Below are 57,671 nucleotides of genomic sequence, written 5' to 3' on the forward strand. Positions count from 1 at the left end.
TGCTGACAAGTTTACCTTCATAAACACTTTTCCGATTTCTGTTGCAGTCCATTTCTTCCACTGACTACAAGCTTCACGGATAACCCATTCGCCAATTGGGACAATAAGCCCCGTCTCTTCTGCAATCGGAATAAATTCACTTGGCAATATAAGACCTTTTTTCGGATGCTGCCACCTTAACAATGCTTCTACTGCTTTAATTTCCCCTGTTTTTAATTCAAATATAGGTTGATAAAACAGCTTTAATTGATTTTGTAATAACGCCGTTTTCAATTCATCCTCAAGCTTTTTTCGTTCTAAAAATTGATCATTAAGCTGCTTTGAATATAATGCAATATTGTTCTTCCCTTTCTTTTTTGCCCAATACATGGCCATATCAGCGTTTTTCATAAGTGTATCAGGATCATTCCCATCCTTTGGGAAATATGTAATGCCGATACTAGTTGAAACAGAACAATCGACATTACTAATGTGGAACGGATCTTTAAATTGAATTAAAATGTTTTCAGCCATTGCAATTGCGTCTCTTTCATCATCAATATTCGATAATAAGACGGCAAACTCATCTCCTGAAACCCGGTATAACATCGCTTTGTTGCCGATACCTATTTGCAGCCTTCTTGCCAATTTTACTAAAAGTTTATCTCCAAACGAATGACTATAAATATCGTTAATCATTTTAAAATTATCTATATCAAGAAGTAATAATGCATAAGAAGCTGACTTGTTTTTTGCTTCTTTTAAGTAATTGATCAGAGTATATTGAAAAAAACGTCTGTTTGGCAAATCCGTCAGTGGGTCATGATAAGCCATGTGTTTCACTTGATCTTGTGCTTTTTTCCGTTCTGTTATGTCGACTAAAATTGTCTGAATCGCTTCTTTTCCTTCATAATATACAAATGAGGAAGTTGCTTCTACGGTCATTTCATTGCCTTTCATTGTTCTTATTTTCATTTCTACAGGAGTTGTCCTCCCTTTTTTTGATACGACTGATTCCGCTTCACTTAGCAACTTCTCCTGATCATTGAAAGACGTAAATTGATGAAGTTTTTTCCCAATAATCCCACTCTTTGAGGATTCCTCAAAAAGGTTGACTCCTGTTTGATTTATGTAAACAACCGTTCTATTCATATGAACAAAGACAGTAACAGGTGATAAATCAACTAAGCTCCGATAACGTTCTTCACTTTCTATTAAGAAGCATTCAGTTTTCTTCCTCTCTGTAATATCACGTGCGACAACAATAAGATTTACATTATTCTCCTCGTTATTGACGACTGGTACCCCTCTTGCTTCTACATAAACAGCTTGATTTTGTTTATTCATAATACGTAATTCACGTTTAACAGGCTGTAAAGTTAAAATAGCTTCATTTAATGCTGACTGTACTGTGTCGTGATATGATTCGTGAATAAACTGAAAAGCAGGGTTTCCGTTCAACTCTTTTGAAGTATATCCAAACATTAAGTAGTTTGACGGAGAAGAATATGTAATGACTCCTTCTTCATTTAGAACATACAGAAGATCATTCGTATTTTCCGTTACAAGTTTATATTTTTCCTCTGTATCTACTAATGCTCTTTTCGTTTCCTTCTCCGCTGTTACATCAGATGCAACGATAATGGCTCCGGCAATTTCTCCATTCTCCTCCTTTAATGGATGACCGTTCACATTAAAATAGAAGATTTGATCATTCATTCCTTTTAATGAAACTGTTTTTTGAATGATTATATTTCCATTTAGTGCTTCATAAAGAGGTGTTTTCTTCGTTTCTAAGGGAGTGGTCGTATCCTCTTTATAAATAGAATAGTAGTTATGAAGCGCATCTACCGTAAAATCTTCCTTTGGATATCGATAAAATAACTCTTCTGAATGGTTGTAATAAATAATTTTTCCGTTTTGATCACAAATCATGATCCATTCTTCCATGTTTTCAAGAACGAGTTCATAATACCTTAAGCTATTTGGAAGATTTATTGCCATATTCCCCCACTCCTCACGAAAAAATGTCAAGTTGCGTCACATTTGTTGAACTAATACTACCATAAAAATTCCTTCATTTAGGTGATTTACATATGTATAAGTTACGGTTTTTATGATGTTTGTATTTTTGTCCTAGGAAAATATTCATTATAAAGAAGGTGTTAAATGAATTTTATTGTGGAAGACATGGAGACGCATAGTGAAGTTCTTCATGATTTAAATGAAGAGTCTGTTTCATCCATACCCTAATTTTCAAAAAGAAAAACATATTCGATTTTCCATCATACCTATTTTTAAATGATTGTTGCTTTTAGATTTGGTTGTTCGAATCAGCTACTGGAGGACGCTTTTACCCCCAGGGCACAAGTGTGACATCTCCTCACACTAACTATACCTTTATCATTTCATACGCAAAACTCTAGCAGCTCTGTCTCTGCTAGAGTTTATTATCGAATCATAGTGTACGTTCGATTCTACGATTTCACTGGGATTACAATCGTAATAGTTGTTCCCAATCCTTCTTCACTGAATAAGTGAAATGATGTACGGTTTAACAACTTTAGTTTTTGAAAGGGATTTAAGAAACCGAACCCTTGACTGTTTCCCCCTGTTAACTCCTGTTGCTTAGTTTCTGGAATACCAACTCCATCATCTTTAATGATGATGATGACATCGCCATGGTCCTTTTGGATAGACAAAGTTACTGTTCCGCCACCTTTTTTCTTTGATATACCATGCTGTACTGCATTTTCCACGAGCGGTTGAATCGTCAATGCCGGTATTAGCACATCAATTGTTTCATCAATATCATAATGAACCGTGAGCAGACTACCGAACCTTAGTTTCTCAATAGACAAATATGATTGAACGAATTCGACTTCATCTTCGATCGATGTAAGACTTTGCTGCTTCTGATAATCCAATTTAGATCGAAAATATACAGCTAAATGTTCCAAAGATTCGCGGACTTTCCTTATATCATTATAACTTAGGCCAATAATCGTATTAAACGTATTGTATAAAAAATGAGGTGTAATCTGTCCATGGTAGTGCATTAATTCACTTTGTATCGACCTCTGTACAGCTTGCTTCATATCTAATAACGATTGAATTTGAAAGACTACTTCATCTTTTACGAGAGGCAATTTCAATATTCCATTTATCCCTAAATAAAATGAATCCGTAAAAGCATTCAACTTTCCAGAAGCAGATAAAACTAATATGGGCATTTCTGCAAGGTGGAACTCCGCTCGAACTTTTTTTACTATCGATAAATGATTCATTTCTTTTAATTTCAAATCAATAATGAAAACATCAATAACTTCTGACTTTATAATGTTAAGAGCTTCATGTTCATTGTTACAAGCAATGACGGAATAGCCAGAACCTGTTATGATTTGACTCATTTTCTTTACTAATGTAGAACTATCTATAACAAGTAAAATTTGACCTGGTTTCATGCCTTTTATTCGAAGTGTATGTGCGTTTCCAACTTTCTGAATGGACTGGTCATCCTCATATTCAGAAATTTCCCCTTCATAAACTGGAAGTGAAAACGTAAAAGTGCTTCCTTTCCCTAGTTCCGATGCAGCAGTAAGTTCACCACCCATTAACGTAACGAGTTTCTTTGTCTTGCTTAAACCTAAACCTAGTCCGGTTTTCTCTTTATGAGGGCTCACCTGATAAAACGTATCGAAAATACGGTTTAAATCCTTTGATTCTATTCCAATACCTTGATCTTCGATTGAAAACTCAACTTTCTTTCCTTTCCTTTGGACAGTAATGATGATTTTACCTTTCTTCGTATATTTCACTGCGTTTTCTACAAGATTTACTATCACCGTTCTTAAACTACTATTGTCTGCGTGTACATACGGTATATCTTTTGCTACCTCCGTTTCTATTTTAATGACTGATTCCTTATTCAAAAGAAAAAGAAGTTCTTGTACGGTATCATCAATAAAGTCTATCTGAACAGGTTCTAACTGAAGCCTTAATGGATTATCATCACTTACAGCCTCTTCTAATTCTGATACAAAAGCTGACGCCTTTTTCCCCTGATTATATAATGAAAGGATTCTCTCCTGTTGCTGCTGTTTTAAAGGCCCTTCCTTCCCTTCCATTAAAACTTGAGATGAAGTTACAATCTGCTCAATAGGTTTTTCTAAACTAGCAGCAGTTTTCAAGACGATTTCGTCCTTCAACTCCATCTGGACCATTAATTCCTGAGATAAATGATCGATTTGTTTGTAGGAAAGCTGCCTACGGTACCCCATATAAAGTGACAGACTAATACTCATAATAAAGAATAGGAATAAAGGTATTCGACCTATATCAACTTGAAATATCAACTCAACCGCTAAAGCTAGTCCATAGCAGGTAAACGATGTTGAAGAAATTAATAGATAACTAGCACCACCGATCCTCTTTAAAACGGTTCGCCCCATGATATACAAGATATAGCAATAGGAAAGGCCAACCACGATAAAAAGGGTGCTGACCGCAATTCCTATCGGCAGCTGACTGAAGAAACGAAAGCAAAATAATATAGTTAAAAGCGAAAGGAAAAATGCAAAGATATTACGCAACATTCGATTCGAGTATTCACGAAATGTGTCATGGACAAATAATAGGAAAAATAGAACAGATAACGTAATAAAGGAAAGCTGAGTAAGCAGAAGTTGGATATTAGAAATATTAGGGATTATGAGGTAGATCAATTTCTCAGTCTGGGTTGATACGTACACTGCTTGTAACATAGCAAAAATAGCAAAATATAACTCTCCCCGACCTTTCCTTGCCTGGAGATATTGAAATAACATCATGATCGCTAATATGATGTAGCCGCCAACAATAATGGCATCTGTTAACTTGTTAACACGATCAAGTCTAGTTATTTGCTCTGCTTGACCAAATTTAAGTGGTTTAACGATCCCGCCCTTTGATACACTTGAACGATTCGCTACGTGTATAACGATATTAAGCGCTTCGTTCTCGCTTTCACCATATGAGACGTACGGTCCTTCACGGTACATATACGTTTCTTCTTCATCAGATGGTACTCCTTGACCTCCTGCTTCCACTCCATTAATGAACATTGTACTTGCATGACGAATGGAATTGACTTTCAATCCGTATTGACCATCATCTGGTAATTGAATGTTCATTCGATATGTCCCTGATTGAATCGGGGTACTCGAATTAGTAAACATCTCTTCCCAATTCCCCGGCACTTTTATATGAATTCGTTCTGACCCTTCGCTTCTTAACGTAAATGGGTCTATGAATTCCCCTTCGTAAAACTCCCACTCTCCATTTAACTCAATGATTCCATCTCGTTCAGCATCCCAATTTGTTAAATCTAATTCCCCTTTTTCGACTAAAAAGTGGTCTTTCTTCTTTAGAAAATGGTAATCAAAAAAGCTGAAAAGAGTCATAAATATGATAAAAACTGAAAATAAAATTGCTGTTTTTCTATACATAGACGTCCCCCTTTACTCTGAAAATTGGCGTAATCATAAGGTAACACTCTCTTAGATTCCGTTTTATTCCAATGTAAATTTTTCCTTTTATTTCTCTTTTTATACTATACAATTTAACTCGCAAACAAGAAATAAGGAACTGCAAAATGAATGTCGCTATTGTAGACATTGAGGAAGGGGCGATGGATTGTAATGTAATCAAGTGATCTACCGTTTAACGGCACTGCCTATGACGGACTTTCAAACAAACAAACAAAAAAGCGTACCGATCCTAAACCGGTACGCTTACTCAGTGGTATAGCACCACTGCTATAGTTGTTATTACTCAGTTACGTAAGGCAATAATGCCATTGTACGAGCACGCTTAATAGCGCGTGTTAGTTGACGTTGATATTTTGCTGAAGTACCTGTTACTCGGCGAGGAAGAATTTTTCCACGCTCAGAGATAAACTTCTTAAGCAAATCTATGTCTTTATAGTCGATTTTTTCAATTTTGTTCACTGTAAAGTAACAAACTTTACGGCGCTTTGGACGACCACGACGTGCCATGCGAACCCCTCCTTCTTCACTATTTATTTATTGATCACGTTTATTATTATTAAATCTTAAAATGGTAGGTCATCATCATTAATGTCGATCGGTTTTCCATCATTCGCAAACGGATCGTCATTACGATTTGGTTGACTACCTTGACTACCTTGGCTCCCTTGCCCGAAGCCGCCTTGATTTCCAGGTGCTTGGTTCGGAGGTTGCTGATAACCTTCGTTGCTTTGTCCGTATCCTCCGCCTTGCTGGTCACGGTTTCCACCTGACCCTCTTGGCTCTAAAAATTGAACACTCTCAGCGACAACTTCTGTAATAAAGACACGACGACCTTCATTGTTATCGTAGCTGCGTGTTTGGATACGTCCGTCAACACCAGCCATACTACCTTTTTTCAAGTAGTTAGCAGCATTTTCAGCTTGTTTTCTCCAAACAACAATATTAATAAAATCCGCTTCGCGGTTTCCTTGTTGGTTTGAAAATGGACGATTTACAGCAAGTGTAAATGATGCTACGGCAATGCCATTTGCTGTATAACGTAATTCTGGATCTTTTGTCAATCGGCCGACTAGTACAACTCGGTTAATCATCCGAACGCCTCCCCGGAATTTATCCTCTATATAGACTATTCATCGTCACGTACAACTAAAGTACGTAAAACGTTCTCGTTGATTTTCGTTAAACGGTTAAACTCATCGATTGCTTCAGAGTTTGCATTTACGTTTAATAATACGTAGTAGCCTTCTGTGAAATCATTGATTTCATAAGCTAAACGACGCTTACCTTTTTCCTCAACGTTTTCGACTTCTGCGCCATTGTCAGTTAAAACTTTATTGAAACGCTCTACAACTTCCTTTGTAGCTGCTTCTTCTAAGTTTGGACGTACAATGTACATAATTTCATATTTGCGCATGTCTCGTCACCTCCTTTTGGACTAAGGCCCTTTTCTTTGAAAAGAGCAAGGAGCAAAATACAATTCTGTTATTGCTCGCAATTGACAATTATAGCAGAACGGTTATGAAAGTACAAGAGCTCACGGTAAATTGGTTGTACTTTTTACAAATGATGTGTGATATTGTTTTCCTTTCTCAATGTTACTCGAAAAAAAACGAGCTGAGATTTAACATATCCCCGCTCGTTCTGGTGAATCGTATAGTTGAAACTTAAACGTTAAACCGGAAGTGAATGACATCTCCATCTTTCACAATGTAATCTTTTCCTTCCAGGCGAACTTTACCGTTCTCTTTCGCCACATTCATCGAACCTGCTTCAACTAAATCTTCATAAGAAACGACTTCTGCACGAATAAATCCACGTTCAAAGTCCGTATGAATGACTCCAGCTGCTTGAGGTGCTTTCGTACCTTGGCGAATCGTCCATGCACGCACTTCCTGTTTACCAGCTGTAAAATACGTTTCTAAGCCTAACAAGTTATAAGCAGCTTTAATAAGTTGATCAAGACCAGATTCTTCAATCCCTAAATCTTCAAGGAACTCGTCCTTTTCGTCCCCTTCAAGTTCAGCAATCTCCGACTCAATTTTTGCACAAACAACAATCACTTCAGAGCCTTCTTCTGCAGCAAACTCTTTTACTTTTTGAACGTAAGGATTTGCATCTGAATCAAGCAATTCTTCCTCACTGACATTTGCTGCATAAAGGACCGGCTTCATCGTTAATAAGTGAAGACCTTTTGCAATTTTATCTTGCTCTTTTGTCAGTTCGACGCTTCGTGCAGGCATTTCTTCTTCAAAAGCTTTACGAAGTTTATCTAACACTTCAAATTCGACCATTGCTTCTTTATCTTTCTGTTTAGCCATTTTTTCAACTTTGCCAATTCGTTTTTCAACTGTTTCTAAATCAGCAAGAATGAGTTCAAGGTTAATGACTTGTATATCACGAATTGGATCGACACTACCTGATACGTGGGTAATGTTTTCATCATTAAAACAACGGACAACGTGTGAGATCGCATCAACTTGTCTTATATGTGATAAAAACTTATTTCCAAGACCTTCCCCTTTACTAGCTCCTTCGACAATCCCAGCTATATCTGTAAATTCAAAAGCTGTTGGTACTGTTTTATCTGGATCAACCATCTCCGTTAATTTATCTAATCGATGATCTGGTACTTCAACGATACCTACGTTTGGATCAATCGTACAAAATGGATAATTGGCTGACTCTGCTCCAGCTTGTGTAATTGCATTAAATAAAGTAGATTTTCCTACGTTAGGTAAACCGACTATTCCTGTTGTTAATGCCATTATGCATACTCCCTTTATATAAAAAATAATGGTTCTTGGTGTAACACCTTGTTGTTGATTTGTTTATGAAAAATAGAATAATGATTGTGTTTCTTCGTACTTCATATTTTAACCGTTTTTTTGACTTTTCAAATTCGAGCGACGATTCATGGACGGTTTTAGTAAATTTGTGGTGTTCAACTTTTCCTTTAACACAATCATCGGATTCATTGGAATAACGATTGATAATAGTAAAATCATTCGCTTTTTCTTCAAATACATCCTATCCAATTATAGAGATAGTCTCACAAAAAAACAAGACTCACCGTTTCTACGAGCCTTGTTCAGTCATCTATGATCAATAACTATCCGCCCGTAAAATGAGCGGTTTTAATTTCTCCCTATAAAGGTACTTTACCACCAGAGCACTGTTTTTCTTGCGACGAGTAACCGCAGGAGCATTGTTTTTCTGCGACGAGTAATCGCAGGAGCATTGTTTTTCTGCGACGAGTAATCGCAGGAGCAACGAGCTGTTCTTCGCTGAGTTCTCTACGAGCTGCTTCGACACATTCTCTTCTTCGATTAATCTTGCAGAGGAAGAAGCACGGAGTCTGCGACGAGTAACCGCAGGAGCATTGTTTTTCTGCGACGAGTAACCGCAGGAGCATTGTTTTTCTGCGACGAGTAACCGCAGGAGCAACGAGCGTTTCTTCGCTGAGTTCTCTACGAGCTGCTTCGACACATTCACAACCTCGAACATACTAGAAGAGGAAGAAGCACAGAATACCTTCCATCTATTCATTACTTTTAAAGAAATCTCACGATCATAACCTTTAAATGTTAATTTTCACACAGGCAAAGCCTGCGGTTTAAAAAGACTATAATGATGAAACACTCTTTCTATATATCTATATGTATGTCCATCTCTTGTTTAGTTAGCATCACTGTTTTTTTGAATCACTTTCTTCATCTTTTTCTCAAACATTTTTCTCGGAAGCATAATACTATGATCACAGCCTAGACATTTAATTCGTATATCCATTCCCATACGTATGATCTTCCAACGATTTTCCCCGCACGGGTGTGGTTTCTTCATTTCTACAATATCATTTAATTCAAATGTTTGATCACCCATAGTTATTCACTCCCCTTTTCCTAATTCCGTCATTTTTGAAATTATACTATATTATTTCACTGTTTTTCCACGTTTTTATCCGTTTATGACTCGTTCATCAAATCGATGCATAATCGGATGAAGAATAATCGCTGCCAAAATGTACAAATTCAATATCCCGTACAAAGGATACAGAATGGCGATTAACCTTGAAAATCCTATCGTAGTTAGAGGAATCATAATAATAATAAACAGAAGTGAAAGTGCCCAAAATGGCAGTTTCACATAATCTTTAAACCTTGTACATAATCCAAGCATACCTGAGGCAGCTGTCGTATAAATCGCCCCCCATAGTAAACCAGACATTAATAACACCATAAAGTATGGATAATGCTTTAAGATTGCAAATAACGGAATTTCATACAGCATCACTTCATGGGCAACCTTTAACAAGGATTCATTATATAAGAATGAAATAACGCCAAGTAAAAGTCCGCTTCCTGCACTTGCAATCCATAATTCACCTTTATGTTTTATTTTATGTCCAATTGCCCCAAGGACGGCAACTAACGGGAGAATGTTAAGGGCAGTAAAAGTAAACGCAGAAGGCCAATTTTGCTGTTTCGTTATGTCTAGATGAAATGAGAAGCCTGATGTCCATTGAAACACGACGAGTGTTGCTACAAGGCAAAAAATTAACACGGGAATGATCATCGCATTCATAGATGTCATACCGTTTATTCCCCAAATAAATAGAAGCACGAGTAAGATCGAGATAATGATCACTCCATACCAATAAGGGATGTGTAATACTTCTAACGTTGCTCCCCCACCTGCAATCATAATCATCGTCGTTGAAAATAAATATAAAATAATCATTCCGTCATACAACTTTGTTAAACGTACTCCCATTAATTCTTTTAAAATAGGAATATAGTGAGATGACCCTTTTTCATAGCTAATTTTCATAATGACATAGCAGCAAACAAAAAACAAAATCGCAAAAAGTAGAATTGCAAAGCTGCTTTCGTTACCGAAAAACTGCCATAATTCTCTTCCTGATGCATACCCTGCACCTATCATCGTTCCGATTATAAGAAACATCCACTTCAATCCCGAAAGCCACATATTGTTCCCCTCTTTTTTATTTATTTGACGTATAGAACGGAAAATTTATCCGTATACTGATACTATTATTTTGGAAATGAGGGTTGTATGATGCTTTCTGGACAACTTTTTCCACAATCTAAGAAAAACTCGTCCCGTTACCATATGGATGACCTGACTTCAATTAGTAAAATGGCTAAAAATATTGCTGCTTATTTACCTACTGATGACCGAAAAATCATTGTCGTTTGTATTGGAACAGACCGTTCTACTGGAGACAGCCTAGGTCCACTTGTCGGTACGAAAATTAATGAACGTTTTCAACACGACATTAATGTTTATGGGACATTGCAAGATCCAGTCCATGCAAAAAATTTAGCAGAGACATTAGATCATATTCGTGCAAATGATCCAGATTCTTTTATCATTGGTGTCGATGCTTGCTTAGGTCGTTCCACTAGTGTTGGGATGATGACGGTTGGAGAAGGGCCAGTTCGTCCAGGAATTGCTGTCAAAAAACAGCTTCCAGCTGTTGGGGATATTCATATAACTGGTATTGTGAATGTATCCGGATTTATGGAAATGATGGTTTTGCAAAATACGAGACTATCTCTTGTGATGAAAATGGCAGATATGATTTCCCGCTCTATCGTTTATTCAACGAGATTGCGAAATATAAATGAAAAAGACTCACGTACATCTATAAACTAAAACAGCCAGCAGATGGTTTCATTAACATCAGCTGGCTGTTTTTTTACATAATATTCTTCCTTAACAACAACAAATGTGAGACGCCTAAAATAATGAATAGATGATCACAAATAAAATGACAAAAATGATAGCTGGGAGGAGATTCGCGATTCTTATTTTTGATATTCCAATTAAATTTAACCCTATTCCAATAATCATAATCCCCCCTGCAGAGGTAATCTCACTAATGAGCAGGTCCAGCCACTCTTCGGGAATTCTTGTCGCAATGAACGTCGCTGATAAAGCAATGCTTCCTTGATATAAAAGAACTGGGAATGCCGAAAAAAGAACACCGATGCCTAAAGTTGCTGCAAAAACAATGGAAAAGAATCCATCTAATACTGATTTTGTAAGTAGCACTGAATGATCTTGTCTTAAACCGCTATCCAATGCACCGATTATCGCCATTGCACCAACAACAAATAACAAAGTAGCTGCGACAAATCCTTCTGCAATATTACTACTGTTACTTTTCCTCATTTTCCGTTCGAGCCAATTTCCAACTTCATTTAACTTTCCTTCTATATTTAACCGTTCACCGACGATACTGCCTATCGCTAAACTTAAAATGACAATTATGATTTCGTTTCCTTCCATCGCCATTGTAATCCCTAACACGACGACAGCTAAACCTATCGCTTTCGTGACTGTTTCTTTCATTCCATCGGAAAAATACTTTAGTTTTGTACCTAACCATGCACCGATAATAATAGCAAGTCCATTAACAATTGTTCCAAATAGTACCATACTTACATCTCCTAACTAAGCAGACCATCCTTAATTTCTTTTACTGCTTTCACAAATTGATCCACTTCTTCCAATGTATTAAATGGACCAAAACTAATACGCACTAACCCTGTATCAAGTGTATGATGAGTTTCGTGAGCAAGCGGATTGCAATGCAATCCTGCACGAACAGCAATTTTGTAATGGTCATCTAATATCATCGCCATTTCATTTACATCAATTCCATGTATTCGAAAAGCGATAACGCCAAGTGACTGTTCAACCCGCTCTCGTTGAATAACTTCAAGACCCTCTATTTCGTTTAAGTGCTCCCTGCAATGCTCTGCTAATCGTTGCTCATGATGATAGATACTTTCTGTACCTCGATCTTCAATATACTCAAGACCTTTTCGTAATCCCGCTATTCCTGGGGTATTTAATGTACCGCTTTCGTAACCGCCTGGCCAAACTGCAGGCTGATCCTTTTCTTCAGAATGACTGCCCGTCCCTCCGACAATGAAAGGGGTTAGTGAAACCTTCTCTTGCGCGATTAATACACCTATTCCTTGAGGTCCTAATAACCCTTTATGCCCTGGGAATGCTAACAAATCAACACCTTCATTTTTCATATTGATCGGTAATACACCAGCAGTTTGAGATGCATCAACAAAAAATAAAGCAGAATGATTTCGTAATACTTCTCCCCATACACCAATTGGAAATACTTCTCCCGTTAAATTTGATGCATGCGTGACGATTACAAGCTTCGTTTTATCTGTTAATTCATCAATCAACTTCTCTTTCGCTTCTTGGTATGAAGTAGGAGGACTTATATATGTAATGTCTACACTTTTTTCCTTTTTTAGCTTCTCTAGCGGCCTTCGTACCGAATTATGTTCAAAGCTTGTACTAATAATGTGATCCCCTTTTTGAAAATCAATGCCAAAGATCCCTTGATTGATTGCAGTTGTTGCATTTGCTAAAAATAATACTCGATCTGCACGATCACTGTGGAACATATAAGATAATTTTTTCCTTGTTTCATCGATCATTGCCGAAGCTGTCCGGCTTAACTGATGTCCTCCCCTGCCAGGGTTTGCTCCATAATTTTGAACTACTTCAGACATGGCCTTCGCAACCCCCTTTGGTTTTGGAAAGCTAGATGCAGCATTGTCAAAATAGATCATGATCTCCTCTCCCTTCAAGATCGGTATTTTCTATCAATCATAATCGTTTGAAAAAGGGCTGTCCCGAAAGTGCTTGGCACTTTACTACTTGGACAGCCCCCTACATTATTCTTGATCTTGATGCAACAAACTCATGATTCTTTCTAAATCATCTTCAGAGAAAAAGTCGATTTCAATCTTCCCTTTTCTCTTCCCTTTTTTAATGTTCACATTCGTACCAAAATACTCTTTTAACATTGATTCTCTTTCTCTTAATACCGGTGATAACTTTTGTTTCTTCTTTGTTTCACGTGAAACATTTTCATTCATTCGTTGGACTAACTCTTCCAATTGTCTAACACTTAGTTTTTCATTAATTACTTTTTGAACCGTTGCAGGTAATTTGTCTTTCCGTTTCAAACCTAATAACGCTCTTCCATGCCCCATTGAAAGCTTTCCTTCTCCGATGAACTCTTGTGCTAATTGTGGTAATTGCAATAATCGGACGTGGTTCGCAATATGTGGACGACTTTTACCTAACTTCTTTGACAGCTCTTCTTGTGTTACTTGTAAATGCTCAAGCAATTTTTGGTACGCTTTTGCTTCTTCCAAGGGATTAAGATCTTCACGCTGTAGGTTTTCAATTAAAGCGATCTCCATCATTTGATCTTCTGAAAGCTCTTTAACTACAGCGGGCACTGTTTCTAATTTCGCTTCTTTGGCAGCACGATACCGGCGTTCTCCAACGACGATCTCATACCCTTTAATACTTTTGCGCACGATGAGTGGTTGTAAGATACCGTGCTGTTTAATAGAAGTTTTTAATTCTTCGATTGCCTCATCGTCAAACACTTTACGTGGTTGATACGGATTCGGTCGTAATTCCTTTACTTTTATTTCTTGTATTTGATCATCTTTTTCATTTGCTGCTTCAGGAAAAAATGCTTGGATTCCTTTCCCGAGTCCTCTAGCCATGACTCATCACTTCCTTCGCTAAATCGATGTACACTTCAGCTCCCCGTGATTTCGGGTCATATGTAATGATCGGTTCACCATGACTAGGTGCTTCTCCTAACCTTACATTTCTTGGGATAATCGTTTGAAACACCTTTTCTCTAAAATACTTTTTCACTTCTTCTATTACTTGAATTCCCAAATTTGTACGGGCATCTAGCATCGTTAATAAGACCCCTTCAATTTGCAAATCATGGTTCAAATGTTTTTGAACGAGACGCACAGTGTTAAGCAACTGACTCAGCCCTTCCAATGCATAGTACTCACATTGGACAGGAATAAGTACGGCATCAGATGCAGTTAATGAGTTAATGGTTAATAACCCTAATGATGGCGGACAATCAATCACAATATAATCATACTCTTCTTTTACTTGTTCGATTGCTCGTTTTAAGCGAACTTCACGCGAAATTGTCGGAACTAGTTCAATTTCCGCCCCTGCTAGCTGAATTGTCGAAGGGAGAATCGATAGATTTTCAACAGATGATGGAACGATCACATCTGTTGCTTGTTTATCCTCAACAAGGACATTATAAATACACTCGTCGACATCCCCTTTATCTACACCAATTCCACTAGTTGTATTGCCTTGCGGATCGATATCAATTAGTAATACTTTTTTCCCTAAATGAGCGATCCCTGCACTTAAATTAACAGCAGTTGTTGTCTTTCCAACACCGCCCTTTTGATTAGCAATGGCTATAACTCTTCCCATGCTATCACCTACCTCACTTACGCTAAAATACGTTTTTTTCTATTTTTACTTGATATAAGTACTAGATTTACTCAATGTTAGCTATAATACGACATTTTTATATTTCACTATTTTTTATTTTATCATGAAAATGGAGAAGTGAAGTGCTTCCTAGAAGAAAAAATAAAAAAATAACTCATAATATCTACTTTTTTACATTGAAAAAGTCTTTCTCTTCGGAAACAACTTCCCTCTTTCATTTCTTACGACCGCAAATAACAAGTATCTTCACTTTACCATTCGACATCGTTACTCATCTTTTGGCCTATTTTTTAATAGATTCACCAAAATTTATAAGAATGTGCTCCGACTTTATTGTCGTTTCTTGATCAATTTTATACTGTAAAAAGGTTTTTTCAGATTTTAGTTGCTGTTTAATATTACGTTTTAAATATACGATCATTTGCTCTTTCTGCCATCGAGCTTTCTCACTCTCATTAAATCCATTCTATAAATAAAAAAGAAAAATGGGGGTTAAAAAAGCGGCAAATAAAAAACGAGCTAGAATTTACTAAACGTATCCTAGCTCGTTTTTCTATGCGATTTATATATCATCATGTGCTCGAAAGAGTGGGAGGCGGCGACTCCAGCGGAAAAGGAATAGCCATCTTTTCCTTGCGACGAGTAACCGCAGGAGCATTGTTTTTCTTGCGACGAGTAATCGCAGGAGCAACGAGCAGTTCTTCTCTGATTTCTCTACGAGCTGCTTCGACGCATTCTCTTCTTCGATTGATCTTGGTAAAAAATCCTCTACTAGTGCACCTAGGAAGTCGATGCACCGACCTTGTCACAGAAGACACTGCGAATGCATACGAAGTGTAGCGTGAATAGATACCTCACTTGTGCCAGAGGTGAAAGCCTCCGCCAATTGCGATTTGTATTATAAAATGAAAAAAGTGGTGTCCTCATAATAATTTTTAGACACCACCCTTCACATCATTAAACATATATTATGACTTCGGGATACGAATCGTAAATTGATAGTAATCGTCGTGTTCTTCCTCATCAGTATCAATGTTCATCCCTGTTTGAACAACCATATCAACCGATTTTCTTATCGTATTCATTGCTAATCTCGTATCTTTTGAAACACCTTTTCGGATTGGCTTTTTCTTTTTCGACTTTTCATCTTTCTCTTTTAAACTTTGAATATAAGCTTCTGTTTGTTTAACGCTTAATTCCTCTGTTACGATTTTTTCTAAAACTTGTTCTTGTAGAGAAGGATCTTTTAACCCAATTAATGATCTTGCATGCCGCTCAGTTATCGTCCGGTTTAACAGAGCATTTTGGACAGGCTCAGGAAGATGAAGCAACCGAAGTTTGTTTGCGATCGTTGACTGGCCTTTTCCTAATCGTTGCGCTAAACTTTCCTGAGTTAAACCATGAAGTTCAATTAATTTCGCATACGCGTTAGCTTCTTCGATGGACGTTAATCCTTCACGTTGCAAATTCTCGATAAGAGCTACTGAAGCTGTTTGAGCATCGTTAAATGATTTTATGACAGCCGGTATTGTTTCCCACCCTAATGACGTAGCCGCTCTCCAACGGCGTTCACCAGCAATAATTTCAAATTTCCCTTCTAACTCCCTAACGACGATTGGCTGAATAATACCATGCGTTTTGATCGTTTGAGCCAACTCATCAATTCGTTCGTCTTGAAAAACAGTTCTTGGCTGGTAACGATTCGGTACAATTTCTGTTAAAGGTATTTGATGTACCTCTTCTTTATCCGTTACTTCTAACTCTTCTTCGACTTGTTCTTCATTTTTTTCATTTAATCCAAACAACCTTGAAAATGATTGTTTCATGGCGACACCACCTTATGAAAACTAACTCTCCATTTATTCGATAGGAACGCTTGAAATCCTGCTATTTTTCACCATCATGACAATGTTTCACGTGAAACATTTTAAGAGGATGTCAAAAAGTTCAGGAAAAATACTTTCGTATCTCTGCGTTGACTCGTTTCTTCGTTACTCACGTATTTACACCATACGCTCCACGACTCAAAACTTCGTCGCCTTGAAAAAACTCTGTTTTTTCCAATACAAGCTAAGCTTTGTATTGGATCCGTCAGCCGGACAAAACGCCACGTCCTGTGGCATGGCCGTCATTAGGTTATCCTGTCTGTCGAGACAACTCGCTAGATTAGGATCTTCGGCTAAACCCCCGCGCGTCTTGCGGGAGCACCGAAGTCACTACATCCGTTTGGAAGCTCTTGAAGTGACGTACGTGGCTCTTTTTGTCCTCTTTTTGAACACTCTCTTTAATATGAATCTATTATATTAATAAAACCAGTACTTTCCTAGAACAACCTAATAGAATAATCATATAGGAAAAAACAATATTTTACCATGTCTAATCACTTTTGTTTTTCATAGTATCATTGTATCAAATCTATTTCAGGCAGTTCGACACTCATTATTGGATATGAGCTTGTTATAGTATTTGCTTAATAACGTACAAACGTTCAGCTGCATGATTTATTTAATCTTTTATAATATTGCAGTTTCTTTCTTCTCAATATGTACGAAAACTCCCCATTTGGCAAGCTTCTGGCATTCACTACTTGCTTGCATCATTCATCTTCTCGTTTAAATCTGATCCAACCAAACCGGTAGTTGATTATGACAACAAATCTTTCTAAAAAACTTAATAGCCATCTACTTATACAAGAGGTTGTTTGTTCGGAGTTCCAGGCTTTCGAGGATACTTTTTCGGTGAAAGCTTCTCCTTTTCAATGATAATCATCGACCGGTTACTTTCTTCTGTAGGTAACTGGAATAAATGAACATCTTTCAATTTTCCGCCTAAAATTTGCAACGATTTTTTCGCTTCTTCGACTTCTGTCTCCCCTTCAGCACCTTTCATTGCTAAAAAGTAGCCATTCCTCTTTACTAATGGAAGGCATAATTCAGTTAAAACAGGGAGTCGAGCGACTGCTCTTGCCATGACTAAATCATATGATTCTCGGTGTTCTTGTTTTTTTGCAAAAAGTTCTGCGCGATCGTGATAAAACGAAACACCTTTTAAGTCTAACTCAGATGCTAACGCATTCAAAAATGTAATTCTTTTATTTAATGAATCCACAATTGATACTTGAATATGCGGAAAACAAATTTTGAGCGGAAGACTAGGAAAACCTGCTCCCGCTCCTACATCTGCAATTGATAAATCTTGTTGAAAGTCAAAATAAAATGAAGCACTAACCGAATCATAAAAATGTTTTAAATAAACGTCTTTTCGATCAGTTAACCCTGTTAAATTCATTTTTTCATTCCATTCAATCAATGTTTCGTAATATTGGTTAAATTGACCCATTTGTTCATCTGTTAATGGAATACCTTTTTGTTGCAGCATTTCTCGAAATTGGTCTTCGTTCATCTTTCCCCCACCTTTAGGAAATTGAAAAGTCTACTGGCCTACTCGCTTCAAGCGACCTTGCTCTAAATATACAAGAAGAACGGAAACATCAGAAGGATTCACACCGGATACTCGTGAAGCTTGGGCAACTGAAAGCGGACGTACCTCTGAAAGCTTTTGTCTTGCCTCTGTGGCTAATCCGTTAATCGCATGATAATCAAGATCCTCAGGTAATTTCTTATTTTCCATCTTCTTTAAACGGTCAACTTGCTCTAATTGTTTTGAGATGTACCCCTCGTATTTCACTTGAATTTCTACTTGCTCTTTCACATCATCATCTAATGGTTTTTCAGAAGGTGTTAATTTTGCAACGTGCTCATACGTAACTTCAGGACGCTTTAATAATACATTAGCATAAGTGGCATCTTTTAATGGCGATGACTCCACTTCTTCCATCAAATTCTGTGCATCATCGGTTACCTTTATAACTGTACTTTCCAGTCTTTTAACTTCTTCAGCAATTTCTGCTTTCTTCGTTAAAAACTTTTCATAGCGTTCTTCATTGATTAGACCGATATCGTGTCCAATTTCCGTTAATCGTAAATCAGCGTTATCGTGGCGGAGTAAAAGACGATATTCAGCACGGGACGTTAATAACCGGTAAGGTTCATTCGTCCCTTTCGTTATAAGATCATCAATTAACACGCCGATATAAGCATCTGAACGGTCTAATATGACTGGCTCTTTTTCCTGCACTTTCCTTGCAGCATTAATTCCTGCCATAATCCCTTGGCCAGCTGCTTCTTCGTACCCACTTGTTCCATTAATTTGGCCCGCTGTAAAAAGTCCTTCAATCGCTTTCGTCTCAAGGGACGGCCATAATTGCGTAGGAACAATCGCATCATATTCAATTGCATATCCAGGACGCATCATCCGAACTTTCTCCAATCCTGGAATCGTTTTTAACATAGAAAGTTGAACGTCTTCAGGTAAGCTTGTTGATAATCCTTGAACGTAAACCTCACTCGTATTTCTACCTTCTGGTTCAAGGAAAATTTGATGACGAGGCTTATCGTTGAACCGAACGACTTTATCTTCAATAGATGGACAATAGCGTGGTCCTGTACCTTCAATCATACCAGAATACATAGGTGAACGACTTAAGTTCCCAGTTATAATTTGGTGTGTCTCATCACTCGTATACGTTAACCAGCAAGGAAGCTGGTCAGTAATATATTTTGTCGTTTCATATGAGAATGCCCGCGGCTGATCATCACCTGGTTGAATTTCAGTTTGACTGTAATCAATTGTTGAACTGTTTACTCTTGGCGGTGTTCCCGTTTTAAAACGAACCATCTCAAACCCTAGCTCTTGTAAATGATAGGATAAATTAACAGATGGCTGCATATTATTTGGACCACTATCGTACGCTAAGTCACCGAGGATCACTTTGCCGCGTAAATACGTACCTGTTGTCACAATAACAGCTTTCGCTCCGTATTTTGCCCCAGTTTGTGTTTCGACTCCTTTAATAATCCCGTTTTCAACGATCAAACGTTCAACCATGCCTTGGCGTAGCAGTAAGTTTTCCGTTTCTTCAATTGTTTTTTTCATTTCGTGCTGATATAAAAATTTATCTGCTTGTGCTCTCAAAGCGCGAACAGCCGGTCCTTTACCTGTATTCAGCATGCGCATCTGAATATGGGTTTTATCGATATTACGTGCCATTTCGCCGCCTAAAGCATCAATCTCTCTGACGACAATTCCTTTTGCTGGTCCTCCAACAGAAGGGTTACACGGCATATACGCAACAGCATCTAAATTCAACGTAAGCATTAATGTATTTGCGCCCATTCTCGCTGAAGCTAAACCAGCTTCGACTCCGGCATGCCCTGCCCCAATGACAATGACATCGAACTGTCCTCCATCATAACTCACAGATAATCCCTCCTTTAACAGGATGTTAAATCGAATTGCTTTTGACAATCATCAAATGTTTATCATGAACAAGTTCTTACATCCATATTATTTTCCTAAACAAAATTGTGAAAAGAGTTGGTCGATTAAACTTTCTTGTACAGAGTCTCCAATCACTTCACCTAAAAGCTCCCACGTTTTCGTGATATCTATTTGGATCATATCAATAGGCATACCTGATTCAGCGGCTGATAAAGCTTCTGTAATCGCTTGATGGGCTTGATTTAATAACGCAATATGCCTTGAGTTTGAAACATAAGTAAGATCTTGCGCTTCCAGCTCTCCTTCAAAAAACAATTGCTTAATTGCTTCTTCCAGTTCATCAATCCCTTCATCTTTAAGGAGTGAAGTGGTAATAACTGTTTGATTGCCAGCTAATTTCTTTACTCGCTCTAGATCAATGTGTTGATCTAGATCTGTTTTATTAATGATCACAATCGTATCACGGTCTTGACTAATATGAAAAAGTTCTTCATCAGCTGCTGTAAGCTCTTCATTATAGTTTAATACTAAAAGGACTAATTCAGCATCAAGAACGACTTTACGAGAACGTTCTACACCGATCTTTTCCACGACGTCTTCTGTTTCTCTAATCCCAGCTGTATCTAAAAGTCTTAACGGTACTCCGCGTACATTCACATATTCTTCAATTACATCCCGTGTCGTACCAGGAATATCTGTCACAATCGCTTTATTGTCGTGAACTAAGCTGTTTAATAAAGATGATTTTCCTACGTTTGGACGGCCAATAATGACCGTTGACAACCCATCCCGTAATATCTTCCCTTGTTGAGCGGTTTGTAACAACTTTTCGATATCTTGTTTCACAAACGTTCCTTTTTCTTCTAAGATTTCTAATGTCATTTCTTCTGCATCATATTCAGGATAATCAATATTTACTTCTACGTGAGCGACTGTCTCAAGTAACGCTTTTCTTAATTTTTGTATACGGTTGGAAAGCCTTCCTTCAACTTGCTTCAATGCAACATTCATCGCACGGTCGGATTTAGCACGAATGAGGTCCATAACCCCTTCTGCCTGAGACAAATCAATTCGTCCATTTAAAAATGCACGTTTCGTAAATTCCCCCGGTTCTGCTAAACGTGCTCCTTCGTTTAATACAAGCTGTAAAACTTTATTAACTGAAACAATCCCGCCGTGACAGTTAATTTCAATAATATCTTCCTTCGTGAACGTTTTCGGTCCACGCAAAACTGAAACCATTACTTCCTCAACTGTCTCCTCCGTTTTCGAATCAACGATATGTCCATAGTTTATCGTATGACTTTGAACCTCTTCCAGCTTCATTTTTCCTCTATATAAACGATCAGCAATTTCAACTGCTTTTTCACCACTAATTCTTACGATTCCGATAGCTCCTTCCCCCATCGGTGTCGAAATTGCGGAAATTGTATCCAATTCCATCGAATACACCTCCTTTTATCTTGATCCAATTTTCTATAATAATCCGTGTTCAAAAAGGAGGACTACTATTTTCCCAGACTTTTTGAACAACCTGTAATAAGCACTTTTCGTGTTTAAAACACCTTTCCAAATTAATAGAATACCACAAACTCCCTATCTATAAAAGATCTCCGTATCGGACTCCTTTTATCATATGAACATTCAATTTGGCTTTTTATGTACTTTTCATCATTTTTGGCAAAAAAATGATAATCCATCCACAACAAACATAAACTCGATATTTTTTTGTCCACATGTGAATAATATTTTTACCACGATTGTCTCCTTCTATTTATCCACACCTATTATAATAAAAGTGTTCAGAAAAGTTTTCCACAGAGCAATGAGAGTCTTACGTACAGGCTAAACGCTCCTATTTCACTCAGTAAAGCAGCCCATATTTTTGTGACAATCATCCTAGTTCCAGGTAAACGTTTATAATGTGAGTAAATAACTACTACTTCATACCTTAATTCCCTTCAATTAATCAATACAAAAAAGCCTACACTGATCAACAGCATAGGCTCTCATATTTCTATTAATGATTATTTTATTTAGGTGCTACAATAATACGTCGATTTGGTTCTTCACCATCTGAAAATGTTTTAATTCCATCAATGTTTTGTAACGTTGTATGAATAATTTTTCGTTCATGTGCGCTCATAGGTTCTAATCGAACTTCTCGCTTTGTCCGAAGAGCTTTATTTCCAAGACGTTTTGCTAACGTTTCAAGAGCTTCTTTACGTCTAGCTCGATATCCTTCTGCATCGAGATGAATTCGAAGGTATTGATCTGAACGACGATTTGCGACTAAATTCGTTAAATATTGAAGAGAATCTAACGTTTGCCCTCTTTTTCCTATAAGAACTCCGATGTCTTCACCTGTTATATTTAAACAAATTCCTTCTTCACGCTCTTCTTTTTCAACATATGCAGACACGCCCATTTTATCAATTGTTTCGCGTAAAAAGACAAGTGCTTCTTTTACTGGATCCGGCTTTACGATGACTTCTACGACAGCAGGTTTACTTCCTAATAAGCCGAACAGTCCTTTTTGAGGTTCTTCAATCACTTTTATATCAACATTATCTTTTGTTGCTTCAAGCTTTCCTAACCCTATTTCAACTGCTTCGTCAACCGTTTTCCCTGATACAGTTACTTTTCTCACTTGTTTTTCGCTCCCCCTGTTTCAGGCCCGTTATCTTTATTTTTACCAACATTTGGCCCTGTAATAAAGTACGTTTGTACAATCATAAACAAGTTACCAATTACCCAGTAAAGCGCTAGAGCTGATGGGAAAAATGCAGCAAATGCAATAATCATGATCGGCATCATGTACATTAATACGCGCATTTGCGGATTGTCTTGTACCATCATCATTTTTTGCTGGATAAATGTCGTCGCACCAGCTACTAAAGGTAAGATAAAATATGGATCCGCACTTCCTAATTCAAACCAGAGAAAATCTTGCGGCATACCTGTGTAACTAGGATCGACCTCTGGGTTAATTTGCGGAGTCCGAATAATTGCATGATAAAATGCAATTAGTATCGGCATTTGTACAAGAATCGGGAAACACCCAGCTAACGGATTTACTTTATGCTTCTGGAACAGCTGCATCATTTCCTGCTGCAGTTTTTGCTGTGTCTGCTGATCCTTGGCACTATATTTTTCTCTTAGTTCTTTCATTTCTGGCTGAATTGCTTGCATCGCCTTCGTACTCTTAGTCTGTTTGATCATTAGAGGTAAGATTAAAATACGAAGTAAAATGGTGACGATAATAATCGCTAATCCATAACTGTTTCCTAATGCTTCTGCTATCGTTGTCATTAACCATGATAGCGGATAAACAAAGAAAGAATCCCAAATGCCAGTACTTTCTGCTTTAATTGGTTCATTAATATTGAAACAACCTGTCATAAATAGCATTAAGCCTATTAATAACGAAACTAAACCTATTTTTCTTGCCACTGATGGTCCTCCTAACTCACCTATCTTCTTTATATATGAAAACGTCATTCTGAGAATGTTCGAAAAGCACCAATATAAGGGTCTTATTTTCTTTGTATACTTTTTTGAACACATATTTTAAGAATGACCGAAATAACATTACTCACTGCGTTGTGATGTTTTTTTCCCTTTTCTTTCGGGTACTGGATCATATCCACCTGAATGAAAGGGTTGACATTTCACAATTCTTTTAATCGTAAGCCAGAGCCCTTTCACAGCTCCAAAGCGCTGGAAAGCTTCTAGACTATACTGTGAGCATGTAGGATAAAATCTGCACGTCGGTGGTGTATATCTCGAAATATATCTTTGATAAAATCGAATGAGGCGAATAAAAAGCCATTTCATTCTGTTTCCACCTACTTTTTATTCATTTGTCGGACTCTCTTTATTAGTTTTGCGCGGTTTAACACATGGTTAATTGATTTTTTTACTTCGTGCTGATTCATTTCTGCCACCGGTTTTCGGGCAATAATGATTAAGTCGTAATTTTGTTTTAATTCGGGAATCAGATCTCTCAATACTTCTCTAATAAGTCTTTTAATCCGGTTCCTTGTTACGGCATTACCAATTTTTTTACTGACAGACAGTCCAATTCTTACATCTTTTTGTGCTTTTTTTTCGACTTGATAAACGACAAATTGCCGATTTGCTACAGACGTCCCCCGTTGAAAAACAATTTGAAATTCCTCATTTTTTTTCAAGCGGTTTTCTTTCTTCATCTATAACACCTCAAATATCTTGTCCAATTGTCCTGTGCCGCCAGCTAAATCATTTCGTATAGACCCAAGTTACATTATATAGAATAACAGACATTCACGCCAACTCATTTAAAAGAAATTATAGGATCATTCCTCTATGATTTATCAAAGCGCTTTTATTAATTATTTCAATTGTAATACGCTTTCCTATAAAATACGAATATTCCTTCTATCTCTATTATGTTTTTAATTTTCTAAAAGTGAAAAAAAGACCACTGATAATTCAGTGGCCGATTAAGCAGATAATACTTTTCTTCCTTTACGACGACGGTTAGCTAATACTTTGCGTCCGTTCTTAGTGCTCATACGTGCACGAAAACCGTGAACTTTTTTACGTTTACGATTATTTGGATTAAATGTTGGTTTACCCATTTATTAACACCTCCTGCGGGAATATCCGATAAAGACAGTCTTGTAAATTATATGAGAGGACCTTTCTAATGTCAAGATGTTCTCCTTCACTATCCAATATTTTCTTTATCCTTCGACAGATCCCCTTATTCGAAAAAGAATGTTGTCATATTTTTTCATGATGATAAATAGAATGTAACGTACTTTTCCCTCAGCTAAACAAATATGAAACAATTTCCCTACTTCTCCACCTGTGGACAAATTTCAACAATTTTTCCCACTTCCCCACAAGTCTTTCGACAACTTTTACACACTATCTAGTGTTGTGGACAAGGTTTGAACACAACCCCTTGAATGATGTGGATAACTAATTAAGACCATTGTCATTTCTAGATATATTTGATATCATATTGTTGTTTTTTCTCGTGGAAAACTTGTGTTAGAATATAAACTATCCACAACTGTTAACAACTGTGTGGATAGTTGTTCAGTGGATCTTAATAAACTTGTCCACACGATTGTGCATAACGTGGATCGACGAGTTTCTTCTATATTATATTCTTTTCCACATTTTTTGCCCAGTATAAATATTCACTTTATTCATCGTTGTTATACAAATGTTGTACAAGGGGAGCGAATTGTCGTAATAAATAGGTTTTTGTTATAGGACAGAACTGTTGTAAGGAGGGAATCTAGTTGGAAAATTTAAATGACCTTTGGGATCAGGCATTAAAAATAATAGAGAAAAAAGTAAGTAAACCTAGTTTTGATACGTGGTTTAAATTTACAAAGGCAGACGCAATCGACCAAAGTACAAATACGATTACCGTCATTGCACCAAATGAATTTGCGCGTGATTGGCTGGAAAACAGATACTTTGGGATTATTACTGAAACATTAAATGAGCTAACAGGAGCAGAGTTAGAAGCTCGTTTTATTTTGCCGAAAGATGAAAAAGAGGAGGAGCTTGAGTTACTCGAAAAAATGAAAACGCCTGTAAAGACGAATGTCGATACACAGGATGATCCTCCAAAACACATGTTAAATCCAAAGTACACGTTTGATACGTTCGTCATTGGAAGTGGAAACAGATTTGCACATGCAGCCTCACTAGCTGTTGCTGAAGCACCTGCAAAAGCATATAATCCATTGTTTATATATGGAGGTGTTGGGTTAGGTAAGACACACTTAATGCATGCAATCGGCCATTATGTCATCGATCATAATCCAGGAGCGAAGGTTGTTTATTTGTCATCCGAGAAATTTACAAATGAATTTATTAATTCCATACGTGATAATAAAGCCGTGAATTTTCGGAATAAATATCGAAATGTCGATGTGCTTTTAATTGATGATATTCAATTTTTGGCAGGGAAAGAACAAACACAAGAAGAGTTTTTCCATACATTTAATGCATTACATGAAGAAGCAAAACAAATCGTCATCTCAAGCGACCGTCCACCAAAAGAAATTCCTACACTTGAAGACCGGTTACGTTCACGATTTGAATGGGGACTGATCACTGATATTACTCCTCCTGATTTAGAAACACGTATTGCAATTTTGCGTAAAAAAGCAAAAGCGGAAAATTTAGATATTCCTAATGAAGTCATGCTTTATATAGCAAATCAAATTGATACAAATATTCGTGAATTGGAAGGAGCATTAATCCGTGTTGTCGCGTATTCATCGCTGATCAATCAAGATATGAATGCAGACTTAGCTGCAGTCGCTTTAAAAGATATTATTCCAAATTCAAAGCCAAAAACGATTACAATCCAAAGCATTCAACAAGCTGTCGCTGAAGCTTTCCATGTAAAAATCGAAGAAATGAAAGCGAAGAAAAGAACGAAATCTGTTGCATACCCTAGGCAGATTGCCATGTACTTATCTAGAGAATTAACAGATAGTTCACTACCGAAAATTGGCAGTGAATTTGGCGGGCGTGATCATACTACTGTCATTCATGCACATGAAAAAATCTCAAAACTGCTTACATCAGATTCAGATTTACAACGCCAAGTACAAGAAATTAGCGATCAGCTCAAAACATAACTTGTGGTTAATGTGAATAACCTGTGCACAGTTATTAACAATCTTTCCACAAGTGGATAACTTAGATATAACTAGCTTTTTACATAGTTATCCACATATTAACACTCTATATTACTAGTACTTCTATTATTTTTATTAAAAAATAGATTAAATATAATATATTTTGATTGGCATTCATTTGATAAAATGATCATTAAGAGAATAGAGAAAGTGAGGATCATGAAATTATGAAATTTTCGATTCAACGTGATCAATTCGTACACAGTGTTCAACATGTGACTAAAGCAATCTCTCCAAGAACAACGATACCTATCTTAACCGGAGTAAAAATTGAAGCTAATGATGAAGGAGTTACCTTAACAGGCAGTGATTCTGATATCTCTATCGAATCTTTTATTCCTGCAGTCGTTGGAGATGAACAGCATGTAGAAGTAGAAGAAGCAGGGAGTATTGTTTTACAAGCTAAATTTTTCGCTGAAATTGTTAAAAAACTCCCGAATGATACAATTGAAATTGCTGTAAATGATCAATTTTCGACAACATTAAAATCAGGTTCATCAGTTTTTAATTTAAATGGTCTTGATCCAGAAGAATATCCGAGACTTCCACAAATTGAAGAAGAAAACACATTTAAATTACGTACAGACTTATTAAAAAATATGATTCGACAAACGGTATTTGCTGTTTCAACCGTTGAAACGCGCCCGATCTTAACAGGAGTGAATTGGGCTATTGAAGACAGTAAGTTAATGTGTACAGCTACAGACAGCCATAGATTAGCAATGCGTTCAGCTCAAATTGAAGCAAATGGTAGTGATATTTCCTTCTCTAACGTGGTCATACCAGGTAAAAGTTTAAACGAGTTAAATAAAATTTTGGATGAATCAGAAGAGTGGGTAGACATTATTGTCACAGACAATCAAATTTTATTTAAAGCCGAAAACTTATTGTTCTTCTCAAGACTTTTAGACGGAAATTATCCAGCAACCAAAAATATGATTCCTTCTCATTCGAAAACAAGTGTTACACTAGATGCAAAAGGATTTATGCAAGCAATCGAACGTTCTCTTCTTCTATCAAGAGAAGGAAAAAATAATGTCGTTAATTTAAAGACACTTGATCAAGGTCATTTAGAAATTACTTCTGTTACTCCAGAAGTTGGTAAAGTAACGGAAGATATTCATTCAATTGAGTTTTCTGGCGAAGAACTGCGTATTTCTTTCAACGGAAAAAATATTATTGATGCGTTAAAAGTGATTGATTCATCAGAAATAAACATTGATTTTACTGGAGCAATGAGTCCATTTGTGTTAAAACCAACAGATCACGATAATATGCTTCATCTTTTCTCGCCGGTGCGAACTTATTAAAACTACCGATTTGGTAGTTTTTCTTTTTTTGGTAATGAATGATCCTAAGGGAGCGGACGATTAAAATGGTCAGTAACTTTAGAGTCATTTATATATAAGCTTTAAACGTTTCATATAAAGTTCATATTTATGTTGAAAATTCCCGAAAAAATAACATATTAAGTCGGATTGGCGAAAAGAGAATAATTTTAGTACAATATAAGTTGTGGATATTTTACATTCAAAAAGTATTTGAATGATAAGAAAGCGAGTGACACACATTGGAACAAACGGTTCAAATCAACAGTGAATTTATTACTCTAGGCCAGCTGCTTAAAGAAATTGGTGTCATTTCAACTGGAGGCGCTGCTAAATGGTATTTACAGGACTACCCCGTCTTACTTAATGACATCGAGGAAACACGCCGCGGGAAAAAGCTTTATCCAGGAGATGAAGTACAAATCAGTGACGTCGGAGTCGTAAAAATTGAAAAAGGTGTTTGATGTGAGGGATCCCATTGCATATTGACGAAGTGACAATTAAAGATTACCGAAATTATGAAAAGATGAATCTACAATTTGAAAACAAAGTCAATGTGATCATTGGTGAAAATGCCCAAGGTAAAACAAACTTGATGGAAGCTATCTATGTTTTAGCGATGGCAAAATCACATCGAACATCAAGAGATAAAGAATTAATTCGCTGGGATCAGCCGTTTGCCAAAGTCGAAGGTCACTTAACGAATCGAAATGGACCACTTCATATGGAAGTGGTGTTTTCTAATAAAGGGAAAAAGGTCAAACTTAATCATTTGGAGAAAAAAAGGTTAAGTGAATATATCGGAGCGTGTAATATCGTCATGTTTGCCCCTGAGGATCTTAATCTTGTAAAAGGCAGTCCTCAAGTACGTAGACGATTTTTAGATATGGAAATGGGACAGATTCATTCTGTCTATCTGTATTACCTTTCTCAATACTATAAAGTGTTAAAACAGAGAAACCAGTGGCTTAAAGATGTTCAGCAAAAAAAGCTGGAATACAATGACACGATGCTTTCAGTTATGACTGAACAGCTCATTCAGTCTGCTGTCCAAGTATTAGAAAAAAGGTACGTTTTTATTGATAAACTTCAATCTTGGGCTGAAACAATCCATAGAGATATAAGCCGAGGTAAAGAGAAGCTGCAAATCAACTATGTTCCTTCAAGTAACGTATCAGAAGACATGGATTTGTCGACAATGGTAAAGACATTAGAAGAAGTATATTCCAGTAAAAAAGAACGGGAAATTCAACGTGGAACAACATTAGCCGGCCCCCATCGCGATGACATTCAGTTTCTTGTCAACGACAGGGATATTCAAATGTATGGTTCACAAGGTCAACAGCGTACGACAGCCCTCTCTCTTAAATTAGCTGAGATTGAATTAATCCATGAAAAAGTCGGTGAATTTCCAATTCTTTTATTAGATGACGTCCTGTCGGAATTAGACGATCACCGTCAGTCTCATTTATTAAACACGATTCAAGGAAAAGTACAAACGTTCGTAACAACGACGAGTGTTGATGGCATTAACCATGAAACGTTGCGTCAAGCTGATATGTATGTTGTCAATGACGGAAATATTGAAGTGAAAAAGTGAGGTGGCGGAGATGTTTATTCATTTAGGTGGAGATATGGTTCTCAGTTCAAAAAAAATTATAGCCATTTTAGATCATCATAGTAAAGGTTTGTCTCAAGATAACCAAGATTTTTTACAAGAACATGAAAAAAGTGATAAGACCATTGCGATTTCTGATGATAAGCCGAAGTCAGTTATTATTACGGATGATTATGTCTATTTATCGCCAATCTCGTCCCATACGTTAAAAAGAAGAGCTGAAACAATTACAGAAGTTGAGGAAGAAGAGTAAATAAACGGTAAGCGGAACTCTTTTTGATAATAGATATGAAATTATAAATGCAGTCTTAAACTGCAGTGAAGTGTAGGTGAAGAAAGTGACGGTTGAACAACATTCTTATGATGAAAGTCAAATCCAAGTACTAGAAGGGCTTGAGGCAGTTAGAAAGCGCCCTGGAATGTATATTGGATCGACAAGTGGACGTGGATTACACCATCTCGTTTGGGAAATCGTAGATAACAGTATTGATGAAGCAATGGGTGGTTATTGCGATACGATCAGTGTCACGATCGAGGAAGATAATAGTATAACGGTAGAAGACAATGGTCGTGGTATTCCAGTTGGAATTCATGAAAAAATGGGCCGGCCTGCCGTAGAAGTCATTATGACTGTTCTGCACGCGGGTGGGAAATTTGGCGGCGGAGGCTATAAAGTATCAGGGGGACTGCACGGTGTAGGTGCTTCTGTTGTTAACGCCTTATCGACGTATTTAGAGGTCTTTGTTCACTTAGATGGACAAGTCCATTATCAGAAATATATGCGCGGTGTGCCAGATGAAGACTTAAAAGTGATTGGTGAAACAGATAAACATGGTACGATCATACACTTTAAACCAGACCCTGAAATTTTCACTGAAACACAAGAATACGAATATGATATCCTTGCAAACCGCTTAAGAGAATTAGCATTCTTAAATCGCGGATTAACGATTAATATTGTCGATAAGCGAGAGGAAGGAAAAACTGCTCAGTATTATTACGAAGGTGGAATCGCTTCATTTGTCGAACACTTAAACCGCACAAAGGAACCTCTTCATGAGACGCCGGTCTTTATCGAAGGGCAAAAAGAAGGTATCTCAGTTGAGGTCGCCATGCAATACAATGACGGATTTGCTAGTAACCTTTATTCATTTGCCAACAATATTAATACTCATGAAGGCGGAACACATGAATCAGGTTTCAAAACAGCACTTACTCGTGTCATCAATGATTATGCTCGGAAAAATAACTTGTTTAAAGAGACTGACCCGAATTTAGTCGGAGATGATGTTCGAGAAGGATTGACAGCTATTGTTTCAGTAAAAATTGAAGATCCTCAGTTTGAAGGGCAAACGAAAACAAAGCTTGGGAACAGTGAAGCAAGAACGATTACTGATTCACTCTTTAGTGAACAGATGACAAAGTTTATGGCAGAAAATCCTAACGTTGCCCGAAAAATTGTTGATAAAGGGATAATGGCAAGTAGGGCGAGAGATGCTGCAAAAAAAGCACGGGAGTTAACGAGACGTAAATCTGCGTTAGAAGTTAGTTCTCTTCCAGGAAAACTTGCGGACTGCTCGACTAAGGATGCATCGATATCTGAACTGTATATCGTTGAGGGTGACTCTGCTGGTGGTTCAGCAAAACAAGGGCGTGACCGTCATTTCCAGGCGATTCTTCCGTTACGAGGAAAAATTATTAATGTTGAAAAGTCTCGCCTCGATAAAATCTTATCCAATAATGAAGTTCGGGCGATTATTACAGCATTAGGCACTGGTATTGGCGATGATTTTGATATTTCTAAAGCGAGATACCACAAAATTATTATCATGACAGATGCGGATGTTGATGGTGCACATATTAGAACTTTATTATTAACGTTCTTTTATCGATATATGCGACCGCTTATTGAACACGGTTATGTATATATTGCGCAGCCGCCTCTTTACAAAATTCAGCAAGGAAAACAAATTCATTATGCGTACAATGAAAAAGAGATGGAACGAGTTCTCTCTGAGATTCCAGACTCACCTAAACCTGGACTTCAACGTTACAAAGGTTTAGGTGAAATGAACCCGACACAGCTTTGGGAAACGACAATGGATCCAGACATGAGAACAGTTCTTCAAGTAACTCTTGCAGATGCTATGGTTGCCGACGAAGTCTTTGAAACATTGATGGGTGATAAAGTTGAACCAAGACGCGATTTTATTCAAGAGAATGCCCATTATGTGAAAAACTTAGATATTTAACCGACGAAGAATGTTGCATCAAGACCATGCAGCCTAGGCTGCATGGTTGATGTACGTTCAATCCTCTAACAGTTTTTTGAGAACGCAAACAGGTTACTTTTTATTCATCAATGAATAAAAAAGGTTTATATAAAATGAACGTATATTGGAACGGGTAAGACCGTTTTTGAATTTGGTGAACGGAGGTACATAGAATGTCTGATCAAGACCAATCAAGAGTGAAAGAAATTAATATAAGTCAGGAAATGAAGACGTCATTTATGGATTATGCCATGAGTGTTATTGTAAGTCGCGCATTACCTGACGTACGAGATGGTTTAAAACCAGTTCACCGCCGCATCCTTTATGCTATGAATGAGCTTGGTATTACAGCTGATAAAGCCTATAAAAAGTCTGCTCGTATCGTTGGAGAAGTAATCGGTAAATATCACCCACACGGTGACTCAGCTGTGTATGAAACGATGGTAAGAATGGCACAAGATTTCAGCTATCGCTACATGTTAGTAAACGGGCACGGAAACTTCGGTTCGATTGATGGTGATGCTGCAGCGGCGATGCGTTACACTGAAGCCAAAATGGCAAAAATTTCAATGGAGCTCGTTCGAGACATCAATAAAGACACAATCGATTATCAAGAAAACTACGATGGATCAGAGAGTGAACCGATAGTTCTGCCAGCACGTTTTCCTAACTTGTTAGTAAACGGAACATCAGGGATCGCAGTCGGAATGGCGACGAATATTCCACCGCATCAGCTTGGAGAAGTGATTGATGGCGTATTAGCGTTAAGTGAAAATCCTGCTTTAACGAGTGTCGACCTGATGGAATACATTCCTGGACCTGATTTCCCAACTGGTGCTGAGATTGTAGGGATCTCTGGTATTCGTCGTGCTTATGAAACAGGAAAAGGCTCAATTACGATTCGAGCGAAAGCCGAAATTGAAGAGAATAATGGGAAACCGAGAATTATAGTCAATGAAATCCCATACCAAGTTAATAAAGCTCGATTAATTGAAAAAATTGCTGAACTTGTTCGCGATAAGAAGATTGATGGCATTACCGATTTACGTGACGAATCCGATCGAAATGGTATGCGTATCGTTATCGAATTGAGACGTGATGTGAATGCGAATGTTCTGCTCAATAATTTATATAAACAAACAGCATTGCAAACAAGTTTTGGTATTAACATGCTCGCACTTGTTAACGGTCAGCCAAAGATCCTGCCCTTGAAAGAAGTTCTTTATCATTATTTAGAGCATCAACGCGAAGTCATTCGCCGTCGTACTGCTTTTGAATTAAAGAAAGCAGAAGCAAGAGCACATATTTTGGAAGGATTAAGAATCGCGTTAGATCATATTGATGAAATTATTGAACTTATTCGAGGTTCAGAAACGACTGATCTTGCTCGACAAGGTTTAATCGAGCGCTTTGAATTAAGCCATGATCAAGCACAAGCGATTTTAGATATGCGTTTACAGCGGCTTACCGGTTTGGAACGCGATAAAATCGAAAGTGAATATCAAGAACTTGTCGAGAGAATTAAAGAACTGAAAGAAATTCTTGCTGATGATGAAAAAGTGTTAGAAATCATCCGTACAGAGTTAGAAGAAATTCGCGACCGTTTTAATGACGAACGAAAAACGACGATTTCACTAGGTGAAGACAGTCTTGAGGATGAGGATTTAATTCCAAGGCAAAATGTTGCGATTACATTGTCACACAATGGATATATAAAACGGATTCCATTGTCGACATACCGCAGTCAAAAACGTGGTGGACGTGGAGTACAAGGAATGGGCACACATGAAGATGACTTTGTGCAACATTTATTTATTACAAACTCACACGACCATATACTCTTTTTTACGAATAAGGGAAAAGTGTATCGCTTAAAGGGTTATGAAATCCCAGAATTAAAGCGAACAGCTAAAGGGATCCCAATCATCAATTTATTACAAATTGAAAAAGATGAATATATTAGTACTGTTATCCCGATTAAGGAGTTTGAAGAAGGACAATACTTGTTCTTTATTACGAAGCACGGAATTATTAAACGGACTGTACTATCTGCATTTGCAAATATTCGCCGCGGCGGTCTTTTTGCCATTAAACTCCGAGGCGAAGACGAACTGCATGGTGTAAGGCTTACTGACGGAGATCAAGAAATTACTGCAGGTACAAGAAAAGGAATGTCTATTAGATTCCATGAAACGGATGTACGTCTAATGGGACGAACGGCTGGAGGCGTTAAAGGAGTTACGCTTCAAGAAGATGATGAAGTTGTCGGAATGGATACAATTGTCCAAGATCAAGACATCCTCATTGTTACTGAAAAAGGTTTCGGTAAAAGAACACCTGTCGAAGAATACCGTCTACAAAGCCGTGGAGGTAAAGGAATAAAAACATGTAATATTACTGAGAAAAATGGAAATCTTATTTCCTTAAAAGTCGTCTCAACCGATGATGATCTCATGATTATTACAACAAATGGTGTTGTCATCAGAATGCATGTCAATGAAATTTCACAAACGAGCAGAAATACCCAAGGTGTCCGCCTCATTCGTCTAAATGAAGACGAGCACGTATCAACGGTAGCACGTGTAAACATTGATGACGATGAAGAAGAGGAATTATTAGAAGGTGAAGAACATGAAGTTAACGATCAAGAAGACGCTGCAGGTGACGACAACAGTGAACCTGGTGAAAATGACGATCAAAGCTCAGAAGATCCTTCAACAGAAGAATAATTTAACAATAACAATAGCCTAGCTTTGCACGAAGCATATCTGCCAGCTGTGCAAATGAAGCTCATTCATGTTGCTTGCTTATAAGCCGTATCACTTTCCAAAGTGGTACGGTTTTTTAATCGGTTGCGTGCCCAGCAAGCCGTTAATTGCTAATTGGTGAAAGTCCAATCTGAGTAAGTGCCAAGACGCTCAGTAGCTGATAGGCATCTGGTGGAGAAATCCTAAGGTTGAAGCCCTATGACAAAGTAACTCTTAACGGAGTGCGAGCAACCTAACAGGTTGTAACATAAAGTGAATCCTGCCGCCTCGTCAATTACAACCCTCGTTTGAGGATGATTTCGTCATTATGTGTAGGACAAAACAACAAGCATTAGAAAGTGTTCAAGTCGTTCAAGCGATTATGAAGAAACTTGACCTAACACTACACTGGGAGAATTCTAGACTCATGAACATATGGGATGCCAGTGAGGGCTTTGATTTTCTAGGGCTTCACCATCGTAAGTTCCCCATTCGTAAAAAGGGCGGACGTATATTCTTTATCATGAATCATATCCCAAGTAAGAAAGCCATGAAACAAATGCGAAAGAGGATTAAGGATTACACTGAACCACGCCATAAGTTGTATATGGATTTAAGGGACTTGGTAAAAGGCTTGAACAAGAAGTTACAAGGGTTCAAGAACTATTATCAGATCTCTCCCTTATCAAAGAAGTGGTTGAATCGCATTGATTGGTATGTGTTACAGCGTTTAAATCTCTTTAATAATAAGAAGAGAAATAAACGTCATAAACACGCTCATCTTAAAGATACAGTAAAGGAAATCGAATTCATATTACTGAAAGTGGCGAGTTAAATCCGCAAAGCCAAAGGAAGAAGAACGTCGGAAAGCCGTATGTATGAAGGAAAACTTCACGTACGGTTTGATGAGGGGGAGCTGAAAGTATAGAAGATAACCGAAAGGCTACCTTCTTTAAATCAGTTCTCTACTCTACATTTAACTGATATTGTTAATTGATCAAATTCCCTATATATAAGAGAAACATCGTGCAATGATGATCTGAAAAACATAAAAGGGCAAAATTTCCAACTTTTTATTACAAAAAACAAATAATCATATATAATTAATAGTGAAAAAGACTCACTCCTTTTGGATTATATATGTGAAAGAAGACTAAAGCATATATACAAAGTTAGTACATATCTTTCATCACCGTTTAACAAAATATGATTTTCTAGCTTCATTTGATTACAAGTAAAACGATATGGGGAAACACGGGGGAATGAAAAATGTTAGTAAAAACGAAATACTTAATAGAAGGATGTATTCTTTCTGAAGATGTATTTAAAAATACGAACAATCCTATTATGAGAAAAAAAACCGTTTTATCAAAAGAATTGATTCAGATATTAAATGTATTCCAAATTCCTCAAGTCCACGTTGAAGCGACACTCGTAAATGGAAAAAGGTTTACTCCTAAAAAAATAGAAGATGATGAAAGGAGTAAAAAAGCAGAAAAAGAGCAAACGTTTGAAGATAATTCATTTATAGATTTATTTTTAAAAACAGTCCCTAAATATAAAAAATTATTCCAGGATTGGCAAGGTGGAGCAAAAGTTGATATTAATAGAGTAAGAAAGATCTTCTTACCATTAGTAGAGGTCGAACCGAATAAGAAACACTTATTACAATTACACCATTATGGAACGAAAGAAGATTATATTTATTTCCATTCAGTTGCCGTAAGCATCCTTTCATATATGCTAGGCAAGAAAATAAACCTTTCTAAAGGAGAACTTATTCAATTAGGCTTAGCTGGTTTACTACTGGATTGCGGGATGGCGAAAATACCATTTAAAGTATTTAATAAAAACGGTCCATTATCTGTTTCAGAATTTAAAGAGGTACGAAAACACCCATTGTTAGGTGTACGAATGATAGAATCTATCCCAGGTTTTTCTAAGAATGCCCTTCTAGGTATTCTCCAACATCATGAACGTGAAGATGGAAGTGGCTATCCGCAAGGAATAAAAGGAGCAAAAACACATCTATATGCAAAGATTATCGCAATTTCCGATACTTATCATGCAATGTGTTCTGAAAGACACTATCGAACGAAGCAACTCCCATATAAAGTTTTAGAATCTATGAAGAAGGATCATTTCGGAAGGTTTGATCATATTGTCTTGAGCAATTTTTTTGAATTAATGACGGATATTCAATTAGGTACGAAAGTAAAACTTAACAATGGTGAAGTAGGAAAGGTCATCTATATAGATAAGTATGCTTTTACAAGACCTACTCTTGAAATGGAAAATGGTGAAACCCTTCTTTTAACTAAACACACGGAATTATTTATAGTAGAAACGCAGTGAACGACACACGTAATTGAAAGATTAGATGACTATTAAAAAATTAAATTATTTGAATATAATTTCCTTGTTGCATTCGTATGAACTTTTATGATACATTATTATTCGTTGCCGCAAAAACAACAATTAAACAAAGTTAATGATTCATTTCATTAAAAAAAGTTATTGACTTATATACATCACGATGATATGATATATAAGTCGCAACAAAAAAGCGACATTGACCTTTGAAAACTAAACAAAAAGCCAAGCGAAATGGGATATGAAAATATCCCGTCAATGAAATTTTTTAATGTAAGAGTTAAGGAACATCGGCTAATAACATCACATCCTGTGATAACACCGATGTTAGCGCATCCGTGCGCGTCAAACTCGTTAGATCTTTAACAGATCACACTTTATTGGAGAGTTTGATCCTGGCTCAGGACGAACGCTGGCGGCGTGCCTAATACATGCAAGTCGAGCGGACCAACTAAGAGCTTGCTCTTAAGAGGTCAGCGGCGGACGGGTGAGTAACACGTGGGCAACCTGCCTTGCAGACTGGGATAACTCCGGGAAACCGGGGCTAATACCGGATGATCAATGGAACTGCATAGTTCTATTGTAAAAGTGGGGATTTATCCTCACACTGCAAGATGGGCCCGCGGCGCATTAGCTAGTTGGTAAGGTAATGGCTTACCAAGGCGACGATGCGTAGCCGACCTGAGAGGGTGATCGGCCACACTGGAACTGAGACACGGTCCAGACTCCTACGGGAGGCAGCAGTAGGGAATCATCCGCAATGGGCGAAAGCCTGACGGTGCAACGCCGCGTGAGTGATGACGGTCTTCGGATTGTAAAGCTCTGTTGTTAGGGAAGAACAAGTGCTGTTCGAATAGGGCGGCACCTTGACGGTACCTAACCAGAAAGCCCCGGCTAACTACGTGCCAGCAGCCGCGGTAATACGTAGGGGGCAAGCGTTGTCCGGAATTATTGGGCGTAAAGCGCGCGCAGGCGGTCTCTTAAGTCTGATGTGAAAGCCCACGGCTCAACCGTGGAGGGTCATTGGAAACTGGGGGACTTGAGTGTAGGAGAGGAAAGTGGAATTCCACGTGTAGCGGTGAAATGCGTAGATATGTGGAGGAACACCAGTGGCGAAGGCGACTTTCTGGCCTATAACTGACGCTGAGGCGCGAAAGCGTGGGGAGCAAACAGGATTAGATACCCTGGTAGTCCACGCCGTAAACGTTGAGTGCTAGGTGTTAGGGGTTTCGATGCCCTTAGTGCCGAAGTTAACACATTAAGCACTCCGCCTGGGGAGTACGGCCGCAAGGCTGAAACTCAAAGGAATTGACGGGGGCCCGCACAAGCAGTGGAGCATGTGGTTTAATTCGAAGCAACGCGAAGAACCTTACCAGGTCTTGACATCCTCTGACCACCCTAGAGATAGGGCTTTCCCCTTCGGGGGACAGAGTGACAGGTGGTGCATGGTTGTCGTCAGCTCGTGTCGTGAGATGTTGGGTTAAGTCCCGCAACGAGCGCAACCCTTGATCTTAGTTGCCAGCATTTAGTTGGGCACTCTAAGGTGACTGCCGGTGACAAACCGGAGGAAGGTGGGGATGACGTCAAATCATCATGCCCCTTATGACCTGGGCTACACACGTGCTACAATGGATGGTACAAAGGGCAGCGAGACCGCGAGGTTGAGCGAATCCCATAAAGCCATTCTCAGTTCGGATTGCAGGCTGCAACTCGCCTGCATGAAGCCGGAATTGCTAGTAATCGCGGATCAGCATGCCGCGGTGAATACGTTCCCGGGCCTTGTACACACCGCCCGTCACACCACGAGAGCTTGTAACACCCGAAGTCGGTGCGGTAACCTTTTGGAGCCAGCCGCCGAAGGTGGGACAGGTGATTGGGGTGAAGTCGTAACAAGGTATCCCTACCGGAAGGTGGGGATGGATCACCTCCTTTCTAAGGAGCATATAGCTCATCAATTTAATGAGCTTCGGTTAAGAGCGTCACATCGTGTGACAACACCGAAGTTAGCACCTCCGTGTGCGTCGTTTGCGCTTTTTGTTTAGTTTTGAGAGGTTATTTTTTTATCTCTCCATGAAATGTTATTTGCAAAGAGGATTAAGCTATTCGATGAAGAGCGACGATCATCTGCCGTTTTGCAAAGAGGGTCAAGGAGTTCAAGGAAGCAATTGACGAGCCACTGGAGCGTACAACAGTACGTGAGGATGGTGAGGAATGAAGCTGACACAGAAATCTGCAGGCCATCTGCCGCAAAATTGTCCTTTGAAAACTAGATAACAGTAGAAAGACTGATTGATCTTCACCGGTTGTTTGAAGCGAATCCTAACGGATTCGAACGAGTACAACCGAGTGTCTTAGAAGGTTAAAAGACGCCATATGCAAAATTGCAAAACTCAAATTGAGTAGGTTTTGCAAGGAGGATCGAGTTGTTCAAGGAAGCAAGGAATTGAGCGACTGAGCGTATGAAATAGATACGTGACAGGAGCGAGAGACACAGCTGACACAGAAGAACGACGATCATCCGCCGCAAAATGGTTAAGTTATGAAGGGCGCACGGCGAATGCCTTGGCACTAGGAGCCGAAGAAGGACGGGACGAACACCGATATGCTTCGGGGAGCTGTAAGTAAGCTTTGATCCGAAGATTTCCGAATGGGGGAACCCACCACCTGTAATGAGGTGGTATCCATACCTGAATCCATAGGGTATGAGAAGGCAGACCTGGGGAACTGAAACATCTTAGTACCCAGAGGAAGAGAAAGAAACATCGATTTCCTGAGTAGCGGCGAGCGAAACGGAAAGAGCCCAAACCAAGAGGCTTGCCTCTTGGGGTTGTAGGACACTCCATACGGAGTTACAAAGAAACGGAGTAGATGAAGCGACCTGGAAAGGTCCGCGGGACAAGGTAAAAGCCCTGTAGTCGAAACTTCGTTTCCTCCGGAGTGGATCCTGAGTACGGCGGGACACGAGAAACCCCGTCGGAATCCGGGAGGACCATCTCCCAAGGCTAAATACTCCCTAGTGACCGATAGTGAACCAGTACCGTGAGGGAAAGGTGAAAAGCACCCCGGGAGGGGAGTGAAAGAGATCTTGAAACCGTGTGCCTACAAGTAGTCGGAGCCCGTTAATGGGTGACGGCGTGCCTTTTGTAGAATGAACCGGCGAGTTACGATTACGTGCAAGGTTAAGTTGAAAAGACGGAGCCGCAGCGAAAGCGAGTCTGAACAGGGCGAATGAGTACGTGGTTGTAGACCCGAAACCGTGTGATCTACCCATGTCCAGGGTGAAGTCCAGGTAACACTGGATGGAGGCCCGAACCCACGCACGTTGAAAAGTGCGGGGATGAGGTGTGGGTAGGGGTGAAATGCCAATCGAACTCGGAGATAGCTGGTTCTCCCCGAAATAGCTTTAGGGCTAGCCTCGAGGGAAGAGTATTGGAGGTAGAGCACTGATTGGACTAGGGGTCCCCACAGGATTACCGAATTCAGTCAAACTCCGAATGCCAAATACTTATCCTCGGGAGTCAGACTGCGAGTGCTAAGATCCGTAGTCAAGAGGGAAACAGCCCAGACCATCAGCTAAGGTCCCCAAGTATACGTTAAGTGGAAAAGGATGTGGAGTTGCTTAGACAACCAGGATGTTGGCTTAGAAGCAGCCATCATTGAAAGAGTGCGTAATAGCTCACTGGTCGAGTGACTCTGCGCCGAAAATGTACCGGGGCTAAACGTATCACCGAAGCTATGGATTGTCCTTACGGACAGTGGTAGGGGAGCGTTCCAAGGGCGTTGAAGCTCAACCGAGAGGATGGGTGGAGCGCTTGGAAGTGAGAATGCCGGTATGAGTAGCGAAAAGAGGGGTGAGAATCCCCTCCGTCGAAAGCCTAAGGTTTCCTGAGGAAGGCTCGTCCGCTCAGGGTTAGTCGGGACCTAAGCCGAGGCCGAAAGGCGTAGGCGATGGAAAACAGGTTGAAATTCCTGTACCACCACGTCACCGTTTGAACAACGGGGGGACGCAGGAAGGTAGGGTAAGCACGGCACTGGATGTCCGTGTCCAAGCAGTGAGGCTGGTAAGTAGGCAAATCCGCTTACCGTAAGGCTGAGCTGTGATGGCGAGCGAAATTTTAGTAGCGAAGTTCCTGATCCTACACTGCCTAGAAAAGCCTCTAGTGAGGTGACTGGTGCCCGTACCGCAAACCGACACAGGTAGGCGGGAAGAGAATTCTAAGACGCGCGGGAGAACTCTCGTTAAGGAACTCGGCAAAATGACCCCGTAACTTCGGGAGAAGGGGTGCTCTATTAGGGTGTATGCCCGAGAGAGCCGCAGTGAATAGGCCCAAACGACTGTTTATCAAAAACACAGGTCTCTGCCAAGCCGCAAGGCGACGTATAGGGGCTGACACCTGCCCGGTGCTGGAAGGTTAAGAGGAGGGGTTATCCCTTACGGGAGAAGCTCTGAATTGAAGCCCCAGTAAACGGCGGCCGTAACTATAACGGTCCTAAGGTAGCGAAATTCCTTGTCGGGTAAGTTCCGACCCGCACGAAAGGTGCAACGATTTGGGCACTGTCTCAACGAGAGACCCGGTGAAATTATATTACCTGTGAAGATGCAGGTTACCCGCGACAGGACGGAAAGACCCCATGGAGCTTTACTGTAGCTTGATATTGGATTTTGGTACAGCTTGTACAGGATAGGTAGGAGCCTTGGAAACCGGAGCGCCAGCTTCGGTGGAGGCATCGGTGGGATACTACCCTGGCTGTACTGGAATTCTAACCTCGAACCGTGATCCGGTTCAGGGACAGTGTCAGGTGGGCAGTTTGACTGGGGCGGTCGCCTCCTAAAGAGTAACGGAGGCGCCCAAAGGTTCCCTCAGAATGGTTGGAAATCATTCGCAGAGTGCAAAGGCATAAGGGAGCTTGACTGCGAGACATACAGGTCGAGCAGGGACGAAAGTCGGGCTTAGTGATCCGGCGGCACCGTATGGAAGGGCCGTCGCTCAACGGATAAAAGCTACCCTGGGGATAACAGGCTAATCTCCCCCAAGAGTCCACATCGACGGGGAGGTTTGGCACCTCGATGTCGGCTCATCGCATCCTGGGGCTGAAGTAGGTCCCAAGGGTTGGGCTGTTCGCCCATTAAAGCGGTACGCGAGCTGGGTTCAGAACGTCGTGAGACAGTTCGGTCCCTATCCGTCGCGGGCGTAGGAAATTTGAGAGGAGCTGTCCTTAGTACGAGAGGACCGGGATGGACACACCGCTGGTGTACCAGTTGTTCCGCCAGGAGCATCGCTGGGTAGCTACGTGTGGACGGGATAAGTGCTGAAAGCATCTAAGCATGAAGCCCCCCTCAAGATGAGATTTCCCATCACGTCAAGTGAGTAAGATCCCTCAGAGAAGATGAGGTTGATAGGTCTCATGTGGAAGCATGGCAACATGTGGAGCTGAGAGATACTAATCGATCGAGGGCTTAACCAATGTTTTATCAAACCTTCTAATACCGAAGGTCATCAGTCAAATGTTATCTAGTTTTGAGAGGATAAAGAAAAGTTGAATTGCCTTGTATGAGTAGGCAATGAAACAAGAGAACTTCTCAACATTTAAATAGTCCAGTGACGATAGCGGAGAGGTCATACCCGTTCCCATGCCGAACACGGAAGTTAAGCTCTCCAGCGCCGATGGTAGTTGGGGGCTCTCCCCCTGTGAGAGTAGGACGCTGCTGGGCTATCAAAAGCACCTTCAAAAGAAGGTGTCTTTTTTTCATGAAATGAGATGTTATTGAGGGGAATAAGTATGAGCATCATTAATTTAGAATCATTCTAGTTAGCGGATAAAATGAAATTTTTACCGGATAAACCCGGATTTTTCGCGGATAAAATGATTTTTTTACCGGATAAACTCAAATTTTTCACGGATAAATTGAATATTTTACCGGATAAACTGAAAAATTTGCTGATAAACCATCATGTAAACCCAGGTTTTTCGCGGATAAACGATACATACATCCACAACGACACAAAAAAGTGATTGTCTGAAAGCAAAAGAGATAATCGTAATTAGGATAAATCTAAAATTTCTCGGATATACAATACCAACATCAAAAATCACCAAATAAAATGAGAAAATATCTGTCATTAGCACCTTAGATGCTGAGCAAAAATACGATAGAAACGTATAGTCGTAAAGATATCTATTATTTGTAGATGAGTATTCCACTTTAGAAATGTACGTTTAATGTCTTAGGTGGTTCATGTATAATAGATTTAGATAGACAGAAAATTCGTTGAGGTGAGAGGAAAATGGAAAAAACTAAAAGATCGTTAGAAACTCGGATGATTCATGGAACGTTTGATCGTCAGAAACATTACGGCAGTTTGACACCGCCTATATATCAAACTTCAACATTTTCATTTGAAACAGCGGAACAAGGGGAAGCTCGTTTTGCTGGAAATGAAAGCGGTTACATGTATTCGAGATTAGGAAACCCAACAGTCGATGCATTAGAGAAAAAAATTGCTGACCTTGAGGGCGGAGAAGAAGGCATAGCTTTCAGTTCTGGAATGGCTGCTGTTTCTGCAGTATTATATGCATTAGTAAAGTCTGGAGACCACATATTAGTCTCTGAAGGAGTTTACGGTTGCACGTTCGGTTTATTAAAAATGATGAAAGAAAAATTTAATGTGGATTATGATCTCATAAATATGGATTCAGAAGAAACAATTGAATCGATGATAAAGGACAATACAAAAGCATTGTATATTGAGACACCGATTAATCCGACGATGAAGCTTGTAGATATTGATATGGTTGTGAATGTTGCTAAGAAACGTAATCTTCCAGTCGTAGTTGACAATACATTTTGTTCACCTTATTTACAACAACCGTTAGCATTAGGAGCTGATATTGTTCTTCATAGTGCAACAAAATACATTGGAGGACACGGCGATGTTGTAGCAGGACTAGTTGTCGGGAAAAGTGAATTCATTCAAGAAGTAAGAATGACGACACAAAAAGACATTGGCGGTATTTTATCACCTTTTGATGCATGGCTATTAATTAGAGGATTAAAAACATTAGCAGTCAGAATGGATCGGCATTGTGAGAATGCAAATAAACTTTTTGATCAATTAAAAAGACATCCTAAAATTAAAAGCATCGTTTATCCAGGTGATCCCGAATTTGTTCAGCATGAACTAGCCAAAAAACAAATGAAGCATTATGGAGGTCTCATTAGTTTTGAAATTGACGGATCGAAGGAGACTGCTCAAAAAGTAATGAATGAACTATCAATGATACAAGTAGCGGTTAGTTTAGGTGATGCAGAGACATTGATCCAACACCCTGCAACGATGACACATGCTGTTGTTCCTGATGAAGAACGTGAAAGAATGGGCGTTACAGATCAGTTGTTACGTTTATCAGTCGGACTTGAGAGTGTCGATGATATTTGGGATGACTTAGCCAATGGGTTAAATAAGATTTAACGTAGTATGATCTCCCCTTTAGGTAGACAGGTGAAAAGCCATCTGTTTAACCTTAAGGGGAGTTTTAAATTCCTTAAATACTAAACCATCTAATCCTTCTTAGCGAAGCGAGAAAGCAGCTTTAAATCGGTATATCCGTTTTAAATATTCTTTCAAGCAAAAATGGAATTTTTACTTCAGCTATATTTAGAAACATTTCGATAAATGGGAGATCATTTGAAGGAAAAGAATATAGGAGTTCTCCCCACCATTCGGTTTCATATCGGCAGATCATACTTAGGTTATATAAAAGTAAATAGTGTACGAGTAATTCTGGTAAATTTTTATAAAGAGAGTGCATGATTGGCAAATAATAAGTATTTTCCATTGAATAATTAATTGGTGAAGATTCAATGGATGTGTTCTGGATGTTAATGAATACTTGATCTCCTTCCTCATAACATTTCCACTTTAAGTCTGTCTTTTGCTTGATCAATGTTGAAAATTGAGAGACAGGCTCATTAAATTTTTTAAAACTTTCTCGTTCCAGTGAAAATAACGGAGGTTTTCCTGATAATTTTATGAGAGTTTGTTCTTTCTCGAGCTCTTCAAATATTGGAATGAATTCAGGAATCGTCATAAGTAAATGACGCATTTTATATTTCTCGCCTGTTATTTGTTTCACATGAAACAACTGCTCAGATAAGTAAGGGTAAAAACCGTCTTTTTGTACTTTTATTTCATCCTTCAAAAAAGAATAATTTTGTTTTTTACGTTTTCGAGTAGAGACACCGTGGGCAAGTACTTGGGTTGAAGCTGGGTAATGAGGGTCGCCTGTCAATAAGAGTGCTTTTAACCAATGACTTAGCCCGTAAAAATATAAAACGGGTTTGATTGATAATGGAGCATGTATTCCTTGTGAAAAAAAGGATTCGCCCATTTTTATGTAATAGACGAAAGAATAACCGTTATTAAATGATAATTCCTTTGCATTTGAATATTTCTGCTTTGAATACAATTTATATAAGTATGATTTAACATAATCTACCGATTGAAAATAAGTATAGAATGTGTATTTACGTGACAAACAAAATCCCCTCCAAATTCATAAACATACGTAATGTTTTCTGAAAAATAAAACAATTATTCCTTCCTTGACAGTAGTTTATCCAGTTGTTAATCTACTAATAATATTTTGCAAAAATATTGAAAGGGGAATTGTCTAATGTGGGAGAACAAATTTCAAAAAGAAGGCTTAACGTTTGATGATGTCTTGCTTGTTCCATCTAAATCGGAAGTTTTACCAAACGACGTTTCTGTAAAAACGGTGCTTTCAGAAACATTAACGTTAAACATTCCAGTCATTAGTGCAGGAATGGACACTGTAACAGAAGCAGAGATGGCTATTGCGATGGCTCGTGCTGGTGGTTTAGGAATTATTCATAAAAACATGTCCATTGAACAGCAAGCTGAACAAGTAGATCGGGTGAAGCGTTCGGAGAGTGGTGTTATTACTAACCCGTTCTATTTATCCGAAGATCACCAAGTGTTTGATGCCGAACATTTAATGTCAAAATACCGGATTTCCGGAGTGCCGATTGCAGACGAAGAGCAAAAGTTAGTCGGAATTATTACGAATCGTGATTTAAGGTTTATTGAGGATTATTCAATAAAAATTAAAGAGGTCATGACAAAAGAAGGTTTAGTCACTGCTCCTGTAGGAACAACCCTTAAAGATGCACAAAGTATTTTGCAACAGCACCGCATTGAAAAGCTCCCACTTGTTGATGAAGCCGGTACGTTAAAAGGACTCATTACGATTAAAGATATTGAAAAAGCAATTGAATTCCCACACTCAGCAAAAGATGAACAAGGACGTCTTATTGTCGGTGCAGCCGTTGGAGTAGGCGGTGATTCTGATGTCCGTACGAAAGCACTCGTAGATGCAGGAATCGATGTCCTCGTCATAGATACGGCTCATGGGCATTCGAAAGGTGTTCTTGATAAAGTAAGAGAAGTAAGACAAGCATACCCAAGTTTGAATATAATTGCAGGAAATGTCGCGACAGCAGAAGCAACAAGAGACTTAATTGAAGCTGGAGCGAATATTGTTAAAGTTGGAATTGGACCTGGATCAATTTGTACGACACGTGTTGTAGCAGGGATCGGCGTTCCACAAATAACGGCAGTATATGATTGTGCGACTGAAGCGAAAAAACACGGTGTGTCGATTATTGCAGACGGTGGAATAAAATATTCTGGTGAAATCGCTAAAGCGATTGCTGCAGGCGGACATGCCGTTATGTTAGGGAGCCTTCTTGCAGGTGTTTCGGAAAGCCCTGGTGAACGTGAAATTTACCAAGGCAGACAGTTTAAAGTTTACCGTGGGATGGGCTCATTAGGAGCGATGGAAAAAGGAAGTAAAGATCGTTATTTCCAGGAAAATAATCAAAAATTAGTTCCAGAAGGTATTGAGGGACGTATTGCATATAAAGGACCTTTGAAAGATACGATTCATCAGTTAGTAGGTGGATTAAGAGCAGGAATGGGTTATTGTGGAACTCCGACAATTGACTCATTGCGTGAGGAAGCTCAGTTTATTCGTATTACGAATGCTGGATTACGTGAAAGTCATCCTCACGATGTTCAAATTACTAAAGAAGCTCCAAATTATTCAATGTAAGGAAAAAAATAAGTCGAATGAACGAATAGGTAGGGGACTCCCCTATCTATTTTTTTTGAAATAATTATGATAAAATATCGTTTGTCCAAATAAAAAAATGTACAATCAGTACTTTATATAAAAAGAGAGAGAACTTGATTGGGAGAGGATGAAAAAGATGGTAAAACGATTGACAATGTTCAGCTTTTTATTCGTATTTACATTTATGAGTGTCTTTAGTTTTGGAGGAACAACGCAAGCTAATTTTGAGCCGAATGTAGATACAGCGATATTATTAGATGGAGAAACTGGGAAAATATTGTATGAACGAAATGTTGATCAACCGTTGCCGCCTGCGAGTATGACTAAAATGATGAGTGAGTATCTCATTTTGGAAGCGGTAAATAATGGAGATATTGCTTGGGATGATACAGTTCCGATTAGTGAAGATCTAGCAGCAATGTCACATAACGAAGGTCTATCAAATGTGATGCTTCGAGTAGATGAAGAGTATACAGTCCAAGAGCTATACGAATCTGTCGCGATTTATTCTGCAAATGCTTCTACGATGGCTTTAGCAGAATATATTGCTGGTTCTGAAGGTGCGTTTGTTGAATTAATGAATGAACGTGGAAAAGAGCTTGGACTCGGTACTCCGTTACGTGAGGCAGGGTCTGAGTATGGAATGGAAAACCTTGAAGAGATTGCCGATGAAGAATTAGGAGATTTTCAATTCGTTAATACGACAGGACTTCCAAATAGTCTTTTAGATGGGAATCACCCGGAAGGTACTGGTGCTAATGAGGACAATTATATGTCGGCTCGCGCTGCAGCTGTTTTAGCGTATCACTTAATAAATGATTATCCTGAAGTGTTGGACACTGCAAGCATTCCAGAGAAAGTATTTAGAGAAGATTCGGATGATGCGATTAATATGCAAAACTGGAATTGGATGATTTCTGGAACGATGTATTCAGATATTGATTATGAATATGTTGACGGTTTAAAAACAGGCTTCACAAATGCCGCTGGGTATTGTTTCACTGGAACAGCTGAAAAAGATGGACAACGTTTAATTAGTGTTGTGATGAAAGCCGGTTCTGAAGTTGAACGTTTTAATGAAACAGAACGTTTAATGGAGTACGGTTTTAATAACTTCTCTAGTGAAGAGATTTTCCCTGCAGGAATGGAACTAGAGGGCTATGAAACAGTTGAAGTAACGAAGGGGACAGAGGATGAAGTATCGATTTCAACGAGTGATGCTTTTACAACACTTATGCATAATCGTGATGACATCGACTCTTATCACTATTCTGTTCAATTAGATGAGTCATTACTTGATGACGATGGACGATTAATCGCACCAGTTGAAGAAAACGAAGTGATTGGCACAATGACCGTTGAGTATGACGGAGATTACGCAAATGGTTACCTTCAAGGAGAGAGCTCTGATACGATTCAGATCGTAACGAATGAATCCGTTGATAAAGCTGGCTGGTTTACTTTGATGATGCGGGGAATTGGAGACTTTTTCTCAGGTGTTTGGACTTCAGTAGCTGACACCGTACGCGGCTGGTTCTAAAATAAGGGGGGCATCCTCCTTATTTTTATACATAAAGGAGCAGCTGACCGTATATGAGAAACTGACGTTACCGTTATTATTTTCGTATAGGTTGCAAATAAAACTTTTTTACAAATTCCTATTAAAAAGGTCAGTTTTTTCGTTATAATGGTAGAGGAATGTTTGGATATAAAATGAGTTGAAAATCCAAAATACAAATAACAAGTCGTTTAAGGGGGATTACCATGGAAAGACAAACAGGTACAGATCGTGTAAAACGTGGTATGGCAGAAATGCAAAAAGGCGGCGTCATTATGGATGTTGTCAATGCTGAGCAAGCTAAAATTGCAGAAGAAGCTGGTGCAGTTGCCGTTATGGCATTAGAGCGTGTTCCGGCTGATATTCGTGCTGCAGGCGGGGTTGCCCGTATGGCTGACCCGACTATTGTAGAAGAAGTACAAAGCGCGGTTACGATTCCAGTTATGGCAAAAGCACGTATTGGACACATTGTTGAAGCTCGTGTACTTGAAGCTCTAGGGGTGGACTATATTGATGAAAGTGAAGTTTTAACACCTGCAGACGAAGTATATCATTTAAATAAGCGTGAGTTCACTGTCCCGTTTGTTTGTGGAGCTCGTGATTTAGGTGAAGCATCACGACGCATCGGAGAAGGTGCTTCAATGATTCGTACAAAAGGTGAGCCTGGAACAGGAAATATTGTAGAAGCTGTCCGCCACATGCGTATGATGCAGTCCCAAATTAAAAAAGTGATCGGTATGTCTGAAGATGAGTTAATGACGGAAGCGAAAAACATTGGGGCACCTTACGAGGTTCTTTTAGATATTAAACGTAATGGCCGATTCCCAGTCGTTAATTTTGCTGCGGGAGGCGTTGCAACTCCAGCAGACGCTGCATTAATGATGCAGTTAGGTGCAGACGGTGTCTTTGTTGGATCAGGTATTTTTAAATCCGATAATCCTGAGCGATTTGCACGTTCAATTGTGGAAGCAACAACTCATTATGAAGACTATAAACTAATTGCAGAACTATCTAAAGACTTAGGGACTGCAATGAAAGGGATTGAAATCTCTACTTTAGAAGAAAAAGATCGTATGCAAGATCGCGGTTGGTAAGGTGTTACCTTCCATTTGAGAGGAGAATAACATCATGATAAACATAGGTGTTTTAGCCTTGCAAGGTGCTGTAAGAGAACATGTGAAAGCATTAGAAGCACCAGATGTAAATGTAAAAGTCATTAAGAAAGCATCAGAGTTAAATGATATTGATGGACTCGTTTTTCCTGGCGGAGAGAGCACGACAATGCGTAAACTCATTGACAAATATGATTTTTTCGAGGCTTTAAAGAAGTTTGCTGAAAAGGGAAAACCAATGTTTGGGACATGTGCTGGTGCGATCTTAATGGCAAATGAGCTTGTTGGCCAAGCTCAGCCTCATTTAGCAGTCATGGACATCAAAGTAGAGCGGAATGCATTCGGACGCCAAAGAGAAAGCTTTGAAGTTAATCTCAGCGTTCATGGAGTAGGTGAGAACTTCCCTGCTGTATTCATACGTGCGCCAATTATTCAAAAAGTTGGAGCTGATGTTGAGGTTATTGCTGAGTGTGACGGAGAAGTTGTCGCAGCAAGACAAGGACCGTTTCTTGCATGTTCGTTTCACCCAGAATTAACGGATGATTACCGAATGCATCAATTTTTTGTAAAAATGGTTCGGGAATGTCAAATCCCTGCTTGATTAGATCGTATCAAATCGGTTAGAATAGTGAGTATTAAAAAAGACTTGTTCATCATGAACAATCTTAATGATGAAATGTGACGAAGGGAATTAGTAGCAATTATTTTTCACTTCAGAGAGCCGGTGGAAGCTGTGAACCGGTGTGAAAGCATTGTGAATCCATCCTGGAGCAAAGCAGTTGAAATAGTAGTAAACTGCTTCGGTTTATTGACCGTTATTCAATCAAGCTGGAAGTACGATGATTCATTGTATTTCAATTAGGGTGGCAACGCGGGTAACTCTCGTCCCTTTCTTAGGGATGAGGGTTTTTTTAATTGCTTAAAGAGCGGGTTCAAAAGGAGGGCAATAAGAGCTGCGAGCGTCACATCACGAGCTTCCACACTGATGCTCTTAAATAATTTCGCCAAAAATAATGTAAATCGGAGGTAAGGAAAATGTTAGATGTGAAACGTTTACGAAGTGATTTTGTACATGTGAAGGGACAGTTAGCTTATCGAAATGAGGATATATCAGATTTAGACCGTTTCGGTGATCTTGACAAAATGAGAAGAGAATTAATTCAAGAAGTCGAAGAACTTAAAAGCCGTCGAAACACAGTATCACAAGAGATATCTCAGTTAAAGCGAGAGAAAAAAGATGCAGATGACTTAATAAAAGAAATGAAGGACGTCTCAAATCGAGTAAAAGAGTTAGATGATGAACTTCGTACGGTCGATCAACAGCTTACAGACATCTTATTAACGATTCCAAATATCCCGCATGAAAGTGTTCCTGTCGGCGCAGATGAAGATGAAAATGAGGAAGCGAGAACGTGGGGAGATCTACCGACTTTTAAATTTGAAGCAAAGCCACACTGGGACTTAGCTACAGAACTTGGTATTCTTGACTTTGAACGTGCATCAAAAGTGACTGGCAGCCGCTTTGTTTTTTACAAAGGGCTAGGAGCACGGCTAGAACGAGCGTTACTTAATTTCATGATGGATCTCCATCAAGATGAACATGGGTATGAGGAAATTTTGCCTCCTTATATGGTTAACCGAGACAGCATGACTGGAACGGGACAGCTGCCAAAGTTTGAAGAAGATGCCTTTAAAATTCGTGAGGAAGACTACTTTTTAATCCCTACGGCTGAAGTTCCGGTAACGAATTTTCACCGCGATGAGATTATGGATGTTGAGGACCTACCAAAAACATATACAGCATTTAGTGCGTGTTTCCGTTCTGAAGCGGGATCTGCAGGTCGAGATACACGTGGTTTAATACGCCAGCATCAATTTAACAAAGTAGAGCTCGTTCGCTTTGTTAAGCCTGAAGAATCTTATGAGCAATTAGAGCTTCTTACATCTCATGCAGAAAAAGTATTGCAGCTATTAAAACTGCCATATCGTGTCATGAATATGTGTACTGGAGATTTAGGTTTTACTGCAGCGAAGAAGTATGATATTGAGGTTTGGATCCCAAGTTATGGGACATATCGTGAAATTTCTTCTTGCAGTAACTTTGAAGATTTTCAAGCACGACGAGCTAATATACGATTTAAACGAGATGCAAAAGGAAAAGCTGAATTTGTTCATACGTTAAATGGCTCTGGGTTAGCGATTGGACGAACCGTTGCGGCTATTTTAGAAAACTATCAGCGAGAAGATGGTACAGTTCAAATACCTGATGTTTTAAAACCATATATGGGCGGAAAAGATATCATTTCAAAATAGTTTTTCAAACCAACCTTTCTGAACAGGAAGGTTGGTTTTTTCAGTGGTTGCTGAAACATTTTTGTAATAATCGAAAGGAGTATGAAATATTAATGATATAAGTGTAACAAAATCTTACAGAATATTTTATTAAATATTTATTCATGCGAGTCTATTTTTATAAGAATGATAGGTAGTAAGTCCTGCTATAATAATAAATATACACTTTATTAAATATTATTTTTATTCGAATAATTTCGAAAACCGAAATATCTAAAAAGGGACAATTTTCAAAAAACTATATACACGTTATCATATATATGATAAATTATTTCCTATAAAAATGTTTCGATTTATTTAGAAGAGAAAATTATTATAGTAGTGTTAAAAATATATACTTATAAATGAATAAATTATCATATAATTTCGTCTGATTTTGTCGAACATACATAAAATACGGGGTGAGTTTATGAGTAATCATGCACAAGATTTACTAGAAGTAAAAGATTTAAAAACATACTTTTATATGGAGGATAAAACCGCGAAAGCCGTTGATGGAGTTGACTTTTCAATAAAAAAAGGCGAGACTCTAGCCCTTGTCGGTGAATCCGGAAGCGGGAAAAGTATTACCTCCCTCTCAATAATGAGACTCATTAATTCTCCACCGGGAAAAATTGTCGAAGGCTCTATTAAACTTGATGGTAAAGATCTTTTAAATCTATCAGAAAGAGAGATGAGAAAAGTCCGAGGCAATGATATCGGCATGATATTTCAAGAGCCGATGACCTCATTAAATCCCGTATATACGATTGGAAATCAAATAGCTGAAACGTTAATGAAACATAAACATATGAAAAAGAAGGAAGCCTACCAAAAGGCAATAGATCTATTAAAGTTGGTCGGATTTCCAAGAGCAGAGGAAATTGTCCATGAATACCCTCACCAGCTTTCTGGAGGAATGAGACAACGTGCAATGATTGCGATTGCGATGTCTTGCGATCCGAAATTATTAATTGCAGACGAACCGACGACAGCTTTAGATGTAACGATTCAAGCTCAAATTTTAGATTTAATGATAGAGATGAAAGAGAAATTTGAGTCTTCGATCTTACTTATTACCCATGACTTAGGTGTAGTTGCAGAGGTTGCCGACCGTGTTCTTGTCATGTATGGAGGACAAATTGTAGAAGAAGCGTCTGTCAGAGAAGTCTTTACTGATCCGAAGCATCCATACACAGTCGGACTTTTAGGTAGTATTCCAAACTTAGATACAGAAGTAGAACGTCTTGAATCGATTCCAGGAACAGTTCCACCTGCACACCGTTTTCCTCAAGGATGTCGGTTTGCACCAAGATGTAAACACGTTATGGAAAAATGTCTTGAAGGAAACCCGGACCTTTTAGAGACAAACCCTAAACATAAAGTCAGATGTTATCTCTATGAGGAAGAAGGAGGGAATGCAGATGGAGAAGCAAACAGATAAAGTTTTAGAAATCAAAAATTTAAAGAAATATTTTCCTGTAAAAGGTGGGGTACTACAAAGAACTGTCGGTCATGTTAAAGCAGTTGATGATGTCTCTTTTGATGTATATGCCGGGGAAACACTAGGAATTGTTGGTGAATCAGGCTCTGGTAAATCAACATTAGGGAGGACGATTCTTCGATTATTAGATCCTACAGAAGGACAAATTCTTTTTGACGGTGAAGATATTTCTAATATTGGTAATCGAAAAATGCGTCCGTACAGAAAAGATATGCAGATGGTTTTCCAAGACCCGTTTGCGTCTTTAAACCCTAGGATGAGTGTTGGGGAAATTATTGAGGAACCTATGCTAGTTCAAAAAACATTAACGAAAAAAGACCGGAAAGATAAGGTTGTCGACTTATTAGAAAAGGTTGGATTAACTGAGGAAGCAAGAGAAAAGTATCCTCACGAATTTTCAGGGGGACAGCGTCAACGAATCGGCATTGCAAGAGCGTTGTCAATGAATCCGAAATTTATTATCGGGGATGAACCTGTTTCAGCATTAGATGTTTCTGTACAGTCACAAGTATTAAATTTAATGGAAGACTTACAGGATGAATTTAATCTTACATATTTATTTATAGCTCATGACTTGAGTGTTGTGAAACATATTAGCGATCGGGTAGGTGTCATGTACTTAGGGCGACTAGCTGAACTTGGTCCAAAAAGTAAAATTTATGACAATCCATTGCATCCTTATACGCGAGCACTGCTTTCATCAGTCCCAGTACCGGATGTTGAAAGAAAGAGAGAGAAAATAAAATTAAAGGGAGAGCTGCCTAGCCCTTCGAACCCACCGACCGGTTGTGCTTTTCATACGAGATGTCCTGAAGCGCACGAAAGGTGCAAAGTAGAACGTCCTGAACTGATTCATTATGGAGACGGGCAATACGTTTCCTGTCACTTATATACAGAGGAATCGTAAGCAACCATTTTTCTTAAAGGGGGTGAGGGGGCAGGAGAGGAAATGAGATGCATTTTTTTCTAACCTATTTTTAGAATCTTTAAAAAATTAAGGGGGTTTATGTATTCATGAAGCTTAGTAAATTTTGGCTTATGCTCGTATTAGCTTTATCTCTTGCACTTGTATTAGCAGCTTGTGGTGGCGACGATGAAGAGGTAGATGGTACTGAGGATGATGATGTTACGGATGAGACAGAAGATGATGATGATGGAGAAGACGGTGATGAAGAAGATGCAACTGATGAAGCTGCAGCTGGAGAACCACAGGCGGGTGGAACGATAACTGCAGGTATGTATTCCGCTCCTGGTCACCAATTTAACTACATTTTTTATTCTGATGCATATGAAGCAAACATTTTGAGCTTCACACATGAAGCTTTAGTTACGTTAAATGAAGACCTAGAGTATATTCCTAGATTAGCTTATGATTGGGAATTAAATGAAGATCAGACAACGATTACGTATTACTTAGAGGAAGATGTAAAGTGGCACGACGGTGAAGACTTCACAGCAGAAGATGTGTACTTCACGTATGCTTCAATAGCCGATCCTGATTATGTATCAGCTGGTGGGGTTCGAACTGATTATGTTCGATTCCTAGAAGGATATGAAGAGTATAATAATGGTGAAACAGATGAGTTTGCAGGTGTTGAAGTAATCGATGATCATACAGTTGCTTTCCACTTTGCTGAGCCAAACGTTACACCTGAATTCCGTACGAGTTTTCCGATCATCCCTGCACACGTATTTGAAGGTGTTAGTGTAGCTGACATGGTCGACCACTCTGCTTCACGTAATGCTGGTGAAGTGATTGGTACTGGACCATTCCAATTAACAGATATGGTTGAAGGAGAGCAGTATGTATTAACTGCATATGAAGATTACTGGCAAGGTACTCCACACTTAGACGGCATTACTTGGAGAGTAATTGAACAATCGATTATGCCTGGTATGTTAGAAAATGGAGAGCTTGATATGGTTGCAGAACCGAATGGGGTTCCAGCAGCAGACTTTGATCGTGTAGATGCGCTAGATAATGTAAATACATTCTTGACACAAGATTTTGGATACCAATATTTAGGGTTAAAGCATCACCACCGTACAGCAGATGATGTTGAAAATGGAGTCATTGACCCAGACAACTGGGTAGAAAATGAGAAGCTTTCAGACGTTCGTGTCCGTCAAGCGATTATGTACGCTCTTGATCGCCAAGCGATGGTAGACGGATTAATGAATGGTTTAGGGTCTGTCTTACATGCTCCATTCCCAGAAGCATCATGGGCATATGACGAAAGTGCCTTCACGATTTATGAGCAAGATGTAGATCGAGCAAATGAATTACTAGATGAAGCCGGCTATGAAGATGTAACCGGTGACGGTTTCCGTGAAGATCCAGATGGCAATGAATATGTATTAAATCTAGACTATCCAACTGGTAATGAAGTTCGTGAGCGTACAGCACCAATTATTGCAGCTGAATTAGAAGCAGTTGGAATTAAAGTAGATGTACGTAATCCACGTGAAGCAGCAACACACTTTGATATTGTTGAAGAAGATAATACGGATTGGGATCTTTACTTAGCTGGTTGGAGTTTAGCAACTGGTGATCCGGACCCAGCAGGTATTTGGAAAACTGATAATGCATACAACTACCTCCGTTGGAACGATGAGCGAAGCGATGAATTAATCGAACAAGCAGTTACAGCACCAGAAGCATTTGATTTAGATTACCGTGCTGAAGTTTATAATGAGTGGACGGCACATGTATCTGAGCAAGTACCTATGGTGTTCTTATATTCTTCAGATAACATCTATGCATATAACGCTGCATTACAAGGTGTTTACGAAAGACCAACTGGTATTTACTACAACCCACACGAATGGTGGTTAGAGCAATAAACTTATAATTGTCTTGTTAAGGGGAAAACGGTGCACGACCCCTGGTCGTGCACTTGTTTTTTATCCTTGTAGGAGGAATGCTGAATGCATAAATATATTATCCGGCGAACACTACAATTCATTCCGATGATGTTCTTAATTACAGTCGTTGTTTTTGGACTAGCTAAAGCCGCACCAGGTGATGTGCTATCTGGCGAAAGACTCGATCCAAATGTACCGGCTGAAGTATATGAAGAGCGCCGTGAAGCGCTAGGATTGAATGACCCGATACATATTCAGTATTGGAATTGGTTGTCTAGTGTTGCTACAGGAGATATGGGAACGTCAATGCAGTATCCTGGACGCCCTGTTCTTGATTTAATAAATGCAAGAATTATGAACACAGTGTATTTATCACTGTTTGCTCTTGCTGTCACATTAGCAGTAGCAATACCGATTGGGATTTATTCAGCTCAGCGAAAATATTCATTATTCGATTATGGAGCTACGACCTTTGCCTTTTTAGGTCTGGCAACACCCAACTTTTTTGCAGGGTTGCTGGCTATATATGTATTTGCCTTTACTTTAGGTTGGTTTCCCTCACAAGGATCCGTTTCTGCTGCAGGTTTAACCGGAATAGAACTCTTTTTAAGCAAGTTAAGACACCTCGTGTTGCCTGGTTTTACTTTGGGGTTAGCCAGTACTGCAGCATACATGAGATATATGCGAACTGAGATGTTAGAAGTTAAAGGTAGTGACTTTATAAGAACTGCTAAAGCAAAAGGTTTGACGAATAATTCGGTTTTATATAAACACACTTTAAGAAATGCACTTATTCCAATTATTACTCTATTAGGGTTAGAATTTGGAACACTATTAAGTGGAGCGGTTATTACTGAGCAAGTTTTCAACTACCCAGGAATCGGCCA

General features: G+C 38.8%; 43 protein-coding genes, 3 rRNA genes and 1 other annotated feature (2 of these 47 only partly in view). Of the genes, 23 read left to right on the top strand and 23 right to left on the bottom strand.

All coding sequences use genetic code 11. The features are described 5' to 3' along the window. The 9 genes from CD001_RS02585 to CD001_RS02620 form a co-directional block, all read right to left on the bottom strand. Nucleotides 1–1,983, bottom strand: the 5' portion of a protein-coding gene (locus tag CD001_RS02585) for an EAL domain-containing protein (protein WP_096186069.1). The gene continues 513 nt to the left of window position 1, outside the view; only the first 1,983 of its 2,496 coding nucleotides appear in the window; the start codon lies at nucleotides 1,981–1,983; its stop codon lies beyond the left edge, outside the window. Between the two features lie 473 nt (nucleotides 1,984–2,456). After that, complete coding sequence (locus tag CD001_RS02590; protein WP_096186070.1) at nucleotides 2,457–5,465, bottom strand: ATP-binding protein; 3,009 nt, start codon at nucleotides 5,463–5,465, stop codon at nucleotides 2,457–2,459. Nucleotides 5,466–5,786: 321 nt separating this feature from the next. Continuing rightward, on the bottom strand, nucleotides 5,787–6,014 hold the full coding sequence (gene rpsR, locus CD001_RS02595; protein ID WP_096186071.1) for a 30S ribosomal protein S18: 228 nt from the start codon (nucleotides 6,012–6,014) through the stop codon (nucleotides 5,787–5,789). 56 nt (nucleotides 6,015–6,070) lie between these two features. Further along, complete coding sequence (gene ssb / locus CD001_RS02600; RefSeq protein ID WP_096186072.1) at nucleotides 6,071–6,598, bottom strand: single-stranded DNA-binding protein; 528 nt, start codon at nucleotides 6,596–6,598, stop codon at nucleotides 6,071–6,073. A gap of 35 nt (nucleotides 6,599–6,633) precedes the next feature. Continuing rightward, nucleotides 6,634–6,921, bottom strand: a complete 288-nt coding sequence (gene rpsF, locus CD001_RS02605) for a 30S ribosomal protein S6 (protein WP_096186073.1) — start codon at nucleotides 6,919–6,921, stop codon at nucleotides 6,634–6,636. 250 nt (nucleotides 6,922–7,171) lie between these two features. Further along, on the bottom strand, nucleotides 7,172–8,272 hold the full coding sequence (gene ychF / locus CD001_RS02610) for a redox-regulated ATPase YchF (protein ID WP_096186074.1): 1,101 nt from the start codon (nucleotides 8,270–8,272) through the stop codon (nucleotides 7,172–7,174). Nucleotides 8,273–8,609: 337 nt separating this feature from the next. Further along, nucleotides 8,610–8,993 carry a hypothetical protein gene (locus CD001_RS25880; RefSeq protein WP_142303537.1) on the bottom strand — a complete coding sequence of 128 codons (384 nt, stop codon included), beginning with the start codon at nucleotides 8,991–8,993 and terminating at the stop codon, nucleotides 8,610–8,612. Nucleotides 8,994–9,182: 189 nt separating this feature from the next. Beyond that, a complete protein-coding gene (locus CD001_RS02615; protein WP_096186075.1) occupies nucleotides 9,183–9,386 on the bottom strand; it encodes a DUF951 domain-containing protein in 204 nt (67 codons plus the stop codon). 75 nt (nucleotides 9,387–9,461) lie between these two features. Then, the gene (locus CD001_RS02620; RefSeq protein ID WP_096186076.1) at nucleotides 9,462–10,493 is read right to left on the bottom strand and encodes a YkvI family membrane protein; all 1,032 of its coding nucleotides are present in this window, start codon (nucleotides 10,491–10,493) and stop codon (nucleotides 9,462–9,464) included. An 87-nt stretch (nucleotides 10,494–10,580) separates the two neighbouring features. Here CD001_RS02620 and yyaC point away from each other — a divergent pair, with 87 nt between their 5' ends. Further along, a complete protein-coding gene (yyaC, locus tag CD001_RS02625; RefSeq protein WP_257009690.1) occupies nucleotides 10,581–11,183 on the top strand; it encodes a spore protease YyaC in 603 nt (200 codons plus the stop codon). Nucleotides 11,184–11,267: 84 nt separating this feature from the next. On the opposite strand, the gene CD001_RS02630 is transcribed toward yyaC, so the two are convergent. The 13 genes from CD001_RS02630 to rpmH form a co-directional block, all read right to left on the bottom strand. Further along, the gene (locus CD001_RS02630) at nucleotides 11,268–11,969 is read right to left on the bottom strand and encodes a DUF554 domain-containing protein (protein ID WP_096186078.1); all 702 of its coding nucleotides are present in this window, start codon (nucleotides 11,967–11,969) and stop codon (nucleotides 11,268–11,270) included. An 11-nt stretch (nucleotides 11,970–11,980) separates the two neighbouring features. Further along, nucleotides 11,981–13,135, bottom strand: coding sequence for an aminotransferase class V-fold PLP-dependent enzyme (locus CD001_RS02635; protein ID WP_096186079.1), 1,155 nt, complete (start codon nucleotides 13,133–13,135; stop codon nucleotides 11,981–11,983). 105 nt (nucleotides 13,136–13,240) lie between these two features. Then, complete coding sequence (locus tag CD001_RS02640; RefSeq protein ID WP_096186080.1) at nucleotides 13,241–14,089, bottom strand: ParB/RepB/Spo0J family partition protein; 849 nt, start codon at nucleotides 14,087–14,089, stop codon at nucleotides 13,241–13,243. Continuing rightward, nucleotides 14,082–14,843: a ParA family protein gene (locus CD001_RS02645; protein WP_096186081.1), complete on the bottom strand. Its 762-nt coding sequence runs from the start codon at nucleotides 14,841–14,843 to the stop codon at nucleotides 14,082–14,084. Before CD001_RS02645 ends, CD001_RS02640 begins: the two co-directional genes overlap by 8 nt. 989 nt (nucleotides 14,844–15,832) lie before the next feature. Further along, entirely contained in the window at nucleotides 15,833–16,690 is an 858-nt protein-coding gene (noc, locus tag CD001_RS02650; RefSeq protein WP_096186082.1) for a nucleoid occlusion protein, read from the bottom strand. 859 nt (nucleotides 16,691–17,549) lie between these two features. Then, nucleotides 17,550–18,266 carry a 16S rRNA (guanine(527)-N(7))-methyltransferase RsmG gene (gene rsmG / locus CD001_RS02655; RefSeq protein WP_096186083.1) on the bottom strand — a complete coding sequence of 239 codons (717 nt, stop codon included), beginning with the start codon at nucleotides 18,264–18,266 and terminating at the stop codon, nucleotides 17,550–17,552. Nucleotides 18,267–18,296: 30 nt separating this feature from the next. After that, nucleotides 18,297–20,183 (bottom strand): tRNA uridine-5-carboxymethylaminomethyl(34) synthesis enzyme MnmG, encoded by a 1,887-nt coding sequence (gene mnmG, locus CD001_RS02660; protein ID WP_096186084.1) that lies wholly within the window; start codon nucleotides 20,181–20,183, stop codon nucleotides 18,297–18,299. 87 nt (nucleotides 20,184–20,270) lie between these two features. Then, a complete protein-coding gene (gene mnmE, locus CD001_RS02665) occupies nucleotides 20,271–21,647 on the bottom strand; it encodes a tRNA uridine-5-carboxymethylaminomethyl(34) synthesis GTPase MnmE (protein WP_096186085.1) in 1,377 nt (458 codons plus the stop codon). A 589-nt stretch (nucleotides 21,648–22,236) separates the two neighbouring features. After that, nucleotides 22,237–22,854, bottom strand: coding sequence for an RNA-binding cell elongation regulator Jag/EloR (gene jag / locus CD001_RS02670; protein ID WP_096186086.1), 618 nt, complete (start codon nucleotides 22,852–22,854; stop codon nucleotides 22,237–22,239). Then, complete coding sequence (gene spoIIIJ, locus CD001_RS02675) at nucleotides 22,851–23,657, bottom strand: YidC family membrane integrase SpoIIIJ (RefSeq protein WP_096186087.1); 807 nt, start codon at nucleotides 23,655–23,657, stop codon at nucleotides 22,851–22,853. The genes jag and spoIIIJ overlap by 4 nt, the downstream gene beginning before the upstream one ends. A gap of 138 nt (nucleotides 23,658–23,795) precedes the next feature. Further along, nucleotides 23,796–24,041, bottom strand: coding sequence for a membrane protein insertion efficiency factor YidD (gene yidD / locus CD001_RS02680; RefSeq protein WP_096186088.1), 246 nt, complete (start codon nucleotides 24,039–24,041; stop codon nucleotides 23,796–23,798). Nucleotides 24,042–24,052: 11 nt separating this feature from the next. Further along, on the bottom strand, nucleotides 24,053–24,415 hold the full coding sequence (gene rnpA / locus CD001_RS02685) for a ribonuclease P protein component (RefSeq protein WP_096186089.1): 363 nt from the start codon (nucleotides 24,413–24,415) through the stop codon (nucleotides 24,053–24,055). Nucleotides 24,416–24,688: 273 nt separating this feature from the next. Beyond that, nucleotides 24,689–24,826, bottom strand: a complete 138-nt coding sequence (gene rpmH / locus CD001_RS02690) for a 50S ribosomal protein L34 (protein ID WP_096186090.1) — start codon at nucleotides 24,824–24,826, stop codon at nucleotides 24,689–24,691. Nucleotides 24,827–25,501: 675 nt separating this feature from the next. Between rpmH and dnaA the strand changes: the two genes are divergently transcribed. The 13 genes from dnaA (at nucleotide 25,502) to megL (ending at nucleotide 44,731) form a co-directional block, all read left to right on the top strand. Continuing rightward, nucleotides 25,502–26,860, top strand: coding sequence for a chromosomal replication initiator protein DnaA (dnaA, locus tag CD001_RS02695; RefSeq protein WP_096186091.1), 1,359 nt, complete (start codon nucleotides 25,502–25,504; stop codon nucleotides 26,858–26,860). Between the two features lie 227 nt (nucleotides 26,861–27,087). Beyond that, nucleotides 27,088–28,230, top strand: a complete 1,143-nt coding sequence (dnaN, locus tag CD001_RS02700; protein ID WP_096186092.1) for a DNA polymerase III subunit beta — start codon at nucleotides 27,088–27,090, stop codon at nucleotides 28,228–28,230. Nucleotides 28,231–28,490: 260 nt separating this feature from the next. Further along, nucleotides 28,491–28,712, top strand: coding sequence for a S4 domain-containing protein YaaA (gene yaaA / locus CD001_RS02705; RefSeq protein WP_096186093.1), 222 nt, complete (start codon nucleotides 28,491–28,493; stop codon nucleotides 28,710–28,712). A 14-nt stretch (nucleotides 28,713–28,726) separates the two neighbouring features. Then, nucleotides 28,727–29,848, top strand: coding sequence for a DNA replication/repair protein RecF (gene recF / locus CD001_RS02710; RefSeq protein WP_096186094.1), 1,122 nt, complete (start codon nucleotides 28,727–28,729; stop codon nucleotides 29,846–29,848). Nucleotides 29,849–29,858: 10 nt separating this feature from the next. Next, nucleotides 29,859–30,119, top strand: coding sequence for an extracellular matrix regulator RemB (gene remB / locus CD001_RS02715; protein WP_096186095.1), 261 nt, complete (start codon nucleotides 29,859–29,861; stop codon nucleotides 30,117–30,119). Between the two features lie 85 nt (nucleotides 30,120–30,204). After that, the gene (gene gyrB / locus CD001_RS02720; RefSeq protein ID WP_179298584.1) at nucleotides 30,205–32,118 is read left to right on the top strand and encodes a DNA topoisomerase (ATP-hydrolyzing) subunit B; all 1,914 of its coding nucleotides are present in this window, start codon (nucleotides 30,205–30,207) and stop codon (nucleotides 32,116–32,118) included. 194 nt (nucleotides 32,119–32,312) lie between these two features. Then, complete coding sequence (gene gyrA / locus CD001_RS02725; protein ID WP_096186097.1) at nucleotides 32,313–34,868, top strand: DNA gyrase subunit A; 2,556 nt, start codon at nucleotides 32,313–32,315, stop codon at nucleotides 34,866–34,868. A 445-nt stretch (nucleotides 34,869–35,313) separates the two neighbouring features. Next, on the top strand, nucleotides 35,314–35,721 hold the full coding sequence (locus CD001_RS02730) for a group II intron maturase-specific domain-containing protein (protein ID WP_257009691.1): 408 nt from the start codon (nucleotides 35,314–35,316) through the stop codon (nucleotides 35,719–35,721). Between the two features lie 434 nt (nucleotides 35,722–36,155). Continuing rightward, complete coding sequence (locus CD001_RS02735; RefSeq protein WP_096186099.1) at nucleotides 36,156–37,241, top strand: HD-GYP domain-containing protein; 1,086 nt, start codon at nucleotides 36,156–36,158, stop codon at nucleotides 37,239–37,241. A 395-nt stretch (nucleotides 37,242–37,636) separates the two neighbouring features. Then, a 16S ribosomal RNA gene (locus CD001_RS02740) occupies nucleotides 37,637–39,191 on the top strand. 598 nt (nucleotides 39,192–39,789) lie between these two features. Continuing rightward, a 23S ribosomal RNA gene (locus CD001_RS02745) occupies nucleotides 39,790–42,725 on the top strand. Between the two features lie 130 nt (nucleotides 42,726–42,855). Then, nucleotides 42,856–42,972 (top strand): 5S ribosomal RNA (gene rrf / locus CD001_RS02750). Together the 16S, 23S and 5S rRNA genes form the textbook arrangement of a ribosomal RNA operon. 574 nt (nucleotides 42,973–43,546) lie before the next feature. Then, nucleotides 43,547–44,731: a methionine gamma-lyase gene (gene megL / locus CD001_RS02755; RefSeq protein ID WP_096186100.1), complete on the top strand. Its 1,185-nt coding sequence runs from the start codon at nucleotides 43,547–43,549 to the stop codon at nucleotides 44,729–44,731. A gap of 121 nt (nucleotides 44,732–44,852) precedes the next feature. Here the strand turns inward: megL and CD001_RS02760 are convergent, their stop codons facing one another. After that, nucleotides 44,853–45,797 carry a YaaC family protein gene (locus CD001_RS02760; protein ID WP_179298585.1) on the bottom strand — a complete coding sequence of 315 codons (945 nt, stop codon included), beginning with the start codon at nucleotides 45,795–45,797 and terminating at the stop codon, nucleotides 44,853–44,855. 138 nt (nucleotides 45,798–45,935) lie between these two features. Between CD001_RS02760 and guaB the strand changes: the two genes are divergently transcribed. The 9 genes from guaB to CD001_RS02805 form a co-directional block, all read left to right on the top strand. Then, entirely contained in the window at nucleotides 45,936–47,393 is a 1,458-nt protein-coding gene (guaB, locus tag CD001_RS02765; protein ID WP_096186102.1) for an IMP dehydrogenase, read from the top strand. A 157-nt stretch (nucleotides 47,394–47,550) separates the two neighbouring features. Beyond that, nucleotides 47,551–48,954, top strand: coding sequence for a D-alanyl-D-alanine carboxypeptidase family protein (locus CD001_RS02770; RefSeq protein ID WP_179298586.1), 1,404 nt, complete (start codon nucleotides 47,551–47,553; stop codon nucleotides 48,952–48,954). Nucleotides 48,955–49,178: 224 nt separating this feature from the next. Next, complete coding sequence (gene pdxS, locus CD001_RS02775) at nucleotides 49,179–50,066, top strand: pyridoxal 5'-phosphate synthase lyase subunit PdxS (RefSeq protein ID WP_096186103.1); 888 nt, start codon at nucleotides 49,179–49,181, stop codon at nucleotides 50,064–50,066. Nucleotides 50,067–50,100: 34 nt separating this feature from the next. Then, the gene (pdxT, locus tag CD001_RS02780; RefSeq protein ID WP_096186104.1) at nucleotides 50,101–50,685 is read left to right on the top strand and encodes a pyridoxal 5'-phosphate synthase glutaminase subunit PdxT; all 585 of its coding nucleotides are present in this window, start codon (nucleotides 50,101–50,103) and stop codon (nucleotides 50,683–50,685) included. Between the two features lie 71 nt (nucleotides 50,686–50,756). After that, nucleotides 50,757–50,977 (top strand) — a binding site (T-box leader). A 142-nt stretch (nucleotides 50,978–51,119) separates the two neighbouring features. Next, on the top strand, nucleotides 51,120–52,397 hold the full coding sequence (serS, locus tag CD001_RS02785) for a serine--tRNA ligase (RefSeq protein WP_096186105.1): 1,278 nt from the start codon (nucleotides 51,120–51,122) through the stop codon (nucleotides 52,395–52,397). 448 nt (nucleotides 52,398–52,845) lie between these two features. After that, nucleotides 52,846–53,859, top strand: coding sequence for an ABC transporter ATP-binding protein (locus CD001_RS02790; RefSeq protein ID WP_096186106.1), 1,014 nt, complete (start codon nucleotides 52,846–52,848; stop codon nucleotides 53,857–53,859). Next, the gene (locus CD001_RS02795) at nucleotides 53,840–54,826 is read left to right on the top strand and encodes an ABC transporter ATP-binding protein (protein ID WP_096186107.1); all 987 of its coding nucleotides are present in this window, start codon (nucleotides 53,840–53,842) and stop codon (nucleotides 54,824–54,826) included. Before CD001_RS02790 ends, CD001_RS02795 begins: the two co-directional genes overlap by 20 nt. Nucleotides 54,827–54,933: 107 nt before the next feature. Then, nucleotides 54,934–56,763: an ABC transporter substrate-binding protein gene (locus CD001_RS02800; protein ID WP_096186108.1), complete on the top strand. Its 1,830-nt coding sequence runs from the start codon at nucleotides 54,934–54,936 to the stop codon at nucleotides 56,761–56,763. Nucleotides 56,764–56,847: 84 nt separating this feature from the next. Next, nucleotides 56,848–57,671: the 5' portion of an ABC transporter permease gene (locus CD001_RS02805; RefSeq protein WP_096186109.1), read on the top strand. 142 nt of this gene lie beyond the right edge of the window; only the first 824 of its 966 coding nucleotides appear in the window; its start codon is at nucleotides 56,848–56,850; its stop codon lies off the right edge, out of view.

Source organism: Evansella halocellulosilytica, assembly GCF_002335745.1.
GTDB lineage: Bacteria > Bacillota > Bacilli > Bacillales > Salisediminibacteriaceae > Bacillus_CA > Bacillus_CA halocellulosilytica.

Excerpts from the sequence above, each read along its gene's own strand:
- CD001_RS02620 (WP_096186076.1), bottom strand. The coding sequence starts at position 10,493 with ATGTGGCTTTCGGGATTGAAGTGGATGTTTCTTATAATCGGAACGATG.
- noc (WP_096186082.1), bottom strand. The coding sequence starts at position 16,690 with ATGAAACAATCATTTTCAAGGTTGTTTGGATTAAATGAAAAAAATGAA.
- megL (WP_096186100.1), top strand. The coding sequence starts at position 43,547 with ATGGAAAAAACTAAAAGATCGTTAGAAACTCGGATGATTCATGGAACG.
- CD001_RS02635 (WP_096186079.1), bottom strand. The coding sequence starts at position 13,135 with ATGATCTATTTTGACAATGCTGCATCTAGCTTTCCAAAACCAAAGGGG.
- CD001_RS02590 (WP_096186070.1), bottom strand. The coding sequence starts at position 5,465 with ATGTATAGAAAAACAGCAATTTTATTTTCAGTTTTTATCATATTTATG.
- CD001_RS02645 (WP_096186081.1), bottom strand. The coding sequence starts at position 14,843 with ATGGGAAGAGTTATAGCCATTGCTAATCAAAAGGGCGGTGTTGGAAAG.
- CD001_RS02770 (WP_179298586.1), top strand. The coding sequence starts at position 47,551 with ATGGTAAAACGATTGACAATGTTCAGCTTTTTATTCGTATTTACATTT.
- CD001_RS02790 (WP_096186106.1), top strand. The coding sequence starts at position 52,846 with ATGAGTAATCATGCACAAGATTTACTAGAAGTAAAAGATTTAAAAACA.
- rpmH (WP_096186090.1), bottom strand. The coding sequence starts at position 24,826 with ATGGGTAAACCAACATTTAATCCAAATAATCGTAAACGTAAAAAAGTT.
- CD001_RS02630 (WP_096186078.1), bottom strand. The coding sequence starts at position 11,969 with ATGGTACTATTTGGAACAATTGTTAATGGACTTGCTATTATTATCGGT.
- mnmE (WP_096186085.1), bottom strand. The coding sequence starts at position 21,647 with ATGGAATTGGATACAATTTCCGCAATTTCGACACCGATGGGGGAAGGA.
- yidD (WP_096186088.1), bottom strand. The coding sequence starts at position 24,041 with ATGAAATGGCTTTTTATTCGCCTCATTCGATTTTATCAAAGATATATT.
- guaB (WP_096186102.1), top strand. The coding sequence starts at position 45,936 with ATGTGGGAGAACAAATTTCAAAAAGAAGGCTTAACGTTTGATGATGTC.
- serS (WP_096186105.1), top strand. The coding sequence starts at position 51,120 with ATGTTAGATGTGAAACGTTTACGAAGTGATTTTGTACATGTGAAGGGA.
- CD001_RS02735 (WP_096186099.1), top strand. The coding sequence starts at position 36,156 with ATGTTAGTAAAAACGAAATACTTAATAGAAGGATGTATTCTTTCTGAA.
- CD001_RS02795 (WP_096186107.1), top strand. The coding sequence starts at position 53,840 with ATGGAGAAGCAAACAGATAAAGTTTTAGAAATCAAAAATTTAAAGAAA.
- ychF (WP_096186074.1), bottom strand. The coding sequence starts at position 8,272 with ATGGCATTAACAACAGGAATAGTCGGTTTACCTAACGTAGGAAAATCT.
- rpsR (WP_096186071.1), bottom strand. The coding sequence starts at position 6,014 with ATGGCACGTCGTGGTCGTCCAAAGCGCCGTAAAGTTTGTTACTTTACA.
- rsmG (WP_096186083.1), bottom strand. The coding sequence starts at position 18,266 with ATGAACGAAGACCAATTTCGAGAAATGCTGCAACAAAAAGGTATTCCA.
- CD001_RS02615 (WP_096186075.1), bottom strand. The coding sequence starts at position 9,386 with ATGGGTGATCAAACATTTGAATTAAATGATATTGTAGAAATGAAGAAA.
- CD001_RS02730 (WP_257009691.1), top strand. The coding sequence starts at position 35,314 with ATGAACATATGGGATGCCAGTGAGGGCTTTGATTTTCTAGGGCTTCAC.
- rpsF (WP_096186073.1), bottom strand. The coding sequence starts at position 6,921 with ATGCGCAAATATGAAATTATGTACATTGTACGTCCAAACTTAGAAGAA.
- gyrA (WP_096186097.1), top strand. The coding sequence starts at position 32,313 with ATGTCTGATCAAGACCAATCAAGAGTGAAAGAAATTAATATAAGTCAG.
- ssb (WP_096186072.1), bottom strand. The coding sequence starts at position 6,598 with ATGATTAACCGAGTTGTACTAGTCGGCCGATTGACAAAAGATCCAGAA.
- rnpA (WP_096186089.1), bottom strand. The coding sequence starts at position 24,415 with ATGAAGAAAGAAAACCGCTTGAAAAAAAATGAGGAATTTCAAATTGTT.
- remB (WP_096186095.1), top strand. The coding sequence starts at position 29,859 with ATGTTTATTCATTTAGGTGGAGATATGGTTCTCAGTTCAAAAAAAATT.
- pdxS (WP_096186103.1), top strand. The coding sequence starts at position 49,179 with ATGGAAAGACAAACAGGTACAGATCGTGTAAAACGTGGTATGGCAGAA.
- CD001_RS02640 (WP_096186080.1), bottom strand. The coding sequence starts at position 14,089 with ATGGCTAGAGGACTCGGGAAAGGAATCCAAGCATTTTTTCCTGAAGCA.
- dnaN (WP_096186092.1), top strand. The coding sequence starts at position 27,088 with ATGAAATTTTCGATTCAACGTGATCAATTCGTACACAGTGTTCAACAT.
- yyaC (WP_257009690.1), top strand. The coding sequence starts at position 10,581 with ATGATGCTTTCTGGACAACTTTTTCCACAATCTAAGAAAAACTCGTCC.
- pdxT (WP_096186104.1), top strand. The coding sequence starts at position 50,101 with ATGATAAACATAGGTGTTTTAGCCTTGCAAGGTGCTGTAAGAGAACAT.
- CD001_RS02800 (WP_096186108.1), top strand. The coding sequence starts at position 54,934 with ATGAAGCTTAGTAAATTTTGGCTTATGCTCGTATTAGCTTTATCTCTT.